General features: G+C 64.7%; 55 protein-coding genes (2 of these 55 cut by a window edge). 37 read left to right on the forward strand and 18 right to left on the reverse strand.

Annotated elements, in window-relative coordinates; translation table 11 throughout:
- Together FJW10_RS21040 and FJW10_RS21045 are read right to left on the reverse strand one after the other, a co-directional pair.
- A partial coding sequence (locus FJW10_RS21040) for a VCBS domain-containing protein (RefSeq protein ID WP_210239815.1) occupies positions 1-857 on the reverse strand: 857 nt, incomplete at its 3' end.
- Between the two features lie 637 nt (positions 858-1,494).
- Positions 1,495-2,988, reverse strand: coding sequence for an ATP-binding protein (locus tag FJW10_RS21045; protein WP_140901493.1), 1,494 nt, complete (start codon positions 2,986-2,988; stop codon positions 1,495-1,497).
- Between the two features lie 231 nt (positions 2,989-3,219).
- Here FJW10_RS21045 and FJW10_RS21050 point away from each other — a divergent pair, with 231 nt between their 5' ends.
- On the forward strand, positions 3,220-3,474 hold the full coding sequence (locus tag FJW10_RS21050) for a hypothetical protein (RefSeq protein WP_140901494.1): 255 nt from the start codon (positions 3,220-3,222) through the stop codon (positions 3,472-3,474).
- Positions 3,475-3,734: 260 nt separating this feature from the next.
- On the opposite strand, the gene FJW10_RS21055 is transcribed toward FJW10_RS21050, so the two are convergent.
- On the reverse strand, positions 3,735-4,220 hold the full coding sequence (locus FJW10_RS21055) for a hypothetical protein (protein ID WP_140647916.1): 486 nt from the start codon (positions 4,218-4,220) through the stop codon (positions 3,735-3,737).
- A 234-nt stretch (positions 4,221-4,454) separates the two neighbouring features.
- Here FJW10_RS21055 and FJW10_RS21065 point away from each other — a divergent pair, with 234 nt between their 5' ends.
- Both FJW10_RS21065 and FJW10_RS21070 read left to right on the forward strand, forming a co-directional pair.
- On the forward strand, positions 4,455-4,859 hold the full coding sequence (locus tag FJW10_RS21065; RefSeq protein ID WP_181177615.1) for a RidA family protein: 405 nt from the start codon (positions 4,455-4,457) through the stop codon (positions 4,857-4,859).
- A 31-nt stretch (positions 4,860-4,890) separates the two neighbouring features.
- Positions 4,891-6,114 (forward strand): amidohydrolase/deacetylase family metallohydrolase, encoded by a 1,224-nt coding sequence (locus tag FJW10_RS21070; protein WP_140901497.1) that lies wholly within the window; start codon positions 4,891-4,893, stop codon positions 6,112-6,114.
- Between the two features lie 213 nt (positions 6,115-6,327).
- Here the strand turns inward: FJW10_RS21070 and FJW10_RS21075 are convergent, their stop codons facing one another.
- Positions 6,328-8,115 (reverse strand): NAD(P)/FAD-dependent oxidoreductase, encoded by a 1,788-nt coding sequence (locus FJW10_RS21075; protein WP_140901498.1) that lies wholly within the window; start codon positions 8,113-8,115, stop codon positions 6,328-6,330.
- Between the two features lie 208 nt (positions 8,116-8,323).
- A complete protein-coding gene (locus FJW10_RS21080; protein ID WP_140901499.1) occupies positions 8,324-9,271 on the reverse strand; it encodes a MurR/RpiR family transcriptional regulator in 948 nt (315 codons plus the stop codon).
- A gap of 273 nt (positions 9,272-9,544) precedes the next feature.
- Between FJW10_RS21080 and FJW10_RS21085 the strand changes: the two genes are divergently transcribed.
- From FJW10_RS21085 to FJW10_RS21105, 5 genes are all read left to right on the forward strand, one after another.
- Entirely contained in the window at positions 9,545-10,372 is an 828-nt protein-coding gene (locus tag FJW10_RS21085; protein ID WP_140901500.1) for an ABC transporter ATP-binding protein, read from the forward strand.
- Complete coding sequence (locus FJW10_RS21090) at positions 10,369-11,220, forward strand: ABC transporter permease (RefSeq protein WP_140837309.1); 852 nt, start codon at positions 10,369-10,371, stop codon at positions 11,218-11,220. The genes FJW10_RS21085 and FJW10_RS21090 overlap by 4 nt, the downstream gene beginning before the upstream one ends.
- Before the next feature lie 65 nt (positions 11,221-11,285).
- Positions 11,286-12,458: an ABC transporter substrate-binding protein gene (locus tag FJW10_RS21095; RefSeq protein WP_140901501.1), complete on the forward strand. Its 1,173-nt coding sequence runs from the start codon at positions 11,286-11,288 to the stop codon at positions 12,456-12,458.
- A 149-nt stretch (positions 12,459-12,607) separates the two neighbouring features.
- The gene (locus FJW10_RS21100; protein ID WP_140837305.1) at positions 12,608-13,699 is read left to right on the forward strand and encodes a Gfo/Idh/MocA family oxidoreductase; all 1,092 of its coding nucleotides are present in this window, start codon (positions 12,608-12,610) and stop codon (positions 13,697-13,699) included.
- 111 nt (positions 13,700-13,810) lie between these two features.
- Positions 13,811-15,253, forward strand: a complete 1,443-nt coding sequence (locus FJW10_RS21105; protein WP_140901502.1) for an amidase — start codon at positions 13,811-13,813, stop codon at positions 15,251-15,253.
- Here FJW10_RS21105 and FJW10_RS21110 read toward each other — a convergent pair.
- Positions 15,248-15,778, reverse strand: a complete 531-nt coding sequence (locus tag FJW10_RS21110; RefSeq protein WP_140901503.1) for a hypothetical protein — start codon at positions 15,776-15,778, stop codon at positions 15,248-15,250. The two genes, FJW10_RS21105 and FJW10_RS21110, sit on opposite strands and share 6 nt — an antisense overlap.
- Positions 15,779-16,181: 403 nt before the next feature.
- On the opposite strand from FJW10_RS21110, the gene FJW10_RS21120 reads away from it, so the two are divergent.
- Genes FJW10_RS21120 through FJW10_RS21150 form a run of 7 tightly spaced genes read left to right on the forward strand, consistent with a single transcriptional unit; the run spans position 16,182 to position 24,352 of the window.
- Positions 16,182-16,271: a K(+)-transporting ATPase subunit F gene (locus FJW10_RS21120; RefSeq protein ID WP_036257910.1), complete on the forward strand. Its 90-nt coding sequence runs from the start codon at positions 16,182-16,184 to the stop codon at positions 16,269-16,271.
- A 21-nt stretch (positions 16,272-16,292) separates the two neighbouring features.
- Positions 16,293-17,996: a potassium-transporting ATPase subunit KdpA gene (gene kdpA, locus FJW10_RS21125; RefSeq protein ID WP_140901505.1), complete on the forward strand. Its 1,704-nt coding sequence runs from the start codon at positions 16,293-16,295 to the stop codon at positions 17,994-17,996.
- A complete protein-coding gene (locus FJW10_RS21130; RefSeq protein WP_246674336.1) occupies positions 17,980-18,219 on the forward strand; it encodes a hypothetical protein in 240 nt (79 codons plus the stop codon). The genes kdpA and FJW10_RS21130 overlap by 17 nt, the downstream gene beginning before the upstream one ends.
- Positions 18,216-20,309, forward strand: a complete 2,094-nt coding sequence (gene kdpB, locus FJW10_RS21135) for a potassium-transporting ATPase subunit KdpB (protein ID WP_140901506.1) — start codon at positions 18,216-18,218, stop codon at positions 20,307-20,309. The genes FJW10_RS21130 and kdpB overlap by 4 nt, the downstream gene beginning before the upstream one ends.
- 12 nt (positions 20,310-20,321) lie before the next feature.
- A complete protein-coding gene (kdpC, locus tag FJW10_RS21140; protein WP_140901507.1) occupies positions 20,322-20,885 on the forward strand; it encodes a potassium-transporting ATPase subunit KdpC in 564 nt (187 codons plus the stop codon).
- 54 nt (positions 20,886-20,939) lie between these two features.
- Entirely contained in the window at positions 20,940-23,663 is a 2,724-nt protein-coding gene (locus FJW10_RS21145) for a sensor histidine kinase KdpD (protein WP_140901508.1), read from the forward strand.
- Positions 23,660-24,352 (forward strand): response regulator transcription factor, encoded by a 693-nt coding sequence (locus tag FJW10_RS21150; RefSeq protein ID WP_140837289.1) that lies wholly within the window; start codon positions 23,660-23,662, stop codon positions 24,350-24,352. Before FJW10_RS21145 ends, FJW10_RS21150 begins: the two co-directional genes overlap by 4 nt.
- Before the next feature lie 251 nt (positions 24,353-24,603).
- Here the strand turns inward: FJW10_RS21150 and FJW10_RS21155 are convergent, their stop codons facing one another.
- The gene (locus FJW10_RS21155) at positions 24,604-25,200 is read right to left on the reverse strand and encodes an invasion associated locus B family protein (protein ID WP_140901509.1); all 597 of its coding nucleotides are present in this window, start codon (positions 25,198-25,200) and stop codon (positions 24,604-24,606) included.
- Between the two features lie 32 nt (positions 25,201-25,232).
- Positions 25,233-33,233, reverse strand: a complete 8,001-nt coding sequence (locus FJW10_RS21160) for an autotransporter outer membrane beta-barrel domain-containing protein (protein WP_246674337.1) — start codon at positions 33,231-33,233, stop codon at positions 25,233-25,235.
- A 529-nt stretch (positions 33,234-33,762) separates the two neighbouring features.
- Between FJW10_RS21160 and FJW10_RS21165 the strand changes: the two genes are divergently transcribed.
- The 9 genes from FJW10_RS21165 (at position 33,763) to FJW10_RS21210 (ending at position 40,128) form a co-directional block, all read left to right on the forward strand.
- A complete protein-coding gene (locus tag FJW10_RS21165; protein WP_246674338.1) occupies positions 33,763-34,059 on the forward strand; it encodes a hypothetical protein in 297 nt (98 codons plus the stop codon).
- A gap of 249 nt (positions 34,060-34,308) precedes the next feature.
- Complete coding sequence (locus FJW10_RS21175; protein WP_140837278.1) at positions 34,309-34,776, forward strand: NUDIX hydrolase; 468 nt, start codon at positions 34,309-34,311, stop codon at positions 34,774-34,776.
- Positions 34,777-34,950: 174 nt separating this feature from the next.
- Complete coding sequence (locus FJW10_RS21180) at positions 34,951-35,274, forward strand: metalloregulator ArsR/SmtB family transcription factor (protein WP_140837270.1); 324 nt, start codon at positions 34,951-34,953, stop codon at positions 35,272-35,274.
- Positions 35,271-35,681, forward strand: a complete 411-nt coding sequence (locus FJW10_RS21185; RefSeq protein ID WP_140837268.1) for an SRPBCC domain-containing protein — start codon at positions 35,271-35,273, stop codon at positions 35,679-35,681. The genes FJW10_RS21180 and FJW10_RS21185 overlap by 4 nt, the downstream gene beginning before the upstream one ends.
- Positions 35,682-35,758: 77 nt before the next feature.
- Positions 35,759-36,151, forward strand: a complete 393-nt coding sequence (locus FJW10_RS21190) for a VOC family protein (protein ID WP_140901510.1) — start codon at positions 35,759-35,761, stop codon at positions 36,149-36,151.
- A gap of 39 nt (positions 36,152-36,190) precedes the next feature.
- Entirely contained in the window at positions 36,191-36,424 is a 234-nt protein-coding gene (locus FJW10_RS21195; protein WP_140837264.1) for a hypothetical protein, read from the forward strand.
- Positions 36,424-36,867: a DUF1801 domain-containing protein gene (locus FJW10_RS21200; RefSeq protein WP_140901511.1), complete on the forward strand. Its 444-nt coding sequence runs from the start codon at positions 36,424-36,426 to the stop codon at positions 36,865-36,867. Before FJW10_RS21195 ends, FJW10_RS21200 begins: the two co-directional genes overlap by 1 nt.
- Before the next feature lie 79 nt (positions 36,868-36,946).
- Complete coding sequence (locus FJW10_RS21205; protein ID WP_140901512.1) at positions 36,947-37,345, forward strand: DUF1801 domain-containing protein; 399 nt, start codon at positions 36,947-36,949, stop codon at positions 37,343-37,345.
- A 296-nt stretch (positions 37,346-37,641) separates the two neighbouring features.
- Positions 37,642-40,128, forward strand: coding sequence for an EAL domain-containing protein (locus FJW10_RS21210; protein WP_140901513.1), 2,487 nt, complete (start codon positions 37,642-37,644; stop codon positions 40,126-40,128).
- Here the strand turns inward: FJW10_RS21210 and FJW10_RS21215 are convergent.
- Positions 40,125-40,685: a GNAT family N-acetyltransferase gene (locus FJW10_RS21215; RefSeq protein WP_140901514.1), complete on the reverse strand. Its 561-nt coding sequence runs from the start codon at positions 40,683-40,685 to the stop codon at positions 40,125-40,127. The genes FJW10_RS21210 and FJW10_RS21215 overlap by 4 nt on opposite strands.
- A 187-nt stretch (positions 40,686-40,872) precedes the next feature.
- On the opposite strand from FJW10_RS21215, the gene FJW10_RS21220 reads away from it, so the two are divergent.
- On the forward strand, positions 40,873-41,328 hold the full coding sequence (locus tag FJW10_RS21220) for a DUF2214 family protein (RefSeq protein ID WP_140837252.1): 456 nt from the start codon (positions 40,873-40,875) through the stop codon (positions 41,326-41,328).
- Here the strand turns inward: FJW10_RS21220 and nth are convergent.
- Positions 41,325-42,131 (reverse strand): endonuclease III, encoded by an 807-nt coding sequence (gene nth, locus FJW10_RS21225; RefSeq protein WP_140837250.1) that lies wholly within the window; start codon positions 42,129-42,131, stop codon positions 41,325-41,327. The two genes, FJW10_RS21220 and nth, sit on opposite strands and share 4 nt — an antisense overlap.
- 23 nt (positions 42,132-42,154) lie before the next feature.
- On the opposite strand from nth, the gene FJW10_RS21230 reads away from it, so the two are divergent.
- Positions 42,155-42,649, forward strand: a complete 495-nt coding sequence (locus FJW10_RS21230; protein WP_140644552.1) for a DUF2244 domain-containing protein — start codon at positions 42,155-42,157, stop codon at positions 42,647-42,649.
- Between the two features lie 84 nt (positions 42,650-42,733).
- Here the strand turns inward: FJW10_RS21230 and FJW10_RS21235 are convergent, their stop codons facing one another.
- Positions 42,734-43,552, reverse strand: a complete 819-nt coding sequence (locus FJW10_RS21235) for a class I SAM-dependent methyltransferase (RefSeq protein WP_246674339.1) — start codon at positions 43,550-43,552, stop codon at positions 42,734-42,736.
- A 112-nt stretch (positions 43,553-43,664) separates the two neighbouring features.
- On the opposite strand from FJW10_RS21235, the gene FJW10_RS21240 reads away from it, so the two are divergent.
- The 9 genes from FJW10_RS21240 to FJW10_RS21280 all read left to right on the forward strand — a co-directional run bounded on the left by FJW10_RS21240 (position 43,665) and on the right by FJW10_RS21280 (position 50,363).
- Positions 43,665-44,570, forward strand: coding sequence for a methylated-DNA--[protein]-cysteine S-methyltransferase (locus FJW10_RS21240; protein WP_246674340.1), 906 nt, complete (start codon positions 43,665-43,667; stop codon positions 44,568-44,570).
- 238 nt (positions 44,571-44,808) lie between these two features.
- A complete protein-coding gene (locus FJW10_RS21245; RefSeq protein WP_140837246.1) occupies positions 44,809-45,282 on the forward strand; it encodes a hypothetical protein in 474 nt (157 codons plus the stop codon).
- Positions 45,283-45,314: 32 nt separating this feature from the next.
- Positions 45,315-45,698: a hypothetical protein gene (locus tag FJW10_RS21250; protein WP_246674342.1), complete on the forward strand. Its 384-nt coding sequence runs from the start codon at positions 45,315-45,317 to the stop codon at positions 45,696-45,698.
- On the forward strand, positions 45,665-46,216 hold the full coding sequence (locus tag FJW10_RS21255; RefSeq protein ID WP_140837242.1) for a hypothetical protein: 552 nt from the start codon (positions 45,665-45,667) through the stop codon (positions 46,214-46,216). Before FJW10_RS21250 ends, FJW10_RS21255 begins: the two co-directional genes overlap by 34 nt.
- Positions 46,194-46,673 carry a hypothetical protein gene (locus FJW10_RS21260; protein ID WP_140837240.1) on the forward strand — a complete coding sequence of 160 codons (480 nt, stop codon included), beginning with the start codon at positions 46,194-46,196 and terminating at the stop codon, positions 46,671-46,673. The genes FJW10_RS21255 and FJW10_RS21260 overlap by 23 nt, the downstream gene beginning before the upstream one ends.
- 152 nt (positions 46,674-46,825) lie before the next feature.
- On the forward strand, positions 46,826-47,731 hold the full coding sequence (locus tag FJW10_RS21265; protein WP_140901516.1) for a ribokinase: 906 nt from the start codon (positions 46,826-46,828) through the stop codon (positions 47,729-47,731).
- Positions 47,731-49,188, forward strand: coding sequence for an amidase (locus tag FJW10_RS21270; RefSeq protein WP_210239817.1), 1,458 nt, complete (start codon positions 47,731-47,733; stop codon positions 49,186-49,188). Before FJW10_RS21265 ends, FJW10_RS21270 begins: the two co-directional genes overlap by 1 nt.
- A gap of 104 nt (positions 49,189-49,292) precedes the next feature.
- The gene (locus FJW10_RS21275) at positions 49,293-49,907 is read left to right on the forward strand and encodes a LysE family translocator (protein ID WP_140644555.1); all 615 of its coding nucleotides are present in this window, start codon (positions 49,293-49,295) and stop codon (positions 49,905-49,907) included.
- 75 nt (positions 49,908-49,982) lie between these two features.
- The gene (locus tag FJW10_RS21280; protein ID WP_140658067.1) at positions 49,983-50,363 is read left to right on the forward strand and encodes a hypothetical protein; all 381 of its coding nucleotides are present in this window, start codon (positions 49,983-49,985) and stop codon (positions 50,361-50,363) included.
- 27 nt (positions 50,364-50,390) lie between these two features.
- On the opposite strand, the gene FJW10_RS21285 is transcribed toward FJW10_RS21280, so the two are convergent.
- Positions 50,391-51,335 (reverse strand): nucleoside hydrolase, encoded by a 945-nt coding sequence (locus FJW10_RS21285; RefSeq protein ID WP_140901517.1) that lies wholly within the window; start codon positions 51,333-51,335, stop codon positions 50,391-50,393.
- 243 nt (positions 51,336-51,578) lie between these two features.
- Here FJW10_RS21285 and FJW10_RS21290 point away from each other — a divergent pair, with 243 nt between their 5' ends.
- Both FJW10_RS21290 and FJW10_RS21295 read left to right on the forward strand, forming a co-directional pair.
- A complete protein-coding gene (locus FJW10_RS21290; protein WP_140837232.1) occupies positions 51,579-52,004 on the forward strand; it encodes an Hsp20 family protein in 426 nt (141 codons plus the stop codon).
- 63 nt (positions 52,005-52,067) lie between these two features.
- Positions 52,068-52,325: a DUF1150 family protein gene (locus tag FJW10_RS21295; RefSeq protein ID WP_140658061.1), complete on the forward strand. Its 258-nt coding sequence runs from the start codon at positions 52,068-52,070 to the stop codon at positions 52,323-52,325.
- A gap of 68 nt (positions 52,326-52,393) precedes the next feature.
- Here FJW10_RS21295 and ptsN read toward each other — a convergent pair whose 3' ends face one another.
- Positions 52,394-52,858 carry a PTS IIA-like nitrogen regulatory protein PtsN gene (gene ptsN / locus FJW10_RS21300; protein ID WP_140836110.1) on the reverse strand — a complete coding sequence of 155 codons (465 nt, stop codon included), beginning with the start codon at positions 52,856-52,858 and terminating at the stop codon, positions 52,394-52,396.
- Between the two features lie 61 nt (positions 52,859-52,919).
- Positions 52,920-53,507, reverse strand: coding sequence for a ribosome-associated translation inhibitor RaiA (raiA, locus tag FJW10_RS21305; RefSeq protein ID WP_040997480.1), 588 nt, complete (start codon positions 53,505-53,507; stop codon positions 52,920-52,922).
- 278 nt (positions 53,508-53,785) lie between these two features.
- Positions 53,786-55,315: an RNA polymerase factor sigma-54 gene (rpoN, locus tag FJW10_RS21310; RefSeq protein WP_140901518.1), complete on the reverse strand. Its 1,530-nt coding sequence runs from the start codon at positions 55,313-55,315 to the stop codon at positions 53,786-53,788.
- Between the two features lie 191 nt (positions 55,316-55,506).
- Positions 55,507-56,325: an LPS export ABC transporter ATP-binding protein gene (gene lptB / locus FJW10_RS21315; protein WP_140644562.1), complete on the reverse strand. Its 819-nt coding sequence runs from the start codon at positions 56,323-56,325 to the stop codon at positions 55,507-55,509.
- A protein-coding gene (locus FJW10_RS21320) for an LptA/OstA family protein (RefSeq protein WP_140836112.1) crosses the window boundary here: on the reverse strand, positions 56,325-56,916 show its 3' portion. It continues 2 nt past the right edge of the window; 592 of the gene's 594 nt are visible here — the last part of the coding sequence; only part of the start codon is in view: it crosses the right edge, with 1 base visible at position 56,916; the stop codon is at positions 56,325-56,327. Before FJW10_RS21320 ends, lptB begins: the two co-directional genes overlap by 1 nt.
- Positions 56,905-56,916: the final stretch of an LPS export ABC transporter periplasmic protein LptC gene (gene lptC, locus FJW10_RS21325; RefSeq protein ID WP_140901519.1), read on the reverse strand. 702 nt of this gene lie beyond the right edge of the window; only the last 12 of its 714 coding nucleotides appear in the window; its start codon lies beyond the right edge, outside the window; the stop codon is at positions 56,905-56,907. Before lptC ends, FJW10_RS21320 begins: the two co-directional genes overlap by 14 nt.

The raw sequence follows: 56,916 nt of genomic DNA on the forward strand, positions 1-56,916 counted from the left end.
GTCAGCGTCGGACTGGCGCTGTCCTCGGTCACATCGACCACCGTCGGGGTGCCGATCGCCGCCGCGTCGTTGACGCCGTGGATGGTGAAGCTGACCTGCTTGGTGGTGCCATCGAGGGCGGTGACGGTGAAGGTGTCGATCTTGGTGTCGTTCTCGCCCAGATACTGCACGGCCGCATTGGCCACCGAGTAGGTGTAGGAGCCGTTGGCGGCCAGCGTCAGGCTGCCCAGGTTGCCCGCATCGCCGCTGACCGTGGTCTGGAACGAGGACTGGTTCTGGTCGACATCGCTGATCGAGATGGCGCCGCTCGCCGTCAGCGTCGGACTGGCGCTGTCCTCGGTCACATCGACCACCGTCGGGGTGCCGATCGCCGCCGCGTCGTTGACGCCATTGATCACAACCGTCAGCGTTGCGACACTGAGCGTGCCGTTCGACATCTTGATCGTGTACTGAAACGTGTCAGTGAAGGTCTGGTTGGCGCCCAGCGCCTGGATTTCAGCGCTCAGGCTACTCGCGTCATAGTGAATCTTTCCGTCGGTCCCAATCCAGATTGTCGCACCCTTTTGGGTCGTTTCGGTCGCAGCGGCGACAGACGAAACAGATACATCCTGTATCAGGAGATCCTTGTTATAATCGGCGAAGGCCTTGTTGGTGACGATGATCCCAGCCCCTCCGTCGTCGTTCTTGGTGCCGTCATCCACCGAATAGATCGTCGTCTTGGTCCCGCCACCGCTTGCCGCAAGCACGTCGAACGTGAACTGAAGGCTGCCGTCCTCTGTGCCGGATTGCGTCAGATCGGCGGCTGCACCCGAATTCGAAAACGTGACGGTCGAACCTGAAACTGTCGTAGTCGCCATTGCCAATTTCCCCCTGTGATCCTTTTGCGAACAATGGAAATGTTCGCCCCAACGGTTACTGCTGATCCTGGCGCGCGCACTCCGCCGTCGCCACAGGCGCATGTTCTTGCCTGCGGCGGTTGGTCAGGACCAAGCCACTCTGATTGACCGAGAAGACTTCTCTCTTTGAGAGACAAAAACCCACCCCGAGCGCTTGCGCGCTCGCTCCCCAACACTCCTAGCTGGCGCGCCCCCCTCGGTCGCCGCAATCGCGGGACAGGCATACCTATAGTCAGGTATATTAGCTTTTTATGATTTGGAAACCATAACGGGATATATATTGCCGCGTAATATTAACGATTCATTAGACATTTAACAAATCTGCCACCCCACCGATTGATGCCTGTGTCTCCCAAAGTGGGCTGCGATTTGGAGCGAATGATATGCATCAAAACAACGACTTAAAGTGCGCGGGCCCGAGTCCGTTTCGGCGCGGCGTGATTTGATAGCGCAGCGTTGACTTCGCCATCGCTCGGTCGCTGGCACTTCTGTTGGAAATTTTATCGGAACATGTAGTGCCGCGTGCACCAGACAAATCGGGCTGGCCGTCAACCAATGGCAAAGGCCGCCAGAGCCTGGTCGCCAGCGTCTTCCGATGTCAGCCAGCCAGGCTGTCCTGCCCAGCGGCATTGGGATCGCCCGGCGCGGTCGCCCAGGCGAGTTCGACCAGCGTCACCGTGCGCCGGCCCACGCCGTCGACCTGGCAGACGATGAGACCTTGCTCCTCGATATAGTCGAGCAGCCGGCGCGCGCGGCGCAACGAATGCGAGCCGTAGGCCCGCGCGATCGCCGCGTCGCTCGGGCAGGGCCACCCTTCCTTGGCGGCGCGCGCGATCATCATGAACACGCCCTGCATGTCCTCGGGCAGCAACGAGGCGCGCACGGAAACGTCGCGCCAGGCGTCGTCCTCGGCCATATCGGAGCCGACGCCGGCGCGGGCGCGCGTCAGCATGCGGCGGAACTCCGGCAGATCGGGCACCACGGAGGCGAGCCCCTCGATGCGGCAGCGAACGACGAACTCCTGGTAGAGCACGCCGATGACGCGGAACCCGGCATCCGGCTCGGCCAGGATGGCGCGCAGGATGCGGTCCATCCGCTCGCGCCGCTCGGCGAGATCCTCGGCGCTGGGCTGCGGCTCCGCCGGCTCGGGGCGGATGTCCAGCGGCGCGGCCTTGGCCGCCATCAGTTGGTCGAGCAGATCGGGCGAAGGCCGGCGCTGCGGCCTGACCGTCTCCGGCGGCGGCGCGGCAAGAATGATCGCGCGCGCATCCTCGAGCGCGGCTCCCGGCATCGGCATCAGACGCGGCGTGCCGTTGCGCGGGCTGGTTTCGGTTTGGCCGATGCGCACGCCGAGCGGACGGCGCGACAAGGCAGGACCGAGCGCCATGAAGTGCCCGCGCTCCAGGTCGCGGAAAGCTTCGGCCTGGCGCCGCTCCATGCCGAGCAGGTCGGCGGCGCGCGCCATGTCGATATCTAGGAAGGTCCGGCCCATCAGGAAGTTGGAGGCTTCCGCCGCGACGTTCTTGGCGAGCTTCGCCAGCCGCTGCGTGGCGATGATGCCGGCAAGCCCGCGCTTGCGGCCGCGGCACATCAGATTGGTCATGGCGCCCAGCGAGAGCTTGCGCGCCTCGTCCGAAACCTCGCCGGCGGCGGCGGGCGCGAAGAGTTGCGCCTCGTCCACCACCACCAGCATCGGATACCAATGGTCGCGCGCGACCTCGAACAGCCCGCCGAGGAAGGCCGCGGCGCGCCGCATCTGGTTTTCGGCGTCGAGCCCTTCGAGGTTGAGCACCGTCGAGACGCGATGGATGCGCGCCCGCTCGCCCGCCGCCTGCAGGCCGCGCTCGGTATGCTCCTCCGCGTCGATCACCAGGTGGCCATAGCGTTCACCCAGAGACACGAAGTCGCCTTCGGGGTCGATGATCGTCTGCTGCACCCAGGGCGCGCTCTGTTCGAGCAGCCGGCGCAGCAGATGCGACTTGCCGGAGCCCGAATTGCCCTGCACCAGCAGGCGGGTCGCCAGCAACTCCTCCAGGTCGAGAGCCGCCGGCGCGCCCGCCGTCGTCTGCCCCATTTCGATTGCAACGGTCATGTCTCGACTCGGATCGTCTCCCTGCGCGCGACGGGCTTACCAACCTGAGCGCGGTGCGTCGAGCATGGGTCGCAGCCGTCGGCTCGGTGTTCCACACCTATGGGCGGGCGCCCCTGGCGCAAATGGCGGCAGGCTGTCGCCAGCCGCACTGGTCGGACCACCATTTCACTGGCGCAATCCAACCATTGGCGTATCATATTTTTTGGGAGGGTTCATGGCAGGAGGAGGCCAATGAACGTCGCTGCGGAAGTGCCCGTCATGGACCCGACGGGGCAAGATCTTGTTTCGTCTGCTCTTTCGAAATTTCGCGCCGGCGACACCGTCTCGACCCGGGCGATGCTCGACGTCATCCGCCGATCCGACCCGGCCTGCCAGAACAGCGACGACCATCTGATCGAACTGATCGTCATGGCTGCCGTTGGTAAGACCATGGGCGTCGTCTTCGATCACCGCTCCCCGGACGAACGCTCATCGCTTCTGTCATAGGCCGCCGATTGGCCCCAACGTCGTCATCTTGGTGCGTAGCGACGCGAAGCGGGAGCGAGGACCCAAGGATCCTGTGCCATTCAGCCTGCCGAAGAATGCCTGCGGTGCCAAAGCCTGCACCGCTGCGACGCCTCGAAGGTCACGGCATAGCATCCTCGGGTCTGCGCGGCCGTTCCGTCCTAGGATGACGAACTGACCGGCGCTTCGGCTAATCTCCACAATGGTCGATTTTACCAACGCCGGCGCCGTCCGACGGGCCGCTAGCTTCCCAGCGGATGCGGCATATAGCCGACAAAACCGGCGATCTTCCAGCGGCCGCCAACCTTGCGGCAGAAATAGAGCGTCTGCCATTTGAGCCGGTCGACGCCGCCGTCGGCCTTGGCGACCGAGCCGTCGAACTTCTTGTGCAGCACCGCGCGGTCGCCATCGACATCGATGTCGCGCATGTTGGTGACGCGGAACAGCGCCTCGCGCAGCGGTTCGGCGAATTTCGTCGCCGCGGTTTCCTTGGCCTGCCGCAGCCATTCGTCGCGATAGACCTCCAGCCTCGGGAATTGCAGCCTCCAGGCATCGGCATTGTTGAGGAAATGCGCGTGCATGCCGAAGAAGCTTTCGGCGATGAAATCGTCCTCGACCATCGACCAGTCCTGACCGAGGAAAGCATCGATATCGCGCCGCACCAGCATTTCCCAAAGCGCGTGGCGGTCGGCATCGCCCTCCGGAAACGGATTCTTGTCTAAGGTCATGCTGGATCTCCCTCCCCGCAAGCAATTCCAGGAAAAGTGCGTAGCGGTTTTCCGTCCGGAATTGCGTAAAAACAAAATAGAGCGCGCCAGCCGCCGGCGAGTCACCCACCTAGTGCCGCAGCGGCGTCGAGCGCAAGATGCTCAGGCTTCTGTAATAAAGCAACATGAGTTTCGAAAAAATGTTGCTTTCCGACATTGCCTCTAGGAGGATCGTGCCGACAAGCGTAGACGGCTATGTGGACGGTCCCGCTCGATCGCCAGGAGGAGGCTCACTTGCCCAAGCAATGCTTTGGAAAATCGCATGTTCCGCTCTCGCCCGCCGTGCGCGCCGGCGATTTCGTCTATGTCTCCGGCCAGGTACCGGTGGGCAGCGACGGGCTCGTGGTCAGGGGCGGCATCGCCGAGCAGACCGAGCAGGTGTTGCAGAACGTCAAGGCGGCGCTGGCGCTCGCCGGCTGCACAATGGACGATGTGGTGAAGACCACAGTCTGGCTGGAGGATGCGCGCGATTTCGGCACGTTCAACACCGTTTATGCAAAGCATTTCCCGCAGGATCCGCCGGCGCGTACCACCGTCGAATCCCGCCTGATGATCGACATCAAGATCGAGGTCGAGGCGGTCGCCTACCGGCCGCTCTGATCGCGAACACGCAGCAGCAGGGAGTGCCCCGATGCAGTTCGATCTCCTGATCAAGGGCGGGCGCGTCATCGATCCCGCATCGGGCCTGGACGCGCAACGCGACGTCGCCATCGCCGGTGGGCGTGTTGCGGCAATCGAGGCCGCCATCGATGCCGAACATGTCACGCAGGTGGTCGACGCCAGGGATTGTATCGTCGCGCCCGGCCTCGTCGATCTGCACAGCCACGTCTATTGGGGCGGAACCTCGCTCGGCGTCGATGCCGACCGGCTCGCCGCCAAGAGCGGCACCACCACCTTCATCGACGCCGGCAGCGCCGGCGCCGGCAATTTCCTCGGCTTTCGCCGCCATGTTATCGAGCGCTCGAAGGTCCGCATCCTCGCTTACGTCAACATCTCCTTCGCCGGCATTTTCGGATTCTCGAACACCGTGTCTGTCGGCGAATGCAGCGACCTCAGGCTTTGCGAGCCGCGCGAGACGGTTGCCGCGGTACGCGAGCACGCCGAAGTCGTCGTCGGCGTCAAGGTGCGTTCCGGCAAGCATGCCGGCGGTTCGAGCGGCATCGCTCCGGTGGACCTGGCGTTGGAGGCCGCCGACAAGGCCGGCCTGTCGCTGATGGCGCATATCGACGAGCCGCCGCCGGGACGCTCGGAAGTGCTGCCCAGGCTGCGCCGCGGCGACATCCTCACCCATTGCTTCCGCCCCTTCCCCAACGCGCCGGTCTTCGCCTCCGGCGCGGTGCGGCCGGACATGCGCCTCGCCCGCGAGCGCGGCGTCATCTTCGACATCGGCCACGGCATGGGCTCCTTCGACTTCGAGGTCGCCAGGGCGATGCTGGCCGAAGGCCTGGCTCCCGACGTCATCTCGAGCGACGTGCATCTCTACTGCGTCGACGGCCCGGCCTTCGACATCCTGGTCTGCATGTCGAAGCTCATGGCGCTCGGCATGCCGCTGGTCGAGGTACTGCGCGCGGCGACCATGAATCCCGCGCAAGCGATCGCCCGGCCCGAGCTCGGTGCGCTGAAGGTCGGCGGCATCGGCGATGTCGCGGTGCTGAAGTTGCAGCCGGGCCGCTTCACCTTCGTCGACGCTGTCGGAGCGTCACTGGTCGCGAACCAGCGTCTGGTCTCCAACGGCATCGCCATCGGCGGCAAATGGTGGCCGAACGAAGCGCCCGACGAGAATGAGACCGAGCGCTTCGAGGCGCCTGCGCACCACACGCATGTGGATGTGGCGGCGAGGTATTTTGGGCGGTGACTGGCTGATCTCCCCCTTGGGGGAGATGCCCGGCAGGTTTCGGCGGCTTCGCGTTGAGCAGCGCCTTCCCCCACTCCGTCGCTGCTTCGCAGCGCCACCTTTCCCCCCTCCGGATGGAGAGGAAGGAGCCAGCTGGAATAAGCGCGCGCCGTCCTCTCCCCCGTCGATCGGGGGAGAGGTGTCGAGCGAAGCTCGACGGAGTGGGGGTCGACCTTACCTCGCGTTGCTCGGCTCGCCGTAAACAGGCGTCGCAATCCCTTCCATCCGCGCCTTGAGCTGCAGCGCCACATATTTCGAATAGAAGCGCGACAGCGCCAGGTTGCCGCCGTGGAACCACAGCGCTTCCTGCGCCGTCGGCTTCCACATGTTGCGCAATTCGCCCTGCCATGGCCCCGGATCGCCCTTGACGCCGGAGCCGAGGCCCCAGCACGGGCCGACCTTGTCGGCGACCTCGCGCGAGACGATCCCCGCAACCGTCTCGTTCATCGACTGGTAGCCGGTGCAGCAGACGATCGTGTCGACGGCGAGCTCGCTGCCGTCCTCGAACAGGATGCCGTTTGGCGTCAGCGTCTTGATGCCGACGCCGCTCTTGACCTTGATCTCGCCGTTCAGGATCAGCTCGCAGGCGCCGACATCGATGTAATAGCCGGAGCCTGTCCGGTAGGCCTTCATCAACAGCCCGGTCTCGTCCTCGCCGAAATCGATGGCGAAGCCGCTGTCGCTGAGCCGTTTGTAGAAATCCGCGTCTCGCGCCCGGATCGCGTCGTAGAGCGCGCGCTGGCCCTTCGGCACCAGCGCGAAGGGCGTCGAGGCCACGATCATGTCGGCCTTGTCGGTGGTGATGCCCCGGGCCAGCGCCTTCTCCGAAAAGATCTCGAAGCCGACATCCATCAGCGTGTCGGATTTCACCACGGTCGTCGGCGAACGCTGGACCATGGTGACCTTGGCGCCCGCTTCCCAGAGATCGACGCTGACATCGTGCCCCGAACTTGCAGCGCCGATCACCGCGACGCGCTTGCCGCGGAATTTCTCGCCGCTGGAATACTGGCTGGAATGGAGGAGCTCGCCCTTGAAGCTGTCCGTGCCCGGCAATTCGATCGGCCGCGGCGGACCATAGGCGCCGGTGGCGAAGACGATGTGTTTCGGCTTCAGCGTGACGCGCTGGCCGACGCGGTCGACCACCACCGCCCACACCTTTTCGGCCTCGTCATAGGCGGCGCTGATGCATTTGGTGGCCACCCAATAGTTCAACTCCATGACGCGGGTATACATTTCCAGCCAGTCGCCCATCTTGTCCTTGGGCGTGAACACCGGCCAGTTTTCCGGGAACGGAACATAGGGCAGATGGTCGTACCAGACGGGGTCGTGCAGCACGAGTGAACGGTAGCGGTTGCGCCAGGAATCGCCGGCGCGCGCGTTCTTCTCGATGACAAGGGTCGGAACGCCCAGTTGCCGCAGCCGGGCGCCCAGCATGATGCCGCCCTGCCCGCCGCCGAGCACCAGGCAATAGGGCTGCTCGCGCACGCCGAGGTCGCGGGCCTCGCGCGCCCTGGCTTCCGCCCAGGTTTCGCGCTCGGGGTCGGCCTTGTGGCGGATGCCGAGCGGCCGGGCCGGGCCTTTCCGCTCCTCGAAACCCTTGAGTTCGCTCATCGCCGTGAACAGCGTGCGGCAGCGGCCGTCCTTGACCCGTACGATCCCCTCGCCGCGCGCCACCGTCGTCTCGAAGCTGAACCAGGCTTCGACGGTGCCCTCGTCGACGCCTGGCTCTCCGGTCAGGTGCCAGTGCGACGGCTGCGCCAGGTCGAGCGTGGCCTTCAGCATCGCGCGGATCTCGGCCTGCCCCTCCATGGTCTTGATGTTCCATGTGAAGGTCAAAAGATCGCGCCAGTAGCAATCCTCGACGAAGAGACCGGTCGCCGCCTCGATATCGCCGGCCTCGAGCGCCCGGCCGAACGAGCCGAGCCAGGTAGCCGCCTGTTGCGATGGTGCGATGTCGAGCATTTTTGTCCTTCCCTCCGAATATAATCGAACGACACGGCCGCCTTTGTCGACCTTGTCGAAACTCGCCTCGATGCGGTCGAGATTCAGGTCAGGCCGAGTCGAAAATGGTGGGTCCCGAGAACCGGAGCGGAGCGTACTTAGGTACGTGAGCACCGGAAGCGCAGGAAACCGCCATTTGCAGGCCGGCCTCACCTGAATATCGGTTGCCTCAATCCCCCAGCGGCTCCATCTCCTTGCCGGTCCGGTGGATCTGGGCGTTGTATTTGATCCGGCGCACCGTTTCGCGCGCAGGGCCGTCGATCCTGTAGGCGGTTGCCACCGCAAGCAGATCGATGGCCGCCAGGAAAGCATAGCGCGACGCCGTCGGCTTCAGCGTGTCGGGATACTCGGGAACAGCCATCGTCAGCCGCACATCGCAGACGCGCGTCAGTTCGGTATCCGGCGCCGTCACGCAGATCGCGTTGGCGCGGTAATGCTTGGCGAGTTCCACCGCTTCGATCACCTCGCGCGTGCGCCCCGTTGCCGAAATCGCGATCACCAGATCGCCAGGCCTCAATGTCGAGGCGGTCATGCGCATCAAATACGGATCGCATTGCGCGCTGATGGTGATGCCGTAGCGGAACAGGCGGTATTGCGTCTCCTGCGCCAGCGCCGACGAACTGCCGCCGAGGCCGAATACCGTCACCTGCCGCGCCTTGGCGATCAGTTCCGCCGCCTTCTGCAACTGTCCCGGATCGATTTGCCTTTCCGCCTCTTGCAGCGCGCGACGCGCCTCGCCGAACACCGCGTTCCAGAACGGCATGCCGCTGTCGCCGTTCGCGGGTTGCGGCTTGGTGGCGAGGTAGAGCGCGCCGACGACCAGACTCTGCGCCAGCTTCAGCTTGAAATCGCGCACGCCTTCGCAGCCGATGGCGCGGCAGAAGCGGGTGACCGTCGGCTCGCTGACCCCGGCGCGCTGGGCAAGCGCGGCGTTGGAAGCGTCGACCGCATATTTGACGTCGTCGAGCACGACGTCGGCGACGCGGCGCTCGGCCGGCCGCAGCTCCGCATAGCTGTCCTTCACCTGCGAGATGATATCGGGAATGCGCCGGAGGTGGTCGTGCCGCTCGTCGTCCTCGTCGGTCGCTCGCAACGCCTGGCTGTCAGCTTCGGTCATTAGCCAAGTCCTCCCCAGCCCGCTTCTGGAACTATCTTCGCGATTATCCGCCCGCTGGCCATAGGCCATCAACCGAGACAAGTATGTAGGAAAGTAACACGCACGGCAAGAGATCATAAAATTTATAAAAATCAGATGCTTATATAAAATATGATTGAACCTGATTGCTTCCGCCATCTGTCGCCGCTTGACAGTAAAGTAGGATAGTTACAGACTGATTTCGCGGACAGATGGGGCCTCCGGCAACGCATCGCGCAGTCTCCGAGGGGGAGCATGAGTACGGCAAGCGCAAGAACGCCGAAGCTCGGCGTGCAGGCAGCGACCAAGGTCTACCAAACGGCATCAGGCGATCTTCTGGCGCTGGATCGCTGCAGCCTTGATGTGCAATCCAACGAGATCGTTTCGATCGTCGGCCCCTCCGGCTGCGGCAAGACCACGCTGTTGTGGTCGATGTCGGGCCTGCATCGGCTGACAGGCGGCTCCATCCTGCTCGACGGCAAGGAGATCACCGGCCCTCGTCCCGAGATCGGCATCGTCTTCCAGGAAGCGAACCTCCTGCCCTGGCGCAATCTCGACGCCAACATCAACTTCCCTTTCGAGATCAAGGGCGAGAAACCCGATCGCGCCTGGATCGCGCATCTGTTGAACCGCGTCGGGCTCGACGGCTTCGGCGGCAAGTTCCCGCGTGAGCTTTCAGGCGGCATGCAGCAGCGCGCCGCGATCGTGCGCGCGCTGGCGCTGAAACCTTCGGTCCTGCTGATGGATGAGCCCTTCGGCGCCCTCGACAGTTTCACCCGCGAAGAGATGAACCGCCTCGTCGAGGAGATCTGGCTCGACACCAAGACCACCATCGTCTTCATCACCCACAGCATCGAGGAAGCGATCTTCCTCTCCGACCGCGTCGTGGTGCTGACGACGCGGCCCGGCCGCGTCGCCAAGGTCTACGACGTGCCGTTCCCGCGGCCGCGCTCGCCGGAAATCATGGCGACGAAGGAGGTTTTCGACCTCACCAACAAGATCAAGATGGATATCGTCGGCGAGCGCGTCCGGCCGAGCGCGCCGGGGCGGCCGTCGGCCGAAATCGTGAGGATCAGGCCGTGAGCGGGGGCGACGCCATTCCGGAATTCTCAAAGGCGAAGTCAGGCGGCGACGGCCAGGATGTCAGCCTGACCAATCTTTCGGCCTTCGCCAGCGGCCCCGGCATCAAGTCTGGCACCGAAGTGGCGGCGATCCTCGCCGTGGCGGTGGTGATCATCGGCGGCATAGAGCTGGCGCTGCGCATCTTCCACGTGCCGCAATACATCATGCCGCCGCCGAGCTCTATCGCCTACGCTTTGTTCGACGAGTTCCCGCTGATCGCGCCGCATCTCGGCTACACGCTGGTCGAGCTCGTCTCGGGCTTCGCCATCGGCGCCATGGTCGGCCTGGTGATGGCGGCGGTGATCACCCAGTTTCCCTTCGCCGAAAAAATCGTGGCGCCCTACATTCTGATCCTCGTCACCACGCCGATGCTGGCGCTGGTGCCGCTGCTCATCCTGCGCTTCGGCTTCGGCTATACGCCGCGCATCATCGCCGTGGCCTTGGCCGCCGGCCCGATGGTGATGATCAACGCCGCGACCGGCTTCCGCCGCGTCGACAGCGCCAAGATCGCCTTGGCCCGCTCCTATGGCGCCAGCACACTGCAGATCTTCTGGAAGATCCGCGCGCCGATGGCGCTGCCGATGATCCTGGTCGGGCTGATGATCGGCGCGATCTTCGGGTTGCTCACCGCCGTCGGCGCCGAGATGGTCGGCGGCGGCTTCGGCCTCGGCAACCGGCTGACCTCCTATTCGTCGATGATCCAGATGCCGCAATTCTTCGCGGTGGTGCTGATCCTGTCGACGCTCGGCATCCTGATCTACGTGCTGTTCTTCCTGATCGGCAAGAAATGGGCGAGCTGGGAAACATAAGCGCGAACGGACGAGGTCGCCCGGGAGGCGGGCGAAGGCAAGCGATCAACAAAAAGGGGAATGCCATGACCAACGAAAGCTCATTCGACACAGCGACAAGAGCCGGCATCAGCCGCCGCTACTTCCTGCAGGTGACGGCGGCCGGCGTCGTGACCGCCACCGCGCTCGGCGCGTCTGGCCTGAAGGCCAGGGCGGCGGCTTATGAGAAATTCACCTGGATCTCGCCGCGCGGCACGCTCGAGGTGCTGGACGACTATCCCTACTGGTCGGCCAAGAAGGCGGGCTATTTCGGCGACCTCGCCACCGACATGCAGCCGGGCCCGTCGGATGGCACCGCGACGGTGAAGTTCGTCGATGTCGGCCAGGCCGACATGGGCTTCCCCTCGCCCGGCGTCTTCTCCTTCGCCATCCAGAACGGCATGAAGCTGAAGTCCGTCTTCCACATGGGCGCACGCGACACTTTCAGCATCGCCTTCCGCAAGGGCGAGGGATCGAATGATCTGAAGAAGCTGGAAGGCAAGACCATCCTGCTCGGCTCCGCCGCCTGGCAGGCGATCGTCGATCCGTTGCTGGCGGCCCAGGGCGTCGACATCAAGAAGGTGAAATATGTCGAGGCCGGCTGGCCGACCTGGGGCACCGCGCTTGCCGGCGGCCAGGGCGATGCGGCGCTCTCCTGGGAGGGGCTGCGCGCCGAATGGATCGCAAAGGGCCTCGACTTCGAATACTGGCTCGGCGTGCAGAACTCGAAGCTGCCGGCCAACACCTTCGTCGTGCGCGCCGCCGATCTCGAGGACGCCGACAAGAAGGCCTTCCTGGAAAAATATCTGCGTGGCTGGGCGATGGGCCTCGAATTCGGCTACCAGAACCCGCGCGCCGCGGTCGAAGCCGTATTCGAGCAGTTCCCGACCTTGGCCAAGAACCTCGGTCCCGAACTCGGCACCACCTCGATCCTGCAGCAGATCAATGTCTTCCGCGGCGACATGGACAAGCGCGGCGGCTGGGGTTCGCACGACATGGCGAGTTGGCAGGGCTTCTTCGATGAGATCCTCAAGATCGGCCAGATCACCGCGCCGGTGAAGGCCGGGGACGTCTGCACCAACGACCTGATCCCGGCCGCCAACGACTTCGACAAGGCCAAGGTCAAGGCTGACGCCGACGGCGCAAAACTGTCGGAGGGCTTCGCCGCGCTCGACGTCGACAAGATCAAGGCGCATCTGTTCGATTCGGCGGTGAAGTGAAGGGGCTGGCTCCTTTCCTCTCCCTCCGGAGGGGGAGAGGAAGAGGTCGGTGATGAGCGCGGCGCTGATCTAAGGTGGATGTCCTGGATAGGCACACGAGCGGCGATCGATCGCCGCCCGTGATTGAGCAAGAAAGTAGGGAGGCTTCGATGGCCGACAAGGTGAGAATTCTGGTGGTGGGTCTGGGCAATATGGGCGCTTCGCATGCCAGCGCCTATCACCGCTCCGATGGCTTCGAGATCGTCGGCATCATGAGCCGCACCATCAAAAGCAACAAGAAGATCCCGAAGGAACTCGCCGGCTACCCGCTCTACGAGGATTTCGACCTGGCGCTGAAAGAAACCAGGCCCGATGCGGTCTCGATCAACAGCTGGCCGAACACGCATGCCGAATATGCGCTGAAGGCGATCGCCGCCAACTGCCATGTCTTCATGGAAAAGCCCCTGGCCACCAACATCGCGGATGCCGAGAAGGTCGTGGCCGCCGCGCGGGCGAAGAACCGCAAGCTGGTGCTGGGCTACATCCTGCGCGTCCATCCGTCCTGGATCAAGTTCATCGAGGTCGGCAAGACGCTCGGCAAGCCGCTGGTGATGCGCCTCAACCTCAACCAGCAGAGCAGCGGCTCCGCCTGGCACTGGCACAAGAACCTAATCGACTCGCTGATCCCGATCGTCGACTGCGGCGTGCACTATGTCGACGTCATGTGCCAGCTGACCGGCGCCAAGCCGGTGCGCGTGCACGGCATCGGCGCAAAACTCTGGGCCGAGGCCGACAAGCAGAATTACGGCCATCTGCACGTCACCTTCGATGACGGTTCGGTCGGCTGGTATGAGGCAGGCTGGGGCCCGATGATGAGCGAGACGGCCTATTTCGTGAAGGACGTGGTCGGCCCCAAGGGCGCGGTCTCGATCGTCGCCGGCCAATCGGGCAGCAGCGCCAAGGACACCGAGGAGGTGTCGGATTCCGCCGACATCGACCGCCACACCAAGACCGACGCGCTGAAGATCCATTATGCGCAGGTCGACGGCGACAAGAATTTTGCCAAGCCCGACGAGATCGTCAGCATGGAGGACGAGCCTGGCCACCAGGAGCTTTGCGACCGCGAGCAGGCCTTCTTCCTGCGCGCCATCCGCGAGGACCTCGATTTGACTGAGCAGATGGATGCCGCGGTGAACAGCCTGCGCATCGTGCTGGCGGCCGAGCAAAGCATCGCGGAGAAGCGGACCGTCGAGCTGGCCTAAAGACATCCGGTCGCCGGCTCTGGAGAAGAAGCCGGCGCCGCCACATCATTGTCGACGAGGACCGCAAGGCTTGGCCCAGCCACCCGCGGAAGCTTGAGAGGGGAGAGAGCGATGGCGGCGGTCACCGACAGCCTGTTGAAAACCTATGCCGAATCCGACGCGCTGTCGCTCGCCGGGCTGGTGAAGCGCGGCGAGGTTTCACCGGCTGAGCTGGTCGAAGCGGCGATCACCACGATCGAGCGCCTCAACCCGTCGCTCAATGCGGTCATCCATCGTCTCTACGACATGGCGCGCGCCCAGGCGCCGACGGTGGACAAAACCGCGCCCTTCGCCGGCGTGCCCTATCTGCTCAAGGAGCTCGCCTCGTCCTGGACCGGCGCGCCTCTCACCAATTCCTGCCGCTACCTCAAGGACTTCGTCGCCGATTCCGACAGCGAGGTGGTGCGACGCATCAAGGCGGCGGGCCTCATCCTCGTCGGGAAATCCAACGCGCCGGAGAATGGCTGGTCGATCACCACTGAGCCGAAACTCTACGGCACGACGAAGAACCCGTGGAAGGAAGGCATCACGCCGGGCGGCTCGAGCGGCGGCGCTGCTGCGGCGATCGCCTCGCGCATGGTGCCGATCGCCGAAGCGAGCGACGGGGCCGGCTCGATCCGCGTTCCGGCTTCCTGCTGCGGCATTGTCGGCCTGAAGCCATCGCGCGGCCGCGTCAGCCTGGCGCCCTTCGGCGACTATTGGTATGGCGGCGCCTATTTCCTCTGCTGCTCGCGAACGATCCGCGACACCGCCGCCTATCTCGACGCCGTGGCCGGCGCCCTGCCCGGCGACGCCTACACGCCGCCGGTGCCGGCGGACAGCTGGCTCAGCCTTTCCGCGCGAGCGCCGAAGAAACTGCGCATCGGCTTCACCGTCACGCCGCCCAACGGCACGGCGATTGATCCTGACGTCAAGGCAACCGTGCTCTCCACGGTCGCCGCGCTGGAACGTCTCGGCCACGACATCGAGGAGCACGACATGCCGCTCGACGCCGATGCCGTCTGGAAGACCTACACCGACATGACCTGCGTGCAGACGGCTGCCACTTTCGGCTTCCTGGAGACGCTGGTCGGCCGCCCCGTCACGCCGAACGATGTCGAACCGTTGACCTGGGCGATCATCCAGCGCGGCCGCGCGACCAGCGGCATCAAGCATATTTCGGATGTCGAGCAACTGAGGTTGATCGGCCGCGACATCGTCGGCGACCTCAACCCCTATGACATCTTCATCACCCCGACGCTGACGCAACTGCCGCGCCCGCTCGGCTATTACGACATGTCGGAAACCGATCTCGATCGCTACAACGCCAAATGGGGCGACGCGGTCTTCAACTTCCCCTTCAACATCTCCGGCCTGCCGGCGATCTCGCTGCCGCTCGGGCACTCGGCCGACGGCGTGCCGATCGGCGTCCAGCTCGTCGGCCGCTATGGCGACGAGGCGGCGGTGCTGGCGCTTTCCACGCAGTTGGAAGACGCCATGCCGTGGAAGGATCGGCGGCCGGGAACTGGATTATAATCCACCACCTGAGAGCGGCGGTTCTGACGACTGCTCGGGCTCACGACTTAACGCCTGGAGCCGATAGACGTTCAGGGTTTCGACCATCTGCTCGGCCGACAACGGCCATACACCGGGTAACAAGGCTTTAGCTCCCAGTTTTTTGCTGATCCGCGTAAGCGGTGAAGCGGTTTTAGCCCCCGGTCGAAAATTGTAAGCAACTGCGTGATTGCCTTTGGGTAAGTTATAGACAAAGAAGCCGTCAATGTCTTCCCAAAGAACTTGCTTCTGTGAACGGACTAATCCGCCGCATAGAGTAAATCCGCAGCTATTCAGCCGCAGCGATTGTGGACGGATTATCAGCCAGCCGAACAGAAGTAAGCATAACCCAAAGAGAACCAATCCAAGCTCGGTTAGGTCGCGTTCGAAATCGGTATCCGGCACAATCATTGCACCGGCCCAGAAGAGTGCCAGGCTTCCAACAAGATACAGCACGGCTTTGCCTCTGGATCCACTTATGATCTTGGGTTCAAAGATCTCGCTCACTTCCTCGCCTTCCGCTGCAGGTATTTCGATTGACCCGGTCTTCAGAATTTCACGGACTAAACCACCATATAAGTTTACGGCGCCTATTCAGCAGGTTGGATAACGCGGTCGCCCGCCCAAAACTCCTATAAAATTCCTATATCTTTCCCATCCCTCCCGTCTCGAACCTTTATGGCGATCGGGTCCATATTTCCATTCGAAGAAACGCTGTGAACCGCCGTCGCCGCCAAGGTGACGAGCGCGTACGTGCGGTTTTCAGCCCGCCTATGCGGTCTGTGGACACAAGTGGAAAACAAGGAACACCTGCAATGGACCTCATAGTTCTCGGCATCGGGGTTTTATTCTTCGCCCTGTCCCTAGCCTACGTCAAAGCCTGCGACAGAATCTGAGAAAGGGCCGTACCATGCTTTTCGACTACATCCTCGGCGGCGCGGTGACCTTGTTCCTGCTTGCCTACCTCACCTACGCGCTGATCCGCCCAGAGCGCTTCTGACCGGCACGCGGAGAGCCCATCATGACCATAAATGGCTGGATACAGATCCTTGTCTATTGCGGGATCCTGCTTTTGCTCGTGAAGCCGCTCGGCTTCTATATGTACCGCGTCTTCAGCGGCGATCGCACCTTGCTGTCGCCGGTGCTCGTCCCTATCGAGCGTGGCCTCTATCGCCTCGCCGGCACGAGCGACAGGGAAGAACAGCACTGGGCCGTCTACGCGACGGGCATGCTGCTCTTCAATCTCGCCGGCCTGCTGGTCCTTTACGCGCTGCAGCGGCTGCAGGGCGTGCTGCCCTACAATCCCGCGGGCATGACCGCGGTCGACCCGCAACTGGCCTTCAACACCGCCGCCAGCTTCATCACCAACACCAACTGGCAGAACTATGGCGGCGAGAGCACGATGTCCTACCTCGTGCAGATGGCCGGCCTCACTGTCCAGAACTTCGTCTCGGCCGCTACCGGTATTGCCATCGCGATCGCCTTGATCCGCGGCTTCGCCCGCGCCTCCGGCAAGTCGATCGGCAATTTCTGGGTCGACCTCACCCGCTGCACGCTCTACGTGCTCCTGCCGCTCTGCATCGTGCTGACGCTTGCCTATGTGTGGCTCGGCATCCCGCAGACCCTTGGGCCGTATGTCGATGCCACCACGCTGGAAGGCGCCAGGCAGACGATCGCGCTCGGGCCGGTCGCGTCGCAGGTCGCCATCAAGATGCTCGGCACCAATGGCGGCGGCTTCTTCAACGCCAACGCCGCGCATCCGTTCGAGAATCCGGACGCCATCTCCAACCTGATCCAGATGCTGTCGATCTTCGCGCTCGGCGCCGGCCTTACCAATGTCTTCGGCCGCATGGTCGGCAGTGAGCGCCAAGGCTGGGCGATCCTCGCCTCGATGGGCGTGCTGTTCCTCGTCGGCGTCGCCGTCTGCTACTGGGCCGAGGCCGCCGGCAACCCTCTGGTCCATGCGCTCGGCATCGACGGCGGCAACATGGAAGGCAAGGAGACGCGCTTCGGCATCGCCGCCTCGGCGCTGTTCGCGGTCATCACCACGGCCGCCTCCTGCGGCGCCGTCAACGCCATGCACGATAGTTTCACAGCGCTCGGCGGCATGATCCCGCTGATCAACATGCAGCTCGGCGAAGTCATTGTCGGCGGTGTCGGCGCCGGCTTCTACGGCATCCTGATGTTCGTCGTCGTCGCCGTCTTCGTTGCCGGCCTGATGGTCGGCCGCACGCCGGAATATCTCGGCAAGAAGATCGAGGCCAGGGAGGTCAAGATGGCGATGCTTGCCATCCTGTGCCTGCCGCTGGCGATGCTGGTCTTCACGGCCATCGCCGTTGTCCTGCCGAGCGCGGTGGCCTCGATGGCCAACGGCGGTCCGCACGGCTTCACCGAGGTGCTCTATGCCTATACCTCGGCCGCCGCGAACAACGGCTCGGCCTTCGGCGGCCTCTCCGGCAACACGCCCTGGTATAATCTGACCATGGCGGTCGGCATGCTGATGGGCCGCTTCCTGGTCATCATCCCGGCTTTGGCCATCGCCGGCTCGCTGGCCGCCAAGAAGACCGTGCCTGCCTCGGCCGGGACCTTCCCGACCGACGGCATGCTGTTCGTCGGCCTGCTGGTCGGCGTCATCGTCATCGTCGGCGGCCTCACCTTCTTCCCGTCGCTCGCCGTCGGTCCGATCGTCGAGCATCTGGCGATGATCCATGGACAGACCTTCTGAGATGACCATGCCCCGCTTCAACGACCGTCACCAGACCGGCGACGGAGCGCCCGACAACGGAAGGGACGAGAAGCCTCGTCCTTTCCCGACCCTTTCGACCTTTCTCGGCATGGCGGCCGTGCTGCTCGTGCTGTGGCTGCTGGCCATCGGCCTTCCGCGCCTTTTCCCGAAGACCGAACACCCGGCGCCGTCCAACATAACCGATACTGGAGCCCAAAAATGAGCCAGTCCAAATCCGCTGTTATCATGGATGCGCCCATCCTGGTGCCCGCGATCGGCGGCGCCTTCCGCAAGCTTGATCCGCGCACGCTGGTCAGGAATCCGGTGATGTTCGTCGTTGCGGTCGTCTCGCTGCTGACCACCGTGCTTTTCATCCGCGACCTGATCGCCGGCGGCGGCGATCTCGGTTTCACGCTGCAGATCATCATCTGGCTGTGGTTCACCGTGCTGTTCGCCAATTTCGCCGAGGCGGTGGCCGAGGGCCGCGGCAAGGCGCAAGCCGACTCGCTGCGCAAGGCGCGCACCGAAACCCAGGCCAAGCTGCTCACCGCCGGCGACCGCACCAAATTCAAGATTGTGCCGGGCACCAGCCTGAAGGTCGGCGATGTCGTGCTGGTCGAGGCCGGCGACATCATCCCATCCGACGGCGAGGTGATCGAAGGCGTGGCCTCGGTCAACGAAGCGGCGATCACCGGCGAATCCGCGCCCGTCATCCGCGAATCCGGCGGCGACCGTTCGGCCGTCACCGGCGGCACCCAGGTTCTGTCCGACTGGATCCGCGTGCGCATCTCAGCCGCTTCCGGCCAGACCTTCCTCGACCGCATGATCTCGCTGGTCGAGGGCGCCGAGCGCCAGAAGACGCCGAACGAGATCGCGCTCAACATCCTGCTTGTCGGCATGACGCTGATCTTCGTGCTGGCCACCGCGACCATCCCCAGCTTCGCCTCCTATTCGGGCGGCTATATCTCGGTGACGATCCTCGTTGCGCTCTTCGTGACGCTGATCCCGACCACGATCGGCGCGCTGCTGTCGGCCATCGGCATCGCCGGCATGGACCGCCTCGTGCGCTTCAATGTGCTTGCCATGTCCGGCCGCGCCGTCGAGGCCGCCGGCGACGTCGACACGCTGCTCCTCGACAAGACCGGCACCATCACGCTCGGCAACCGCCAGGCGACCGAGTTCCGCCCGGTCAAGGGCGTCACCGAGCAGGAGCTGGCCGATTCAGCACAGCTTGCCTCGCTGGCCGACGAGACGCCGGAAGGCCGCTCGATCGTCGTGCTCGCCAAGGAGAAATACGCCATCCGCGCCCGCGACATGGCAACCTTGCACGCGACCTTCGTGCCCTTCACCGCGCAGACCCGCATGAGCGGCGTCGACATCGACGGTTCGTCGGTGCGCAAGGGCGCGGTCGATGCTGTGCTCAATCACGTGAATCAGGCGACCGTCGCCGCCCATGGCACGCGCCCGACGACCGAAACGATCCGCGACCTGCAGGCGATCGCCGACGAGATCGCCAAGGCCGGCGGCACGCCGCTGGCGGTCGAGCGTGACGGCCGCCTGCTCGGCGTCGTCCACCTCAAGGACATCGTCAAGGGCGGCATCCGCGAGCGTTTCGCCGAGCTGCGCAAGATGGGCATCCGCACGGTGATGATCACCGGCGACAACCCGCTCACCGCGGCTGCCATCGCCGCCGAAGCCGGCGTCGACGACTTCCTCGCCCAGGCGACGCCCGAGAACAAGCTGTCGCTGATCCGCGAGGAGCAGGCCAAGGGCAAGCTGGTCGCCATGTGCGGCGACGGCACCAACGACGCGCCGGCGCTGGCCCAGGCCGATGTCGGCGTCGCCATGAACACCGGCACCGTCGCCGCGCGCGAGGCCGGCAACATGGTGGACTTGGACTCCGACCCGACCAAGCTGATCGAGATCGTCGAGATCGGCAAGGCGCTGTTGATGACGCGCGGCTCGCTCACGACCTTCTCCATCGCCAACGACGTGGCCAAGTACTTCGCCATCATCCCGGCGATGTTCGCGGTCTTCTACGTGGCGCCCGGCCAGTCCACCGGTCCGCTGCAGGCGCTCAACGTCATGCATCTGGCGACGCCGCAGAGCGCCATCCTGTCGGCCATCATCTTCAACGCGCTGATCATCATTGCGCTGATCCCGCTGTCGCTGAAGGGCGTCAAATATCGCGCCATCGGAGCGGGCTCGCTGCTCACCCGCAATCTGCTGATCTATGGCCTCGGCGGCATCGTCGTGCCGTTCGTCGGCATCAAGGCGATCGACCTGATCGTCACGGCCCTCGGCCTCGCATAAGGATTTGCCCCGATGTTCAAGCAACTCAGACCCGCTTTTGTCATGATCGTCTTCTTCACCGTGCTGACCGGCCTCGTCTATCCGATCGGCATGACCGGCATCGCCCAGGCGCTGTTTCCGAGCCAGGCCAATGGCAGCCTTATCGAAAAGGACGGCAAGGTCATCGGCTCCAGCCTGATCGGCCAGGTTTTCGCCAGCGACCGCTATTTCCACGGCCGGCCGTCGGCGGCCGGTGACGGTTACAACGCCGCCTCCTCCGGTGGCTCGAATCTCGGCCCGACCAATCCCAAGCTCATCGACCGCATCAAGGGTGACGCTGCGAAGCTGAAGGCCGAGAACCCGAACCAGCCGGTGCCCATGAACCTTGTCACCACCTCGGGCAGCGGCCTCGATCCCGACATCAGCCCGGAGGCCGCCTATTTCCAGGTGGCGCGCGTCGCCAAGGCCCGCGCCGTGGACGAGGCCAAGGTGAAGGCACTGGTCGACAGCCATGTCGAGGACCGCGAGCTTGGCGTCCTCGGGGAGCCGGTGGTCAACGTGCTGGCGCTGAACCTGGCGCTGGACGAGCTGAAGTAATCCGCCCGCGCCGGGGATCGACACGATCCCCGGCGCAATTCATGATTGGACCTGATGCCCGACGACAGGACCGACCCTGAGAACCGACCCTCCCCCGACGCGCTCCTCGAGCATGCCGAGCGCGAGGGCCGTGGCCGCCTGCGCATATTTCTCGGCGCTGCGCCCGGCGTCGGCAAGACCTACGAGATGCTGATGGCGGGCCGCGCCCGCCGCGCCGACGGCATCGATGTCGTGATCGGCATTGTCGAGACTCATGGCCGCAAGGAAACCCAGGCCCTGATCGACGGCTATGAGGTGATCCCACGCCGCCTGGTCGAGTATCGCGACCAGACGCTCGACGAGATGGACATCGACGCCATCCTGAAGCGGCGCCCTGCGCTGGTGCTGGTCGACGAGCTTGCCCACACCAACGCGCCCGGCAGCCGGCATCCCAAACGCTATCTCGATGTGCAGGAGATCCTGGCGCAAGGCATCGACGTCTACACCACGCTCAACATCCAGCATGTCGAAAGCCTGAACGACGTCGTCGCCCAGATCACCCGCGTCCGGGTGCGCGAGACGGTTCCCGATTCCGTCATCGACGAGGCCGATGACATCGAGATCATCGACCTCACACCCGACGACCTGATCAAACGCCTGCAGGACGGGAAGGTCTATTTCCCCAACACCGCGCAGCGCGCCATCGAGAATTATTTCTCGCCGGGCAATCTGACAGCGCTGCGCGAATTGGCCCTGCGCCGCACCGCCCAACGCGTCGACGAGCAGTTGCTCAACCACATGCAGTCGCACGCCATTCCAGGCCCGTGGGCGGCCGGCGAGCGGGTTCTCGTCTGCGTCGACTCGCAACCTGGCGGAGCGGCCCGCATCCGCTACGCGCGCCGGCTCGCCGACCGGCTGCGCGCGCCCTGGACGGCGCTGCATGTCGACACGCCGCGGCTCGCCGGCTTGTCCGAGGAGGACAAGGACCGCCTGGCCAGGAACCTGCGCCTTGCCGAACAGCTCGGCGCCGAGATCGCCACCATTCCCGGCCAGAACGTCGCCCAGGACATCGTGCGCCACGCGACGGCGAACAATTTCACCCATATCGTCGTCGGCAGGCCGACCCGCTCGCGCTGGCGCGAGCTGATCGAGGGCTCGCTCACCTATGACCTGATCCGCAATGCCGGCGACATCAGCGTCCATGTCATTTCAGGCGCCGAGCGCGATGGCGACACACCGCCGGCGCGGATCAAGGCCGCACCCGAGCTGAGGCCTTTCCAGGTCTGGCCCTATCTGTTCTCGACGGCCTATGTCACCGGCGCGCTGGCCGTCAGCTCGATCCTCGACCAGTTCCTCGACGTCCGCAATCTTGCCAGCGTCCTGCTTCTGGCGGTGCTGACCGCGGCCGTGACCTTCGGGCTCTGGCCGGCGCTCTATGCGTGTTTTCTCAGCGCGCTTGCCTTCAATTTCTTCTTCCTCGAGCCGCGCTACACGCTGACGATCAGGGATCCGGAAAGCATCGTCGCCTTCACGGTCTTCCTCGTCGTCGCCGTGATCGCCAGCAATCTGACGGCGCGCGTGCAGCGGCAGGCGGTTGCCGCCCGCTCGCGGGCACGCGCCACCGAGGACATCTACTCCTTCTCCAAGAAGCTCGCCGGCGCCGGCACGCTCGACGACGTGCTGTGGGCCACCGCCTTCCAGATCGCCTCGATGCTGAAGGTCCGCGTCGTGCTGCTTTTGCCGGAAAACGGCACCATCACCGTCAAGGCCGGCTATCCGCCGGACGACACCTTGGCCGAAGCCGATATCGCGGCCGCCCGCTGGGCCTGGGAGCACAACCGCGCCGCCGGCCGCGGCGCCGACACTTTGCCTGGCGCAAAACGCCTCTATCTCCCCCTGCGGACGGGGCGCACCGCGATCGGCGTGGTCGGCCTCGACAACGACAAGCAAGGGCCCCTGCTGACGCCCGAGCAGCAGCGGCTGCTCGACGCCCTGGCCGACCAGGCAGCGGTCGCCATCGAGCGCGTTCAGCTCGTCGCCGATGTCGACCGCGCCAGGCTGGCCGCCGAAGCGGACCGCTTGCGCTCGGCGCTGCTTACCTCCATCTCGCATGACCTTAAGACGCCGCTTGCCGCGATCATGGGCGCGGCCGGCACGCTGAAGGAATTCGCGCCGGCGCTGCCGGAAAACGATCGCGCCGAACTTCTGGCGACGGTTGTCAGCGAAGCGGAGCGGCTGAACCGCTTCATCGCCAATCTGCTCGACATGACCAGGATAGAGTCGGGCGCGATGGAGCCAAACCACGCATTCCACTATGTCGGCGACGTCGTCGGATCGGCGCTGAACCGGGCGCGGAAGATCACCGCCGAACACAAGATAGAAACCGACATTCCGGCCGATCTGCCGATGCTGCGGCTCGATCCCGTTCTGTTCGAGCAGGCATTGTTCAACCTCCTCGACAATGGCGCCAAATATGCCTCGCCGGGCTCGGCCATCCGGCTGCAGGCCTGGGTCGACAACGGCGCCGTCATCCTGCAGGTGATGGACGAGGGACCGGGCATTCCGCCCGACGACCTGGAGCGGATATTCGACACCTTCTACCGCGTGCGCAAGCGCGACCAGGTGCGCGCCGGCACGGGTCTCGGCCTGTCGATCAGCCGCGGCTTCATCGAGGCGATGGGCGGCACGATCGCGGCGGCCAACCGCACCGACCGGCCCGGAGCGATCTTCACCATCCGCATGCCGGTGCCGGCTGAGTTGCCGGCGCTCGGCGCTCCCCTTACGGACGACGCGGCATGACGAACCAGACCGTCTCCATCCTGGTCGTCGACGACGAACCGCCGATCCGCAAATTGCTGCGCGTCGGCCTCGGCAGCCAGGGCTACGCAGTCTCCGAGGCGCCTAACGCCAAGGCGGCGATCGAACTCATGCAGGCCGAACGGCCCGATCTTATCCTGCTCGATCTCGGTCTGCCCGGCATGACCGGCCTCGAGCTGCTCGGCAAATGGCGCGGCGACGGCCTCGACGTTCCGGTCGTCATCCTGTCCAGCCGCACCGACGAGGCCGGTATCGTCGCCGCGCTCGAGCTTGGCGCCGATGACTATGTGACCAAGCCTTTCGGCATGAACGAGCTGGTCGCGCGCATTCGCGTGGCGCTGCGCCACAAATTCCAGCAGCAGGGCGAGAAGCCGGTGTTCCACACCGGAGACCTTTCCGTCGACCTGGTGAAGCGCATCGTCAAGGTCGAGGACAAGGAAGTGAGACTGTCGCCCAAGGAATACGACATCCTGCGCATGCTCGTGCAATATGCCGGCAAGGTGCTGACGCACCAGTTCCTGATGAAGCAGATCTGGAACGACTCCACCGACGTCCAGTATCTGAGAGTCTATGTGCGCCAGCTGCGGCAGAAGATCGAGAAGACGCCGGACCAGCCGCGCTACATCATCACCGAGACCGGCGTCGGCTACCGTCTGCGCGAGGTGGAGTAGCGAGGCAAACCGTGGTGGTTGGCCGAAGCCTTCCAACCTCGTCATCCCTGGGCGGAACAGCCGCGAAGCGGCGTCGCGGAGACCCTGGGATCCATTCCGTAACCTGGATTGTAGAGCGCAGCGGTGCAGAATTCTGCACCGTGAGCGGCGCTCCTATGTCACGGAATGGATCCTCGGGTCTGCGCCGCGTCGCTTCGCTCCTTGCTTCGCCCGTGGATGACGAAGCGTTCAGCCGGCCGGTCTCCGACAAACTAGTCCGCCGACAGGTCCGCCGTCCGCGCCAGCGCGCTGCCGAAGCCGTTGAGCGAGATGGTGAAGGAGATCGGCTGCGTCGTGTCGGCCGCCGTGGCGTTGATCTTCAGCGTGGTCCCGTTCTGCAAGAGCGGCGTGGTATCGGCATCGAACGTTACCGGCACCAGGCAGCCGACCGCCTGGCAGGTGTTGAACTGCAGCGTCCCGTCCAGCTTCTTGTCGTCGATCTCGAGCGAAATGCCGTTGGCCAGGGCGAGCCCAAAGGGCAGCGCCAGCGTGCCGGAGGCGTCCTGGCCCGTCTTGGTCGTCAATTCGATCGCCAGCAGCCGCTGGCCGCTCTGCTTGTTGAACTGCTGATGCGACAGGCTGCAGCCCTTGTTCGTGCCGCTGACCTGGCAGTTGACCGTCCAGTCGCCATGCGTTTCCGACAGCGCCGAGGCGCCGCCCGGCAGTTGCGGCTTGGCCGCTGCGTCGGCGGGCTGGGCCCCAGGCGCCACCTTATCGCCCTTGTTCTGCGCGGCAAATCCCGCCGCCGGCACACCGGCAATGCAGGCGGCTGCCAGCATCGCCGCGAGATACGCGTACTTCGTCCTCATGACATCCCTTCTTGGCCGCCGCCCCGCGTCAGCTAGAAGCTGACCTTGAGAGACGCGCTGACCGCGTTCTGCTTGACCGTTTCCCCGAAGGCGCCGTTGTACCTGACCGCCAACCCGACTCCATTGACGCCATTGAGCTCCAGCCCGGCGCCGACCCGATAGAGCGGCGAATCGATGGCTTCCGTCAAGTGCAATGCCGGGTTGCCGGGCAGATTCTCGGCGGCGGCGAAACGCCCCTCGATCTCCCATTGCTTGGTGGAGAATTCGACGCCGGCCTTTCCGTAGATGCGGAAGCTGGCGATGTCGCTGATCGGGATGTCGGCCCCGACCTCCAGTGCCGGCGTCACGGCATAGAACATGTTGTCGCTGCCGTCGAAGCTGAAGGCGGCGACCGATCCCTCCTCCTTGCCGGAGACGTCGAGCCAGCGCGCGTCGAACTGGATCGTCGGCTGCAGGTAGAAGGCGCCCATCTGGTGCGTCATGCCGACCCGCGCCGAACCGCCGAACTGGGACGTATCCTGCTTGTAGGTGACGCTGTTGCCGATGCCGTCGAGCAACTCCTCGGGCAGATAGACGCCGTCCAGCGTCTCGCCGGGAATGAAGCCGACCTGATCGATATGGGTGTCGCGCTCGCCCTTGAAGGAGCCGGTGCCGCCGCCGAGCGCGAAATCGACGAAGTAGTTGTTGTTCTCGTATTTCGCCAGCGCGTAGGCCTGCCAGGATTCGCCTTTTGTGTCCGACAGCTCGTCGCCGTTGAAGGCGATCTTGGAATCGTACTCGGTGCGGCCGATTGTGGCGCCGAGCGACCAATTGTGCCCGACCTCGGCGATGCCGCCCAGCGACATGGTCTTCAGCGTATCGTCCCGGCTGGTGGTGCCGGCGCCGGCATCCCGGCTGTATTCGGCCTGCGGGGTGATCGTGCCCCAGATGCAGCGGCCGTCGATATTCTTGTAGGCAGCGACGCCGGTGCATTCATGCGCCTGGTCGAGCATGGTGTCGGTCGAGCGGTTGATCATGTCGAAGGTGTGCACCGCATAGTGCGGGGTCAGCCTCGCCAGCGCCGCACCAAGCTCCGCCTCGGTCGGTGAGAAGCGCAGCATGTTGATCAGCCGCGCCATCGGATTGTCCGGGCTCGAGGCGGCCTCGACGTCGTCGAGATACTGCGCCATCTGGAACACGCCCGGATCCGTCGTGCCCGAGCCCGGATCCTGTGCCAGTTCGAGGAAGGTCGGGTTGTCGGCGTAGAGCACCAGATCGGTGCCGTTGTCGACACGGACCAGGAAGTTGAAGCCGACCGCCGGATGCAATGTCTGCGGCGTCAGGCCGGAATCCGTCATCGCCGAGCCCGACGCCAGCGTGTACTGGGTGAACAGCTTGTCGATCGACAGGAAGTTGAGCGGCGCCGTGCCGTCGAAGTCGCCGGCTTCGGTCAAGGCGAGCTTGTCGGTGATCTGGTTGTTGAGGTCGATATCGGTGACGAAGGAACCGGTACCGCCCTGGGTCCAGCCGCCGGTGACGTCGACCATCGCCACCACGCCGATACCCTGATTGGTCATCAGGCCCTGGTTCTTGAACAGTCCGCCGGCGCCGAGATTGATCGATTTCAGACCGACGAACGAGGAATCGGCGAAATTGTCGAACTCGTTGATGCCGCCGCCGAGATCGACATTGCCGATAACCCGGCCAAGCCCGGCCGTGCTCTTCTGGTTCTTGAAAGTCTCGTTGCCCGAGGTGCCGGTGACCGCGAGCGGGCTGAACTGGTCGAGCAGCGATTCCAGGATCGCATCGTCCGGCACGACCGGCCCGGGCGCAAGCAGCGAGGCGCTGAAGGCCGCCAGTTTCGACTGCATGATCGAGAAGGTGGGCGTCGCGCCCATCGCGTAAAGCAGGCTGTTGTTGTTGACGGTGTTGTCCTGTCCGCCCACCACCATGACGGCGACGCCGGTGTTGGAGCCGCCGATCGTGTACTGGCCCTTCAGGTCCATGGCGATGTTGCCCTTGGTACCCTGCGCCGTGCTCTCGCCATAGGCCGCCACCGAGTCGGCGCCCTGCGCGAACAGACTCCCGCCCGCGGTCAAGTGCACGAGCTTGGAGTTGCCCTGGCCGGTCGCGCTCTGGCCGAACATCGCATAGGAGCTTGCGCCTTTGACCCAGACCTGGCTGTCGGTGCCGGCTATTGCCGCCGCCGCGTCGCCGATGCCGCCTTGCGAGCCGGCGGCCGACTGATTCATGTCGAGCGAGGAATTGCCGCCGGCGCCGCCGCCGCCGCCGACCGCCTGGGCGACGATGCCGTGCGCGCGGTCGCCATCGGTCTCGATCGCACCCGACTGGATGATGGTGACCGTGCCGCCGGTGCCCTTGGTGCCGCCCGGCGTGTTGAAGCCGATGGCATTCGGGCCGCCGCCATCGTCATTGGCGCCGAAGCGGCCGAAGCCCGCGCCGCCGAAGCCGCCGCCGCCGCCGACCGACTGCGCGATGATGGCGATGGAATCCTTGCCGTGGGTGATGATCTCGCCGGTGCGGGTCACGATCACGTCGCCGCCGTCGCCGCCATTGCCGCCGAGGCCGCCGATGGCCAGCGCATTCGAGGCCTTGCCGCTGGCGTCGCCGCCATAGCCGCCGCCGCCGCCGATCGATTGCGCCACCACGCCATGGGCGCGCGCGCCGAACGTCTCGATCTTGCCGGAGACGTCCACCTCGACCTTGCCGCCATTGCCGCCGCGGCCGCCGAAGCCGCCGATCTGCAGCGCCACCGAGCTGTCGCCCGCGGTGTCGGCCGTTACGGTTCCGCCATAGCCGCCGCCGCCGCCGATCGATTGGGCGAAGATGCCGATCGCGCCGTCCTTGTTGGTGGTGATCACGCCGTCATTGTTGACGATGACATGACCGCCATTGGCGCCGTCGCCGGCGGGCAGGGAAACCGCGCCGCCGATGCTCATATCGGCCGTCGAGGCGCCGGCCGCCGCGCCCGAGGCGCCGCCGCCGCCGCCGACCGACTGCGCGAAGATACCGTGCGAGAGATAGCCGTAGGTCGTGATCTCGCCGTGGTTGTCGACGGTGACGTCGCCGCCACCGCTGCCCGAGCCGCCGATACCGCCGATCGACAGGTTGACCGCAACGTCCTTGGCCTTCCCGGTCTCGGTCGAGCCGCTGCCGGCAGACCCGCCGCCGCCGCCGATCGACTGGGCGAAGACGCCGTAGGAATTGTCGCCGTTGGTGAGGATCCGGCCGCTCGCATTGTTGATCACATGGACGAACTTGCCGATGCCGCCGTTGCCGCCGAGACCGCCGAGCGACGCCGCGATCGAAACCTTGGCGTCCGCGGATGTCGAGGCGGCCGCGCCGCCGACGCCGCCGCTGCCGCCGATCGACTGCGCCATGATGCCATGCGAGTTGGCCATGTCGGTTTCGATGATGCCGCTGTTGGTGACATGCACCTCGCCGCCGTCGCCGCCGCCGGCGCCCAGCCCGCCCATCGAGAATTTGACGTCGACCGTGCCGCCGTCGCTGCCGGTGCTCTTGCCCGCGCCGCCCGAACCGCCGCCGCCGCCGATCGACTGAGCGAAGACGCCGATCGAGTTCTCCCGCTTGGTCCAGATGAAGCCGTTCGAATTGTTGGTGACTTCGACCAGGGCGCCGTTGCCGGCGCTGCCGCCACCGCCGGCAACGGCACCGCCGATGGCATATTTCGCCGACGCTCCGGCCGAAGCCGAACCACCGACGCCGCCGCCTCCACCGATCGAGCTGGCGCTGATGCCGAACGAAAAGGCGCCGTCGGTGATGATCCAATTGTTATTGGTGACGGAGACTTCGCCGCCATTGCCGGCGGTGCCACCCGGAAGGGCGAGAGCCACGCCGATCGAAACCGAGGTCGAGCCTTCATCGCCGGCGCCGATATCGCCGCCGATATCCTCGTCGGACGCCGAGGCCGCGCCCGCCGCGCCGCCGCCGCCGCCAACCGACATCGCCATGATCCCGGTGGAGCCGAAGCCCGACGTGAGGATGATGCCTGTGTTGTTGACCGTGACCTTCATGGCGTCGGCGGCGCCGCCGCCCGAGCCGGCGAGACCCATGTTGACGCTGACGCTGGTCTGGCTGGTGCCGCCGATATTGTAGGACTTGGCCGTGCTGGAGCCGCCGATGCCGCCGCCGCCGCCGATCGACTGCGCCATGATGCCGGACGAGAACGCGCCGGTCGTGGTCAAATTGCCGGAATTGATGATGTCGACCGTGTTGCCGTAACCACCTTTGCCACCGCTGCCGCCCATGGCGAAATTGGCGGCCACGTTGACGCCCTCGCCGCCACCGAGACTGGCCGAGCCGCCGGTGCTGGTGCCGCCATTGCCGCCGCCGCCGCCGATCGACTGCGCCACGATCGCGCTGGAGGAATCGCCCTCGGTCGAAATCGTCATCGCATTGGAGACGTGGACGTCGCCGGCGTTGTTGCACTTGGTCGGGTCATTGCCGATGCACCCGCCGCCCGTGCCGCCGATATTGACGGTCGCCGTCACCGACACGCTGTTGCCGTAGCCGCCTGCGCCGCCGAACGTGTCGCCGCCATTGCCGCCGCCGCCGCCGATCGACTGCGCCAGGATGCCGACGGCCTGGAAACCATGCGTAATGATCTGCCCGCCGCCGACCAGGCCGGACTCGACCGTGACCTTGTTGCCCTGGCCGCCATTGCCGCCGCTGCCGCCGATGGCGACGCCGACATTGATCGCGACCTCGTCGCTGACCGCGCCGGCGATCGAAGTGGCGCGGCCGCCATTGCCGCCACCGCCGCCGACCGACTGGGCCACGATGCCGCCGGAGCCGTCCGCGTCCGTCAGCGATTCGATCTTGCCGTTGGCCTTGACGAAGACCTCGCCGCCCGAACCGCCGTCGCCGCCGCTGCCGCCGACGGTCACCGCCACGGCCGCGGACGCATAGAGCCCGGCGCTGAAGGCGCCGGCGACGGCCTTGCCGCCATTGCCGCCGCCGCCGCCGATCGCCTGCGCGATGATGCCCTTGGCGCCCATGCCGCTGACGGTGATGTCGCCGGTATGGTCGACCGTGACCTTCATGGCGTCGCGGCCGGCGCCGCCGTCGCCGCCGACGGCAACGCCGACGCCGACGAAAGCGCCGACGGAGACCGCGCCGGCATTGCCGCCATTGCCGCCGCCGCCGCCGACCGATTGCGCCATGATGCCGTGGGCGAGGTCGCCCTTGGTCGTGATGTTGGCGGTGTTGGTGACCTCGACCTCAGCGCCGTTGCCGCCGCCGCCGCCCTTGCCGCCGACGCCGACCGCGGTGAACAGGCCGCCGGCGCCCGCCAGGCCGCCGTCGCCGCCGCCGCCGCCGATGGCCTGGGCCAGGATCCCGACCGACAGGTCCTCATTGGTCTTGATCACGCCCGAATTGGTCACCGTGACCTTCATCGCGCTGCCGCCGTCCGCGGCCGCGCCGCCGACCGCGAGCGAAGGCCCGCCGACGGCGATCGAGAAGCCGCCCGAGCCGCCGCCGCCGCCGATCGACTGCGCCTGGATGCCATGCGACTGGATGCCGTCCGTTGTGATGTCGGCGCCGTTGGTGACATCGACGGTGTTGCCGTTGCCGCCGCCGGCTCCGTTGCCCGCGATGCCGACATTGAGCGAAAGGCTGCCGGCTATGCTGCCGCCGCCCGTGCCGCCGCCGCCGCCGACCGACTGGGCGAGGATGCCGGTCGAATGGTCCTTCTCCGTGTGGATGGTGCCGTCATCGATGTCGACGGTGACGGTGTTCGACGCGCCCGCCGCGCCGCCCTTGCCGCCGACCCCAACCGAGGCGCCGGCCGCCAGGTTGAACGAGAAGCCGCCATTACCGCCGCCGCCGCCGATCGACTGCACGACGAGGCCGGCCGAATTCACTTCATGCGTGGTGATGGTCGTGCTCGCGGAATGGTATTCGACGGCGCCGGCGCCGCCGCCGCCCGCGCCGCTCCCGCCGACGCCGACGGTGATGCCAGCGCTGAGGCCGATGACGCCACCGCCATTGCCGCCGCCGCCGCCGATCGACTGCACGATGATGCCGGCCGAGCGCTCGCCAAAGGTCTCGACGGAGCCGTTATAAGTGGTGTGGACGTCGACACCGGCCCCTGCGGCGCCGGCGCCGCCGCCGATGCCCACGGTTGCAGCAACCGCAAACGTTCCGGTGAACCCTCCATTGCCGCCGCCGCCGCCGATCGACTGAACGATCAGGCCCGCCGAGTCGGCGCCATGCGTGATGATGGTTTGATTGCCCCCGTCGGGCGTCCGGAAAAACACCTGGCCGCCGTCGCCACCTTTGCTGCCAGACCCGCCGACACCAACGCTGGCGCCCAAACTGCCCGCTGCCGAGAACCCGCCATTGCCGCCGCCGCCGCCGATCGACTGCGCGATGATGCCGGCAGAACGCTGCTGCTGGGTTTCGACTTTGCCGCCACTGGTGACATCGACTTTTTTGCCAGCGCCTCCGGCTGCGCCCTTTCCACCGACACCGACCGCGGCGAGACCCGCGCCGCTGAGCGCGAATCCGCCGTTGCCGCCGCCACCGCCCACGGATTGAGCCAGAATGCCGATGGAATCGCTGCCGTTCGTGTTCACCGTCGCATTGGCGATATTGTAAGTGACCTCGCCGCCATCGCCGCCTGCCGCGCCGCTACCGCCGACGGCCACGGAAACGAAGGCTCCGGCTGCTATGCTTCCTCCGCCGTTGCCGCCGCCGCCGCCGACCGACTGGGCCAGGATGCCGACAGCCGAACTGCCATGGGTGGAGACGCTTGCGCCGGCGCCTGCTTGGTTGACGTTTACGGAACCGCCATTGCCGCCGGTGCCCCCGCCACCGCCTATGGCTACCGCTATGTTCGAAAGCGCCGCGACCCCATAGCCGCCATTGCCCCCGCCGCCGCCAACCGATTGCGCAAGCACACCATGAGCGCCATCGCCGCTGCCGTCGGCGCCTGTTGTGATGATACCGCCGACATTGGCTGCAACCGTGCCGCCGATGCCGCCGCCGCCGGCCGTCCCGCCGATCGAAACGATGCCGGCCGCGCCACCTCCGTCGCCGCCGCCGCCGCCAACCGATTCCACCAGCATGCCGACGGCGCCGGTGCCATTGGTTTCGATCTTGCCCTCATTCGTTCCTGTCGCCGAGCCGCCATTGTTGCCGGCTGCGCCCGCACCGCCGCCGCCGAACAGGCCGAATGCGCCGCCGCCGCCGCCACCGCCGCCGCCGACCGACTGGACGACCATGCCGCTGGCGAAATCGCCCCTGGTGGTGATGCTGCCGGTGCTGGCATTGGTGCCCTCTGCCGTCCCTCCGATCGTCGCGGCGCCGCCATTGCCGCCCTCGGATATGATGCCGACGCCGCCTTTGCCGTTGCCGCCGTTGCCGCCGGCGGAGCGCACCAGCATGCCGTAGGAGAACGTCCCCGACGTGTCGATCAAACCTGCGTTGCTGGCGGAAGCGCTGCCGCCCGAGGCGCCGTTGCCGCCATTGCCGCCGGCACCGATAGCTGCAGCATCGAAGTCGCCGCCTTGCCCGCCATTGCCACCGCTCGCATCGACATAGATGCCGTAGGACGAGTTGCCTGTGGTGGTGACCGAACTGGTGGCCGACGCGGTGGCGCTGGCTGTGCCGCCGGCGCCGCCATTCCCCGCGTCACCCGATTCGGCGGTCGTCGACGGCGCTGCCCCACCGCCGTCGCCGCCCCGGCCGCCGATGGCCGTCGCGACTATTCCGCTGTGATTGTCGCCGTTCGTGGAAAGGTCCGCATTGTTGGTGATGTCGACAGTGCCGCCGTGGCCACCATTTCCGCCTTCGCCACCGTTGGTATGAATGGGAGTGCCGAAACCGCCATATCCGCCATTGCCACCCTTGCCGCCATTGGCGGTTCCGACATAGGCCGACGCGCCCACATTGAGCTGGTCGGCATTGTTGGTGTCGTTGACGGCACCGCCGTCGCCGCCATTGGCGCCGTCATCGTCATAGCCGCCAGGGCCGCGGTTGGGTGCGTCGGCCCCATTCTGATTGATCACCACCTGCGCCTGAGCGGAACCACAAACGGTGAGCCCGGTCAGAGCGGTCGCGCCGAGCAGAAAAGCAAGACGGCCAGCGAAAATTGCGGTGCGCCCGGCACTCAAGTCGCCGGCTTCGGTAGGCGCCCCGATTGGCCGACCGAACGCAGCCCGATGATCCGCAATGCACAACGCGCATTGCGCGCGCCGATTCGAAAACAGCGACATGTCCCACCCCGTCGTGATCGCGCTTACCACCCTTAAGTCAGCGCCACGTCCCTTGCGGCTTGCAGGCCGCGTCATGTCCGTCCAAGTCGATGCACCGTCTGGTTGCTGAGCGGTGCCTTTTTTAGGATATCCTAACTTTTCGGTTGTGGAACCCTAAAACTTACGTAAGGGACACTGACCAGATCGCAGGGCGTTTGCCAGTCGTCATATGACGGCAATCGCGAAGCCTCCGTGAGCCGCATCACATTTGGCAGTTAGCCATGGCGTTACGGGCCGCCCGCACTATATGAAACGCATGGTTTTTCGTATGGGGCCCGTGCGGATGCTTCGTCACACTCAGGCTGTTCTGGCAGGCGCCGTGCTGGTGGCCGCGATTTCTCAGGTTGCGTCGTCTTATGCGCAGGTCGTCATCCCGACGAACCGCAACGCATTGGTGCAGCAGAATCAGCTGCAGCAGTTGCAGAACCGGTTGCAGCGGCAGCAATACCAGCAGCAGCAGCAATTGTACCGCGAGCTTGACCGGCAGAGCGCGCCCAAGCCCCGGCCCGATGTGCCGGTGTATGACAAGACCTGTCGGATGGAAGCGGTCGGCAACACGATTTCACGGGTTTGCCGCTGACATTTCGTTTTTTTCAGTTTATTAGCCGACTTACTTGCTGGCAAAATGCCGGATTGCAAGGGCGGTGGTTCTGGAGCAACTCCAGGAAAAGTGTGACACGGTTTTCCGTCGGGAATTGCGTCAAAACTAAAGAGGTAGAGCGGTTCGCCGTTTCCGTGACACGGTGAAACGCTCTAGGGTTTGCAGAGGGAGGGTTTTTGCCCGCGCGGATAGCGTATGGCAGGGATGCTGCTCTCACCGGAATTTGGGATGGCAACAACCAAGAAGAAAGCAGTTCGCAGAGCCAAGAAAGGCCAACGGATCCGCCAGGTGGCGGCCATTCCGTATCGCTTGCGGGAAGACGGCAACCTGGAAGTATTGCTGGTCACCTCACGCACCACACGGCGCTTCATTGTGCCAAAGGGTTGGCCGATGAAGGGCAAGAGCGGGCGCAAGGCGGCAACGATCGAAGCCCAGGAAGAAGCAGGCGTTCTCGGCAGGACGCTGAAGCAGCCTGCCGGCACCTATTCCTATTGGAAACGCATGACCAATGGCTTCATTCGCGTGGACGTTACGGTCTATCTGCTCGAGGTCACCGAGGAGCTTGCCGACTGGCAGGAAGCCGCGAACCGGCAGCGTGCATGGCTTCCGGCAGCCGACGCCGCCCTGCTGATCGACGAACCGGAGCTTTCGACGCTGCTCAGGGATCTGACCGTTCCGGCGGTCGATCCGGCATAAGCAACCACCCTGTTCGGGAAAGGTCGTGCCGGTGTGCCGGTATGGGCCCATAGCCATTCCCTGGGCAGCGGCCCCTGGTTGCGGTCGCTTTGCTGCGGCTGGCGATTCGCTGCTTGACTCATACATATCCCAGTGGTTATACATCAATCAATAGCCAACGGGTTATTGATTGCGATGACCACCGCGCACGACATGCTGTTCAGGACGCTTGCCGATCCGACACGGCGCGCCATCTTCGAACGTCTCTGCCGCCAGGGCGAGCAGACGGTCGGTGCCCTGACCGCGCAGGCCGGCGTATCGCAGCCGGCGGTGTCGAAGCATCTGGGCGTCCTCAAGGAGGCGGGGCTGGTGCGCGACCGCCATGAAGGGCGCCAGACCCATTACAGCGCCCAACTCAAGGCGCTGGCGCCGTTGATGGACTGGACGCGCGACATGGCGGGGTTTTGGGAAAGCCGGTTCGACGATCTGGAGGAGCTGCTCAAAAGGATGGATCAATGAATGGAATGCCGGCCGCAACGCGCTCCGTCATCGTCGAGCGCGAGATACCTTTTCCGCCGGAAAAGATCTGGCGCGCGCTCACCCAACCGCATCTCATCGAGGAGTGGCTGATGAAGAACAGCTTCAAGCCGGTTGTGGATCATCGCTTCAATATGAGCGCCGAATGGGGAGGCGTCGACTGCCAGGTGCGGATGGTCGAGCCCAACAGGACCCTGTCCTACAGTTGGGACACCAAGGACCTCGAAAGCGTCGTCACCTGGACGCTGACCCCGGCTGGCACGGGCACGCATCTGCGCATGGAACAGGTCGGCTTCCGCACCGATCAGGAGCCGTACTACCGCGGCGCCACGGTGGGCTGGAAGCGCAACATCGCGGCCCTGGAGCAACTGCTTTCGCGGATCGATTGAGTCCGCCGAAGCGTCAAAAGACAGACACACGTCCTGGCGGGGCCGCAAACCGCAGGCGCAAGCAATGGAGACACGAAATGAAGATCAAGCTGACCAGCATTTATGTCGACGACCAGGAAAAGGCTCTTGGCTTCTACACCGACGTTCTGGGTTTCACCAAGAAGGCCGACTTCACCAACGGGCCGTTTCGCTGGCTGACCGTCACCTCGCCCGACGACCCGGACGGCACTGAACTGCAGCTGGCCCTCAACGACAATCCGGCGGCAAAGACTTACCAGCAGGCCATCTTCAAGCAGGGCCAGCCGGCGCTGATGCTATTCACCGACGACATCAAGAGCGACCATGAGCGCATCAAGGCCAATGGCGGCAGCTTTGCCATGGCGCCGACCGCGGTGACCGGCGCGACCATCGCACAGCTCAACGACACCTGCGGCAACCTCATTCAGCTTTCGCAGCTGGCGCGCTGGTAGGCAGCTCGATCCGTATCGTCATTTGCAAGGGAGGTTAGATTGAACTGGAGCAAGTGGATCAGGCAGCTTCACCGCTGGCTGTCGATCATCTTCACCGTGACCGTCATTGCCAATTTCGCCGCAATGGCGATGGGCCCGCCGCCCGCCTGGATCGTTTATTCGCCGTTGATCCCGCTTTTCCTGCTGCTGTTCAGCGGGCTCTACATGTTTGTGCTGCCCTATGCCGTCAGGTTGCGCGGCGAGCAGACGAGCGAGCGAACGGGATCGGCCTGATGGCGAAGGCGAAAGCAAAGGTTGCGCGATCCGTGGACGTGGAACCCGTCCTGCTTTCAGGCGGCAACCCGCAGATCGCCAAGGGCTATGGCGACGCGCCCGTCCAGGCCTATATCGCGGCGATGCCGGGCTGGAAGAGCAAGGTCGGGCGCCGGCTCGACCAGCTCATCGTTGAGGCCGTTCCCAACGTGCAGAAGGCCGTCAAATGGAACTCTCCATTCTATGGAATGGAAGGCGAAGGCTGGTTCCTCGGCGTCCATTGCTTCGCCAGATACATCAAGGTGGCCTTCTTCCGCGGCCTGTCGCTCACGCCCGTGCCGCCTGTCGAATCCAAGAGCAAGGACACGCGCTATTTCCACATCCATGCGAGCGACCGGCTCGACGAGGAGCAATTCGTTTCCTGGGTGAAGCAGGCGAGCCGCCTGCCCGGCGAACGGATGTAATCGCACGGAAGATCAAGCGTCTCCTCCCTGAAAAGGCTATGGTGGCGATCTCTTATCCAGCCCCGAAGGAGAACCGGATATGCAAGAAGGCAGCACGCAGGGCGACAAGTCTGCATCCGAGCTGATCGACGGAAGGATCAAGGAACTCGGCGACTGGCGCGGCGAGACGCTTGCCCGGCTCCGCGCACTGATCAGGCAAGCCGCGCCGGAAGCCGTCGAGACCTGGAAATGGCGCGGCGTGCCGGTCTGGGAGGATGCCGGCATCATCTGCACCGGCGAGACCTACAAGGCTGTCGTCAAGTTGACCTTCGCCAGGGGCGCGGCGTTGCCCGATCCCAAGAAGCTCTTCAACTCCAGCCTCGAAGGCAACACCAGGCGCGCCATCGATTTCAAGGAAGGCGATGGGGTCGACGCCGCCGCCCTGAAGGCGCTCGTTCGCGAAGCCGTGGCCCTCAACAGATCCAAGACCAAACGCTGAGACAGCTGGGGCGCTATCGGGTTGATGTTGCCGGCTTTTTCTTCCGCGCCCACGCGCTGCAGATCGATACTATGCACCAAATATCGCCATCACGCCGCGTAAGCGTCCTTCTGTTGCTGAGCAATAACTTATGAAACAAATACTGGACAAATTTATCGGCTGTTAAGCCAGGCACGCTATCTGGATTGATGTCGCCAGTAACCGGACGACATGTGGGGAAAAACCATCGTCTCAACCGGCGGATGAGCCAGTCGGACAGACACCGGGGGAGCCAGCGCGCGCTCCATGGGAATGGGATGAAGCTCTCATCGACAGATGCCGCCCCGCGCCTCATCGGGCTGGTCTGGCCTTTCGTCGCGGTCGTCCTGATCCAGGCCCTGGTTGCGACGCTTAGCCTCCACACGCTGTCAGCCGTCCGCGCCTATGTCGGCGGCGAAAGCCAATGGTCGAAGGGGCAGAAGCACGCCATCTATTTCCTCAGCCTTTATGCCGACACCGGCCGGGAAGAGTATTTCAGCGAATATCGTCAAGCCATCGCCGTGCCGTTGGCCGATCGCGCCGCGCGGCTTGCGCTCGAACAGGCCGAGCCCGACACGAATGCGGCTAGGCTTGGCTTTCTTGGCGGCAACAATCATCCCGACGATGTCGCCGGTCTGATCTGGCTGTTCCGGAATTTCCGTGGCGTCAGCTATCTCGATACCGCGATCCGCCACTGGACGGCGGCCGACGAGATGGTCCTCGCCATTGAAAGACTTGGCGACGACATGCATCGAAGTCTCGAAAAGGGGCCGGCATCCGCGGCCGAGATCGGTCTCTGGAAGGCGCAAATCCACAAGCTCGACTACCGGATCGGGCCGCTCTCCAAGGCCTTTTCCGACAGTCTCGGCGAGGGGTCGCGCTTCATCAAGATGGCGCTGACGGCGGCCAATCTCGCTACTGCCGCCCTGCTTATCCTGCTTGCCGTCTGGCGCACGCGCAAGCTGATGAAGCAGCGCCAGGCCTTCCAGAACGCCCTCAACGCCGAGCGCGAACGTGCCCAGATCACCTTGGCCTCGATCGGCCAGGCCGTCATCAGCACCGATGCCGAGGGGCGGCTGGACTATATGAATGCCGGAGCGGAAAGGCTGCTTGCCTGTTCGCTGGCCGCCGCCAAGGGCAGGCCGGTCGCCTCATTGTTCCGGCTCGTCGACAAGGACAGCGGCGTCGAGGAGACCGATCTGGTCCCGCGCCTGCTGGCGGGCGAGCCGCGCCGCTCCAATGTGCGCCCGCAGCTTCTGGAGCGTCCCGACGGCTCGGTCGTGCCGGTGGCGCTGAACGGTGCTCCGCTGATCGTCTCCGGTACGATCCTGGGGTGCGTCCTGGCCCTGCACGACATGACCCGTGAGCAGGACTATATCGAGCGGCTTTCGTGGCAGGCATCCCATGATGCGCTGACCGGTCTCGTCAACCGCCGCGACTTCGAGAACCGTCTGGCAAGCGCGATCTCCGAGGCGCCGGAAAGGCCGCGCCGGCACGCGCTGATGTATCTCGACCTCGATCAGTTCAAGCTGGTCAACGATACGTGCGGCCATGCCGCCGGCGACCAGCTGCTGCGCCAGGTCTCGGTGCTGCTCGCCAACGAGCTGCCGTCCGGCGATATCCTGGCGAGACTGGGCGGCGACGAGTTCGGCGTGCTGCTTTTCGATTGCGATACCGACTGTGCCGCCGCCACGGCCGAGCGGTTGCGCGCCACGGTCCAGGATCTCCATTTCTCCTGGGAAGGGCGTCCGTTCAACACCAGCGTCAGCATCGGCATGGTCGAAGTCGCCAATGTCGGCATGACGCTGGAGGAGGTGCTGCGCGCCGCCGATGTCGCCTGCTACATGGCCAAGGAAAAGGGCCGCAACCGCGTTCAGATCCACAGCGACGGCGACACGGCGTTGCGCGAGCGCTTCGGCGAGATGGCCTGGGTGCAGCGCCTGCATGCCGCCCTGGACGAGAACCGCTTCAGGCTGCATACGCAGGAGATCGCGCCGCTGCGGGACGATATTGCCGAGCCAGGGGCACATATCGAAATCCTGCTCAGGCTGACCGACGAGGAAGGCAGCTTCGTCACCCCGCAGAGCTTCATTCCGGCGGCGGAGCGCTACGGATTGATGCCGGCGATCGATCGCTGGGTGGTGCGCAACGCTTTCGCCACATTGGCGGCCAGACGCACCGATCCGTGCGCGACGCCGATATCCACCTGCGCGATCAATCTCTCCGGCGCCACGTTCGGCGACGAGACGTTTCTCGGCTTCATGCGCGAGCAGTTCGCCGCGCACGCCATTGCGCCTGAAACGATCTGCCTGGAGATCACCGAGACCAGCGCCATCGCCAATCTGACCGAGGCCATGCGTTTCATCGCCGACCTGCGCGGGCTGGGCTGCCGCTTCGCGCTCGACGATTTCGGCTCCGGCATGTCGTCCTTCGCCTATCTGAAGCATTTGCCGGTCGATTACCTCAAGATCGACGGCAGCTTCGTCAAGGACATGCTCGACGACCGCATCGATCGCGCGATGGTCGAGATGATCCATCATATCGGCAAGGTGACGGGAAAACGCACCATCGCCGAATTCGTCGAAAGCGACGGCATCGTCGAAGCCTTGAAAGCGATCGGCGTCGATTACGCGCAGGGCTATGCGATCGCGCGACCCCAGCCATTCGACGCGGCCACGGTCCTGCACGGCGGGCACACGGCACAGGGTGCGGTGACGGATGCCTGGGACGCGCTGGCCAAGACCCTGCGCCGCAAAGCTGGTTAGGCCTTGGCGCCGCTCGATCCGGCCGGCCTTTCCAACAGGATCGTCGGCTTTTCGTGATAGGTGGTGCGCAGGATTTCGCGATAGCCGTTCTTCTCGGCCACCTTGAGCGAAGCGCCGTTTTCCGGATCGATGATGCAGACGGTTATCGCCTGCCCCAACGCCTCGTCGCTCCAGGCGACGATCCGCCCGACGATCTCGCTCGCAAGCCCCTGGCCATGCGCCTCCGAGGCCAGCGCCCAGCCTGCCTCCGGCACGCCTTCGATCGACGGCTCGATCTCGCGCTTCAGATCGTGGAACCCGGCCTCACCGATGAAGCGCTTGGTCTCCTTGTCCTCGATCGCCCAGAAACCGTAGCCGATCAGCGACCACAGGCCGGCATGGCGCAGGAAGCGCATCCAGCTCTCTTCGCGCGTGCGCGGCTTGCCGCCGATGAACCGGGTGACGGCGGGCTCTGCCCACATGGCGGCATAGGTCTCGAAATCGCCGAGCCGATGCGGCCGCAGGACGGTCCGCGCCGTCTCAAGGATCGGCACGCCGTCTTCCGTTTTGACGCTCATGGCATTCCCCTCCATTGAGGCGGCAGCGCTTAGCAAACCAGCGCGCTCGAACAAGAGCCACGATAATGCGGTGGCTCTTCCAGCCATAATGGCCATGGCACGGCTGCATCGCTATGGGCTTTTCGCCTGGCGATGCTAGTTTGCGCGCGAAACCGACCCAGAAACGCAAGTCGACCGGAGACGCACCATGGACACCACGGACCTGTTGCTGGCGATCGCGCATCACCTTCTGGTGTTCTCGCTGGCCGGTATCATCGGCGCGGAGTTCGTGCTGGTGCGCGGCGATCTGGCAGCGGCGACGCTGAAGCGCCTTGCCGGCATCGACCGCCACTACGGCATCGTCGCCGCGCTCATCGTCATCGTCGGCGTCTGCCGTGTGTTCTTTGGCCTGAAAGGCTGGGAATTCTACATCTACAATTGGGTGTTCTGGGCAAAGATGGTGGCCTTCGCCATCGTCGGCCTGCTGTCGATCGTGCCGACCATGCGCTTCATCTCCTGGAACAGGCAGGCGAGCGGCAACCCGTCTTTCGCGGTGCCGGCGGCGGAATTGGCCTCGGTGAAGAACTATGTCCGCGCCGAGGGCTTTGTCTTCCTGCTGATCCCCGTCTTCGCCGCGGCGATGGCGCGCGGCTACGGCTACTAGGCCTCGGCCGGAAACGTCTCGTCCAGTGGCGCGATCGGCACCAGCGGGGCCGGCACGTCGGTGGTCTTTTCCTTCGACTTGCAGATGTCGGCGATGACGCAGGCCGGGCAGTCGGGCTTGCGCGCCTTGCAGACATAGCGGCCATGCAGGATCAGCCAGTGATGCGCATGGCGCATATATTCGGCGGGAATGACCTTGAGCAGCCCTTCTTCGACCTGTTCCGGCGTCTTGCCGGGCGCCAGCCCGATCCGGTTGCCGATACGGAAGATATGCGTGTCGACCGCCATCGTGTGCTGGCCGAAGGCGACGTTGAGCACGACATTGGCGGTCTTGCGCCCGACGCCCGGCAGCTTCACCAGCTCGTCGCGATCCTGAGGCACCTGGCCCGCATAATCGTCGATCAGCGCTTTCGACAGCGCGATCACGTTCTTCGCCTTGTTGCGCCACAGACCGATGGTGCGGATGTAATCGCCGACCTTGGTCTCGCCCAATGCCAGCATCTTGGCCGGCGTGTCGGCCGCCGCGAACAGCGCCTTCGTCGCCTTGTTGACGCCGGCGTCGGTCGCTTGTGCGGACAGCACCACCGCGACCAGCAGGGTGAAGGCGTTGACATAGTCGAGCTCGCCTTTCGGCTCAGGCCGCTGCACCGAAAAACGCCGGAATATCTCATGCACCTCGGCGGGGCTATAGAGCGACCGCGAGGCGGCCTTTCGCGGCCGCCGGCCAGGCGCCCGGCTGCCACCGACCGCGGAGGGTTGAGACTTTTTGACAGCTACGGATTTTTTCGACTTGGGAGGCGCCATATCCCTTCCTATAATATTCCCTCATGAGCGACACAAACGCCTCGTTCCAGGCCGACGAGCCATTTTTCCAGGCCTTGCTGACGCCGCACCGCTCGCTCGGCCGCACCGGCTTCCTGATCCTGATGGGAGCGCTTCTGTTCGGCTGGGCGGTCACCGGCGCCTTCTTCCTCGCGCACGGCGCCTGGCCGGTGTTCGGCTTCTTCGGCCTCGACGTGATCGCCGTCTACATCGCGTTCCGCGCCAATTACCGGGCCGCGCGCGCCCGCGAGGAAATCTCGGTCTCGCGCACCAGTCTCGACATTCGCAAGACAGCGCCGTCCGGTCGTTCGGAAGCGCATCATTTCAATCCGTTCTGGACGCGGTTTTCGATCGCCCGCCACAGCGAGATCGGCATCACCAAGATGGCCGTCGAAGCGCAGGGCAAGAGCGTGGCGATCGGCGGTTTCCTCAATCCCGACGATCGCGAGAGTTTTGCCACCGCCTTCTCGCGCGCGCTGGCGACCGCCAAGACACGCTGAGCACGATCCCGAACCGAAGGTCCGCGTCAGCGAAAAGTGGACGCCGGTTTTCGGACAAGATCATGCTTGGAGCAAACAAGCCTCTCAGAACCGGTAGCGCAACAGCCTGCCGACCTTGCGCATCGCTGGGATGAGCTTCCAGAGACCGACGAACAGACGCGCTGACCAGCCCAGGCGCGTCCCTTGCTCCGGCTTGTAGGATGGGATCTCGCCGATGAAGCGAAGTTTGGGCACCGCCCGCTCCAATTCGCGCGGATCCTCTATGGCCCAATGAACTTCGGCGCCGGTCGCCTTGATCGCCGGATTGAGGCGCATCAGCTTCAGGCCGAACCGGCTATAGGCGTCGAACATCAGCTCGCCGCCGGCAAGATGCGAGACAAGCCGCGCAAGCAGCCGCGGTCCCTCCTCGGCTGGAAGATAGGGCGTCAGCCCCTCGGCCGCCACGATCGCCGGGCGATTGCGGGGCACCGCGGCCAGCCAGCCCGGTTCGGTCACCGAGGAAGCGATCAGATGGTAACAGTCCCTGGACGGATAGAGCCTGCGCCTGAGCTCGACGACGTCCGGATAATCGACGTCGAACCAGTCGACGTCTTGCGGCGGGTCGACGCGAAATATCCGCGTATCGAGCCCGCATCCCAGATGCAGCACGATCGCGTCCGGATATCTTGCGAGGAAATCCGCTATGCAGACGTCCAGTGTCTTCGCCCTGATTGCAAATCCCAGCCCGAGATTGCCGTCGACCTTGAGCCTTGCGAAATCATAGTCGATCTTGCGCACCGCCTCGTCGGCGAAGCGATCCTGAAGCAATGAATTGGGCAGCCGGCTCTCCAGCGCCTTGCCGTAGAGCGTCATCAGCAAGGTCTCCCTTGCCCCGGTCAGATCAACCTTTTCGCCGGCCATCATTGTCCTCTTCGGCCCGAAGCTCACTCTATCTGGGTGTGGATGGCGGGAAGGCAAGTTTCGGGTGGAGGCAAAGTTCTGGAAGACCGATATTCGGGACCAAGGAGATATTGCCATGAACGCTCGGATGACCATGAATACCCGCATGAAACCAACCGCTATCCTCCAGAACGACATCACCCCGGAAGGCAGCGACTACGACGTCGTGCGCCGCGCCATCGAGAAGATCAGCCTCGATTATCGCGACCAGCCCTCGCTCGAGGTCTTGGCCGAAGAGGTCGGCGAGACGCCCACCGGCCTGCAGAAACTCTTCACCCGCTGGGCCGGCCTGTCGCCCAAGGCCTTCCTGCAGGCAGTGACGCTCGACCATGCGCGCAGGCTGCTCGATTCCGGCATGCCGCTGCTGGAGACCTCGTTCGAGCTCGGCATGTCGGGTCCCGGCCGGCTGCACGACCTCTTCGTCACCCATGAGGCGATGTCGCCCGGCGACTACAAGACCCGGGGCGCGGGTCTCACCATCCGCTACGGCTACCACATCTCGCCTTTCGGCATTGCGCTGATCATGGTCACCGATCGGGGTCTCGCCGGCCTGGCCTTCTGTGACGCCGGCGGCGAGCGGTCGGCCTTCGCCGATATGTCCGGCCGCTGGCCGAACGCGACTTACGTCGAGGACATGTCGGCCACCCAGGCTTACGCCGCGCGGGTCTTCGACCCGACGCAATGGCGCGCCGACCAGCCGCTGCGCGTGGTGATGATCGGCACCGATTTCCAGCTTCGCGTCTGGGAAGCGTTGCTGCGCATCCCGATGGGCAGGGCCTGCACCTATTCCTCGATCGCGGCAAGCATCGGCCATCCCAGCGCCAGCCGGGCCGTCGGCGCGGCCGTGGGCGCCAACCCGATGTCGTTCGTAGTGCCCTGCCACCGGGCGCTGGGCAAATCCGGCGCGCTCACCGGCTATCACTGGGGCCTGACGCGCAAGCGCGCCATCCTCGGCTGGGAAGCGGGACAAGTGACGTCCTGAAACAATCGATTTTTTCGCACCCCATTGCGAAAAACCGTGTATCGAAGTATAAATCGGCACAAACTGAATAAATACATTGTTTTATGCATGAGATGCAACCGGCGACAATCTCTGGTTATCGCCGGTTTTCTTTTAAGTTGTTTTCCGGCGTTATTTCATTTAACGCTAAATTAACCACGATAAAGGGAAGATAACCCCGATGTCGAGCTGCATCATCCGGCTCGAAAGAGGGGTCTCAATGAAGTTCTTCCGCGCCGCCATGGCTGCGAGCGTGCTCGCCGCCGGCGCCGGCCAGGCAGCATCGGCCGCCACCACCGGAAATGTGCTGTTCAATGGTACGATCACCGCGACCTGCACGGTCACGATCAACTCCAACGGCACGATGACCGTCAGCAGCAATCTCCAGTCGCTGAGCTCGCACAATATCGGCGGTTCGGCCGGCAGCGCTCAGGTCGACACCACGGGCGGCGTCTCGCTCAGCGTCGACCCAGTCACCACGACGACGGTACCGGCCTCGGACACCACGGCGACGACATGGACGCCGACCTTCGCCACCTCCGGCGCGCAGACGATTGCCGAAACCGGCACCGCGACCGCGCTGACGGTGCCAGGCACGTCGACGGTCGCGGTCAATCTTGCCGGCACCAAGAGCGGCACAAACCGCTTCTCCGCCGGCAACTACCAGGCAACGGTGACGCTGCGCTGCGAATAGTCTTGTCGCGAAAGGAGCGGTCCTTGAGAACGATTGCGATTCTGGCGGCGGGCTTGACTGCCGTGCTGTCTCCCATCGCCGCGACGGGCCAGTCGATGACGCCGATGCGCGGCGAGGTGCGATCCTTCACGGATGCCTTCGCCGTCCGCGTCTTCCCGGGCAACCCGTACAACCAGCGCATACGTGTCGAAGTCCATGTCTACGACCAGGATTTCCAGCCGGTCGACGCCAGGATCACCCCGAGCGCCTTCCTTTTGGCCGGCCAGGCATCGCGCCCTGTACTGGTGGTCGTCCCGTTCGGCGGCGCGAAAGAGCGTAAAGTGCGTATCTGTACCGAGAGTATCCCCTTTCCAAGCGAGCGGACCCAGATAAGGGCACAGATATGCGGAAAGTTTTTCGGGCATCGCAGGTTCTGACCTTGTCCCTGCTGTCCGCCTTGGCTGTCGTAAGTCGGGGGCTTGCCGAGGACATCCTGAATCTGAATCAGAACCAGACCGGTTTCAGCCTGCCCGGCGTCAGCCTGCCTCAGGGCCAGGACGAGGTTCATGCCAGCGACGGCACGACCTGCCGCTCGGCCGTTTCCGGCAGCGGCGCCTATTTCGACCTCGGCGTCATCCGCGGCAACAACAGCAGCAACCAGGCCAACAGCGACATCGCCACATACGGCCGCGTGGTGATCCCGATCGGGCGGACGCCGAAACGTGTCGATTGCAGCCGCCTCTACGAGTTGGAAGTCGAGCGCCTGCAGCTTGAATTGAAGCTTCTTAAAATGGGCCTCGGCGCCGACGGTCAGACGACAGGAAGTGTGGCCGCCCCAGCACCCCAGGGTCCCGCGCCCCAGGCCAGCGCGGCCCAGGTCAAATCAGCAGGATGGGCCAACGAAGGCTGGAGCATCAGAGGCACGACCGGCAGTGAAAAGAAGAAGCGGAAATAGCCGCGCGCTGTTCGCGCTGGCGGCGCTTGCCGGCCTCTGTCTCCCGGCGCAGGCGGCGATCATCGGCACCTGCACGATCATGATCGGCGCGTCGGGAGCGATGAAACCGAACCCCGCCATCAACATCTTTGGTTCCAAGCAGGCGGGCGGGTCGAGCGCCGGCGCCACCATCACCGCGAACTCGACGCTGTGTTCGATCCTCAACCTGTTGGACTGCTACTCCGTCTCCGCGCCGGCGCCGATCGCCTTCACCTCCGCTCCGAGCGGCGGCGACACCAACGTCACTTTCGCCACGGTCTTTCGGCTCGACGGATCCGGGGTGGACATACCAGGCAGCACGCCGCAGCCGGTGACCAACGGCACCCACACCATCCAGGTCGATCTAACCGCCACGAAGTCGCCCGGCATCTTCCCGGCGGGTAATTATCAGGGCATGGTCACGGTGCGCTGCGAATGATGCCTGTGGGCCACGGGCGCGCACAACCGACATGATCTGGCGACAGGCGGTCTTTGCCGCTAGCCTCCCGCGCAATCAATTGTGTAAAAGCAGGCACTTGGGGTGGCTCGACCTTCAATCGGGGGGCAGCGCGTCCCGGCAGGAGGCACTTCTTGATTATCGTTGTCGGTTCGATCAACCTCGACCTCATCGCCAATGTCGACCGCTTGCCGGACCCCGGCGAGACGGTGCGCGGCTCCGGCTTCGCCACCGCGCCTGGCGGCAAGGGCGCCAACCAGGCCCTGGCCGCGGCGCGCGCCGGCGCCGAGGTACGCATGGTGGGCGCGGTCGGCAAGGATAGCTTTGCCGCCGAGGCGCTTGCCCTTCTCAAGGCCGGCAATGTCGATCTGTCCGGTGTCGGCCAGAGCTTCGCTTCCACCGGCACGGCGTTGATCCTGGTCGGCGCTGATGGAGAGAACGTCATCGCCGTCGTGCCGGGCGCCAATGATTCGGTGGTGCCGGGCGATGTCGCCAAGGCCTTCCTCAAGAAGGGCGACGTCGTGCTCTTGCAGCATGAGATCCCGCTGCAGACGGTCGACGCCACACTCGACGCGGCGCGCGCGGCGGACGCCGTCAGCGTGCTCAACACCGCCCCTTTCCGTGCCGAGGCCGCCGGCTTCGTCGGCAAGGCCGATTATGCCGTCGCCAACGAAACCGAGTTCGATCTCTATGGCGAGGCGCTGGCGCTTTCGGGACGCGATCGCCCTGCCCGCATGCGCGACTATGCCAAGAAGACAGGCCGCGCCATCGTCGTCACGCTCGGTGGCGACGGCGTGCTGGCCGCCACGCCGGACGATTTCCTCACCGTTCCGGCGCTGAAGATCACGCCGGTCGACACGGTCGGCGCGGGCGACACCTTCTGCGGTTATTTCGGCGCCGGCCTGTCGTCCGGCCTGCCGCTTCAGGAGGCGCTCACCCGCGCCGCCGCGGCCGGTTCGCTCGCCTGCCTGAAACCCGGCGCGCAGCCGGCAATTCCACCGGCAAAGGATGTCGACGCGGCCCTGGCGGCGGCGCGGTAATGGCCATGCGTCCCGTCACCAAGCACGTAGCGCCGCCGGCCGGCGATATCTGCCGCCTCTCCGCCGTCGAGCTTGCCCAGAAGATCAGGCAGCGCCATTTGTCGGCGCGCGAGGTAGCCGGCGCTTTCCTCGACCGCATCGAGGCGGTGAACCCGCTGGTCAACGCCGTCGTTTCGCTGCGCGAGCGCGCCGATATCCTGGCCGAGGCCGACAGGGCGGATGCCCATCTGGCACGCGGCGGCGAGGCCGGATCGCTCTTCGGCCTGCCGATCGCCATCAAGGACCTCGCCCTGACCAGGGAGCTCAGAACCACCTTCGGCTCGCCGATCTTCGCCGATTTCATCCCCGACGTGGACGATTTCTTCGTCGAGCGCGTCCGCAAGGCCGGCGCCATCATCATCGGCAAGACCAATGTCCCGGAATTCGGGCTGGGCTCCAACACCTACAATCCGGTCTTCGGGCCGACGCTCAACGCCTTCGACCCCGCGCTGACCGCCGGCGGCTCGAGCGGCGGCGCGGCCGTGGCGCTGGCGCTCGATATGGTGCCGGTCGCCGATGGCAGCGACTTCGGCGGCTCGCTGCGCAATCCGGCAGCCTACAACAATGTCTACGGCTTCCGTCCCTCGCAGGGCCTTGTGCCTGCAGGCCCGGACTTCGATGTCTTTCATTCGCAGATGGGCGTCGAAGGGCCGATGGGCCGCAACATTCGCGACATCGCGCTTTTGCTCGACGAACAGGCCGGCTATCACCCGCACGCGCCGTTGTCATATGCCAAGGAGGGTTCGTTCCTCGACGGTTTGGGCGCGAAAGTGGCCGGCGGCCGCATCGCCTGGCTGGGCGATCTCGGCGGCCGCCTGCCGACGGAACCGGGCGTGCTCGACCTTTGCGAGGCCGCGCTTACCCGCTTCGCCGCAGCATCCTTCCGCACCGAGGCCCTGGTACCGGATGTCGATTTCGAGGCGCTCTGGCAGGCCTTTGTCACCTTGCGCCAGGCGAGCAGCGGTTGCGGGCTGAAGGCGCACTACGACGACCCGGCTAAACGCAAACTTCTGAAGCCCGAGGCTGTCTGGGAAGTGGAGCAGGCGATGGGCCTGACCGCGCCGCAGGTCCATGCCGCCAGCGTCCGGCGCACCTCGTGGCACCGAACGCTGCTTTCGCTGTTCGAGCGTTTCGACCTGATCGCGCTGCCGACCGCGCAAGTCTTCCCATTCGACGTCTCGACCCACTGGCCGCGCGAGGTCGCGGGACGACCCATGGACAGCTATCACCGCTGGATGCAGGTCTCCGCCTTCGCCACCCTGGGCGGCTGCCCGGCGCTCAGCGTCCCGGCGGGGTTCGACGGGAAGGGCCGACCCATGGGCATGCAGTTGATCGGCCGCCCACGCGGCGACCTCGCCGTGCTCAAGGCCGGCGCCGCCTATGAGGCGATATTGCCGTGGACGGCGGGCGCCTGCTGAGCAGCCTCTGAATCGGGCAAGTCGGCATCGCTTGCGCCGACAGTGAAGCCGTGCATTGATCCGGCGGCCACCGCTGCACCACCTCTGTCCGTCCGAGGAAAGCCATGTCGCTGGAACTTTACGCAACCTATGTCGTTGCCTGCATCGTCATCATCCTGGTGCCCGGTCCGACGGTGACGCTGATCATCGCCAACAGCATCCGCCACGGCTCGCGCGCGGGCCTGGCCAACGTCGCCGGCACCCAGGCCGGGCTCGCCATCATGATCGCCATCGTCGGCATCGGCCTCAACACGCTGATCGCCGGCATGGGCCACTGGTTCGAGTGGGTGCGGCTGATCGGCGCCGCCTATCTGATCTGGATGGGCGTGCAGATGTTCCGCTCCAAGGGCACGCTCAATCCCGACGGAACGGCAAGAAAACCGCGCGGCGGCTTTTTCCTGCAGGGTTTTCTGGTGGCGATCAGCAATCCGAAGACCTTGGTCTTCTTCGGCGCCTTCTTCCCGCAGTTCATCGCGCCGCAGGGCAATTACACGCTACAGATCGTCGTGATGGGCCTGACCGCGATGATCTTCGCCGCCATGTCGGATTCGACCTACGCGCTTGCCGCCGGCCGCGCCGGCCGGCTGCTGTCGGCCAGCCGCGTCAGGCTGATGTCCAGGATCAGCGGCAGCTTCCTGGTCGGCGGCGGGCTATGGCTGGCGTTTTCGAAGGCGAAGTGAGCGACGGACCCGCCGTCCCCCAATTATTTTTGCAAGCATATTGAAGAGCTGTGAGCGCCCCCACAACTCTTAGTCATGAACAAGTCAAACGTTTCCTTCCGGAATCGCTTGCTTATTTGGCGATACGAGTACAGCGACGCCGTCCTCGGCGTCGCTTTCTTCTGCGCCTTGGCACTGACGGTTGGGGCTTCCGTCTTAAGGCTGCAGAACGATCCTGTCGTTGCAACGCAACGTGTGACGGGCGTAGTTGAGCATGTCAGCTTGGCACCTATTAATCCCAAAGCCGCAGTTGGTCGCGGGATCTACTATATCTACGACGTCCGTCTTCAAGACGACAATGCGCTGGTCTTGGTCGATGGCGATGTGGGGACTCCTCACTCTATCGGCTCGATCATCCCCATCGAGCGGCAGCACCACAAGCGGGGCGTCGACACCTACCGATTGTTCGACGGGTGACGGCGCACGCCTTGTAATCCTCGACGGTCAGTTGAGTCGCCCCAGCCTCTCCACCAGCAGCGCGAAGAAGCCGTCATGGTCGATGTCGCGCATCACGGTGGCGTTCTTTTTCCGCTTGGTGACACCCCACCAGTCGATCACCGTCATGCCCATGGTGAGCTCCGACGCGGTCTCGACGCTGACATTGCAATGGCGGCCCTTGAACAGCTCCGGCTTGATCAGATAGGCGATCACGCACGGATCGTGCAGCGGCCCGCCATCGGTGCCGTATTTTTCCTCGTCATAGCGCTCGAAAAACTCCAGCATCTCGGCAGTCGCGGTGCCGACCTTGGTGCCGAGCTGGCGGAAAGCCTGCGTGCGCTTGGACGTGGTCAGCGCCTTGTGGGTGACGTCGAGCGGCATCATCACGATCGGAATGCCCGACTTGAACACCAGATCGGCGGCCTGCGGGTCGACATAGATGTTGAATTCGGCGGCCGGCGTGACGTTGCCGCCCTCGAAGAAGCCGCCGCCCATCAAGACGATTTCCTTGATGCGGGGCGCGATCCTCGGCTCGCGGATCAGCGCCAGCGCGATGTTGGTGAGCGGTCCGAGCGGGCAGAGCGTGATCGTGCCGCTTTCCTCGCGCATCAGCGTCTCGACAATGAAATCGACGGCGTATTGTTCCTGCAACGGCATGGTCGGCTCGGGCAGTTGCGGGCCGTTCAGGCCTGTCTTGCCGTGCACTTCCTCGGCGGTGACGAGTTCGCGCGCCAGCGGGCGAATGGCGCCGGCATAGACCTTGACGTCCGGCCTGCCGGCCAGCTCGCAGATCTTGCGGGCGTTGTTCTGGGTCAGCTTCAGCGGCACATTGCCGGCAACCGCGGTGATACCGACGATCTCCAGCTCCGAACTGCCGAGCGCCAGCAATATGGCGACGGCATCGTCCTGGCCGGGATCGGTGTCGATGATGATCTTTCTGGACTGGGGCATTTCAATTCCTTTTGGGGGAGTCTTTTTGGGCGGGATTTAGAGCATGATCCCGAAAAGTGGGAACCGGCTTTCGGACAGGATCATGCTCCAACGAAGAGCTGAGTCAGGATGGCGGTTCAACGAAACGTCATCCTGATTTCAGTGGCTTGAACTTGATCGCGCGGCGGACCATATCAAGACCATCGGGAAAAATGCCATCCGGGTTTTTCCAGTTTGTGTCGCTCTTCAGAGGACAATGTAACAATGAGTCGAATGACGCCCTTCTCCAGCCCGCTTCTTCTGGGCTTCGATGCCATGGAAAAGACGCTTGAGCGTCTGGCGAAGTCCGGCGACAGCTATCCCCCGTACAATATCGAGCGCCTCGGCGCAGCCGACGGCAACGCCGAAAGGCTGCGCATCACGCTGGCCGTTGCCGGTTTTGCCGAGAGCGACCTCGATGTCACCACGGAGGAAAACCAGCTAATCGTGCGCGGACGTCAGACTGACGACACCGAGCGCGAATTCCTCCACCGCGGAATCGCCGCGCGCCAGTTCCAGCGCTGTTTTGTGCTGGCCGACGGCATGCGGGTGATTGCGGCGGAACTGAAGAACGGCCTGTTGTCGGTCGACCTGGACCGGCCGGAGGCCGAGCGGCTGGTACGGAAAATAAACATATCGGTGAAAGACTGATCTTTGCCGATGGCTCTATGCGAGGCGGCCAATCCTGGCGTCCTCGCGCCAAGGAGGCTTGAAATGACCAGAACTGACGAAACCACCACCATGACCAGCGGCGAACTCGCCCATCTCGGCGAAGGTTCGGTCGCCTATCTCAGGAAAGTGTCGAGCGACGACCTCCGCGGTCGCTTCCCCGGCCTCGACGAAATCGCTCCCGGTATGGAGCTGTGGGCGCTGTTTGCCGCCAACGGCCAGCCGATCCTGCTTTCCGATGCCCGTGACCGGGCGCTCGCGGGTGCGCTGGAGAACGACCTGACCACAGTCGCGATCCACTAACGCGACTCCACCTTCGAAATGAAAAGGGCCGCTCACGGCGACCCTCCGAAGATTTTAATCCTAAGATTTCAGGCCGCGTGCGAGGCCTGTGTGTCCGACAGCAAGGCGTGGATCGCCACGGCGTCGCGCGTCCCCCTGATCTTGGCCACGGTGTCGGCGTCGCGCAGCACGCGCGCGATGCGCGACAGCGCCTTGAGATGGTCGGCGCCGGCGCCTTCCGGAGCAAGCAGCAGGAACACCAGGTCGACCGGCTGGTCGTCGAGCGCCTCGAAATCGACCGGCGTTTCCAGTCGGGCGAAGACGCCGGCGATCCTCTTCACGCCGGCGAGCTTGCCGTGCGGAATGGCGATGCCGTTGCCGACGCCGGTCGAGCCTAGCCGCTCGCGCTGCAGAATGGTGTCGAACACCTCCCGTTCCGGAATCCCCGAAATCGCCGACGCCCTCTCCGACAGCAATTGCAGAAGCTGCTTTTTGGAATTCGCTTTCAACGTCGGCATGATCGCCGGAACGCTGATGAGATCACTGAGATCCATGCTTGAAAAATCCCTTGCTCGCCTGCCGCGCCAGTCGTCGCCCCCTTGCGCGGCTGGCTTTTTATCCCTGCGCGACTTTGGTCGTCGACGGATCGATCCAGCCGATATTGCCATCCGGCCGGCGGTAGACGATGTTGAGATGGTCGTTTCCGGCATTGCGAAAGACGAAAACCGGGCTGTCGCTGGTATCGAGCTCAATGACGGCCGACGCCACCGACATGGTCCGCAGCGTCATGCTTGATTCGGCGACGATGACCGGAGCGAAGTCCTCCGGAATATCTTCCTCATCGTCGGTGAGAGGAGCCATCACGGTGTAGGCGATGTCGGTCGGCTCTTCGCCATTGCCGTTGCCCGTATTGCGCGACTTCAGCCGGCGCTTGTAGCGCCGCAGCCGTGTTTCCAGGCGGTCGGCGGCGGCCTCGAAGGCCAGCGTCGGATCCTGGGCGTCGCCGGTCGCCTGCAGCGAAGCGCCGGAATCGAGCCGGACCATGCAGTCGGCGGAGAAACGCGACCCCGATTTGATGACCGTGACATGTCCTGAAAAACCCCGATCGAAATATTTCTCGATCGCCTCGCCGACCCGGTCGTTGATGCGCGTACGGAACGCATCGCCGATGTCCATGTGTTTTCCCGAAATGCGTAGATTCATCTGAAAACTGACCTTCCTTGCTCAGGCTTCAAACTGTTCCCGAGTTTATACCCGTGGTGCGCGCGCACAAGCTTTGCAGCGGCCTGCGCGCCGATTTTAGACCCGAACTTTCCGGTTGATCACAAGTCGCCTTCTTGGCCGTCCGTGGCCTTGTCTGACGGACCCATTCGCAAGCTGGCATTACCGCCCTGCTCATGCGGGCGGGCTTCTAGCCACTTCATTGCAGCTTGTCAATCAAGCTTGGGAGTTGTGGGGAACTGTCGGGATTCGGGGGTGGCCTAGCGGCCGGCGTTCGCCAGCGCTCGCTTCTCCCGCCGCCGCTGCACCGACGATGGAATGTTCATGCCTTCGCGGTATTTCGCGACGGTACGGCGCGCGATATCGACGCCGCTTTCCTTGAGCATGTCGACGATGGCGTCGTCGGAAAGCACGTCGGCGGGCTTTTCCTCGTCGATCATCTGCTTGATGCGGTCGCGCACGGCCTCGGACGAATGCGCTTCGCCGCCTTCGGCCGAGGCGATCGACGCGGTGAAGAAATAGCGCAGCTCGAAGACGCCGCGCGGCGTCAGCATGTATTTGTTGGCGGTGACGCGGCTGACGGTCGATTCATGCATGCCGATGGCGTCGGCCACCGTGCGCAGGTTGAGCGGCTTGAGGTGGCGCACGCCGTGGACGAGGAAGGCATCCTGCTGCCGCACGATTTCGGACGCCACCTTGAGGATGGTCTTGGCTCGTTGGTCGAGACTGCGCGTCAGCCAGTTGGCGTTCTGCAGGCATTCGGCGAGAAAGTCCTTTTCCGCCTTGTCCTTGGCGTGGCTCGAAATGCGGGCGAAGTAGACATTGTCCACCAGCACGCGCGGCAGCGTATCGGCGTTGAGCTCCACCGCCCAGCTGCCGTCATTGGCGGCGCGGACCTCGACATCGGCGACGATCGCATCGCTCGCGCCGCCCGAAAACGCCAGGCCGGGGCGCGGGTCGAGCGCGCGGATCTCGGCCAGCATGTCGAGCAGATCCTCCTCGTCGACGCCGCAGATGCGTTTCAGCGTCTGGAAATCCCGCCGCGCCAGAAGCTCCAGGTTGGCGACCAGCGCCTTCATCGCCGGATCGAGCCGGTCGCGCGCAGCAAGCTGCAGCGACAGGCACTCGGCAAGGTGGCGCGCGAAAAGTCCCACCGGCTCGAAGGTCTGGCAGATGCCAAGCACACGCGCCACCGCCGCCTCATCCACGCCGAGCCGGACCGCGATCTCATCGAGTTCGGAGCGCAAATAACCGGCCTCGTCGAGCCCGTCGGCCAGCTCACCCGCGATCAGCCGCCCGCCGGGGCTGAGCGAAGCAAGCGCGATCTGCTCGCCGACATGCTCGCGCAGCGTAATGGCGGCCGCCGCCATGTCGCCGACGTCGAACCCCTCGGACGATGCTGGGCCCGCGCCGCCCCCAGCGGCCGACTTCCATTGCGCCGTGAGATCCGGCCCCAGCCCCTCGCTGGTGCCTGGATCGTCGGGAAACAGGTTCTCCAGGGAAGTATCGAGCTTTTGCGAGATCGCTTCCGCGCTCCACTCCGTCTCGCCCTCGAACCAATCGCCTTCGGTATCCTCTTCCGGCGACGCCTCGCTTTTCTGGGATAGATCGCCGGCGGCATCGTCCTGCGGTTCGGCCCGTTCCAGCAGCGGGTTGCGCTCGATCTCCTCGTCGATGAAGCGCTCGAGCTCGACATGGGTGAGCTGCAGCAGCCGGATCGATTGCATCAGCTGCGGCGTCATCACCAGCGACTGGGACTGTCTGAGCTGCAGTTTGGCTGCCAGCGCCATGGTGTGAATCAAACGCCTCGTCTACGCATCGGACTGTGCCGAAGCAGATTTTCCCGGCCAGGCATAGAAACTGGCCCGGCTTTTGCTTGTCAAGGAAAACGCTAGCAGTTGCGGCTTACCGGAGCGTTATCGAGCGCTAAAATGACCGAAAGCCGTGACGCGGCCATCGAAACCGCGTCGGAACCCGCGGGTCAGAGCGTGAAGCCCTCGCCGAGATAGAGGCGCCGCACATCGGCGTTGGCGACGATCTCGTCGGCGCGGCCATGCGTCAGCACCTGGCCGGCATGGATGATGTAGGCGCGGTCGATCAGGCCGAGCGTCTCGCGCACATTGTGGTCGGTGATCAAGACGCCGATGCCGCGCGCCGTGAGATGGCGAACGAGCTGCTGGATATCGGCGACGGCGATCGGATCGATGCCGGCGAAGGGCTCGTCGAGCAGCATATAGGCCGGCCGCGTCGCCAGCGCCCGCGCGATTTCAAGGCGACGCCGTTCGCCGCCCGACAGCGACATGGACGGCGCCTTGCGCAGATGGCTGATGTGAAACTCCTCGAGCAGCTCGTCAAGCGTGCGCTCGCGTTCCTTGCGGCTCTTTTCCACCACCTCCAGCACGGCGCGAATGTTCTGCTCGACATTCAGGCCGCGAAAGATCGACGCTTCCTGCGGCAGGTAGCCGATGCCGAGGCGGGCACGCCGGTACATCGGCATCGAGGTGACATCGAAGCCGTCGATCTCGATCGAACCTTCGTCGACGGGAACAAGGCCGGTGACCATGTAGAAACAGGTGGTCTTGCCTGCGCCGTTGGGGCCGAGCAGGCCTACGGCCTCGCCGGCGCGCACGCCAAGCGTCACCCCGCTCACCACCTTGCGGCCCTTGTAGCTCTTGGTCAGCCCCTTGGCGATCAGGGTGCCCTTGAACTTCGCCTTGTCGGTGCCGACCGTCGCCGGCGCAGCGGGTTGTGCGGCCGCCCGTCCCGGAAGACGGGCCAGCAGCGAAGTCACGCCGGCCATTACTTGCTCGACGCTCCCTGCTGCTGCGCGTCCTGTTTCTGCGGCTTGAACATCATGATGACACGCGGACAGCCCTCGACGTTGCCGAGGCCGCTCTTCATCTGCACGGTGAGCTTGCAGCCCTTGAGCACATTGTCGCCCTGCGACAGCACCACTTCCTTGCCGGAAAGCACCAGCACCTGCGTCTTCATGTCGAATTTGCCGGTGTCGCCGGTGGCGATCTGGTCGTTCGATTTGATGTAGACTTTGTTCTCGACCTCGAGGTGGTCGATATTGGCGGCGCCTGTCATCGCCGATGCGCCGGCCGCCGCGCTTTTGTCAGCTTTTGGGTCCTTGACGTAGTAGACCGTCATCTTGCCGGCCTTGAGCAGGGTCGGCCCCTGATTGACGGTGACATTGCCGCTGAATATGGCCATGCTGTCGGCCTGGCGGACCTCAAGCTTATCGCTTTCGATCTGGATCGGCTGGTCGCCTGACAGCTTCAACCCAGGGATCTGGCTGGTCGCGCTCGATTGCGCGAACGAATGCGCGGTTGCCAAAAGCAGCAATGCGGAAGCAGCGCCCGGAAGCCATGCGGATTTACTGCGACGC

The organism is Mesorhizobium sp. B4-1-1 (genome assembly GCF_006439375.1).
Lineage (GTDB): Bacteria > Pseudomonadota > Alphaproteobacteria > Rhizobiales > Rhizobiaceae > Mesorhizobium.

Coding starts and splice junctions, on each gene's coding strand:
- FJW10_RS21045 (WP_140901493.1), bottom strand. CDS start 2,988: ATGACCGTTGCAATCGAAATGGGGCAGACGACGGCGGGCGCGCCGGCG.
- FJW10_RS21050 (WP_140901494.1), top strand. CDS start 3,220: ATGAACGTCGCTGCGGAAGTGCCCGTCATGGACCCGACGGGGCAAGAT.
- FJW10_RS21055 (WP_140647916.1), bottom strand. CDS start 4,220: ATGACCTTAGACAAGAATCCGTTTCCGGAGGGCGATGCCGACCGCCAC.
- FJW10_RS21065 (WP_181177615.1), top strand. CDS start 4,455: ATGTGGACGGTCCCGCTCGATCGCCAGGAGGAGGCTCACTTGCCCAAG.
- FJW10_RS21070 (WP_140901497.1), top strand. CDS start 4,891: ATGCAGTTCGATCTCCTGATCAAGGGCGGGCGCGTCATCGATCCCGCA.
- FJW10_RS21075 (WP_140901498.1), bottom strand. CDS start 8,115: ATGCTCGACATCGCACCATCGCAACAGGCGGCTACCTGGCTCGGCTCG.
- FJW10_RS21080 (WP_140901499.1), bottom strand. CDS start 9,271: ATGACCGAAGCTGACAGCCAGGCGTTGCGAGCGACCGACGAGGACGAC.
- FJW10_RS21085 (WP_140901500.1), top strand. CDS start 9,545: ATGAGTACGGCAAGCGCAAGAACGCCGAAGCTCGGCGTGCAGGCAGCG.
- FJW10_RS21095 (WP_140901501.1), top strand. CDS start 11,286: ATGACCAACGAAAGCTCATTCGACACAGCGACAAGAGCCGGCATCAGC.
- FJW10_RS21100 (WP_140837305.1), top strand. CDS start 12,608: ATGGCCGACAAGGTGAGAATTCTGGTGGTGGGTCTGGGCAATATGGGC.
- FJW10_RS21105 (WP_140901502.1), top strand. CDS start 13,811: ATGGCGGCGGTCACCGACAGCCTGTTGAAAACCTATGCCGAATCCGAC.
- FJW10_RS21120 (WP_036257910.1), top strand. CDS start 16,182: ATGCTTTTCGACTACATCCTCGGCGGCGCGGTGACCTTGTTCCTGCTT.
- kdpA (WP_140901505.1), top strand. CDS start 16,293: ATGACCATAAATGGCTGGATACAGATCCTTGTCTATTGCGGGATCCTG.
- FJW10_RS21130 (WP_246674336.1), top strand. CDS start 17,980: ATGGACAGACCTTCTGAGATGACCATGCCCCGCTTCAACGACCGTCAC.
- kdpB (WP_140901506.1), top strand. CDS start 18,216: ATGAGCCAGTCCAAATCCGCTGTTATCATGGATGCGCCCATCCTGGTG.
- kdpC (WP_140901507.1), top strand. CDS start 20,322: ATGTTCAAGCAACTCAGACCCGCTTTTGTCATGATCGTCTTCTTCACC.
- FJW10_RS21145 (WP_140901508.1), top strand. CDS start 20,940: ATGCCCGACGACAGGACCGACCCTGAGAACCGACCCTCCCCCGACGCG.
- FJW10_RS21150 (WP_140837289.1), top strand. CDS start 23,660: ATGACGAACCAGACCGTCTCCATCCTGGTCGTCGACGACGAACCGCCG.
- FJW10_RS21155 (WP_140901509.1), bottom strand. CDS start 25,200: ATGAGGACGAAGTACGCGTATCTCGCGGCGATGCTGGCAGCCGCCTGC.
- FJW10_RS21165 (WP_246674338.1), top strand. CDS start 33,763: ATGCTTCGTCACACTCAGGCTGTTCTGGCAGGCGCCGTGCTGGTGGCC.
- FJW10_RS21175 (WP_140837278.1), top strand. CDS start 34,309: ATGGCAACAACCAAGAAGAAAGCAGTTCGCAGAGCCAAGAAAGGCCAA.
- FJW10_RS21180 (WP_140837270.1), top strand. CDS start 34,951: ATGACCACCGCGCACGACATGCTGTTCAGGACGCTTGCCGATCCGACA.
- FJW10_RS21185 (WP_140837268.1), top strand. CDS start 35,271: ATGAATGGAATGCCGGCCGCAACGCGCTCCGTCATCGTCGAGCGCGAG.
- FJW10_RS21190 (WP_140901510.1), top strand. CDS start 35,759: ATGAAGATCAAGCTGACCAGCATTTATGTCGACGACCAGGAAAAGGCT.
- FJW10_RS21200 (WP_140901511.1), top strand. CDS start 36,424: ATGGCGAAGGCGAAAGCAAAGGTTGCGCGATCCGTGGACGTGGAACCC.
- FJW10_RS21205 (WP_140901512.1), top strand. CDS start 36,947: ATGCAAGAAGGCAGCACGCAGGGCGACAAGTCTGCATCCGAGCTGATC.
- FJW10_RS21210 (WP_140901513.1), top strand. CDS start 37,642: ATGAAGCTCTCATCGACAGATGCCGCCCCGCGCCTCATCGGGCTGGTC.
- FJW10_RS21215 (WP_140901514.1), bottom strand. CDS start 40,685: ATGAGCGTCAAAACGGAAGACGGCGTGCCGATCCTTGAGACGGCGCGG.
- FJW10_RS21220 (WP_140837252.1), top strand. CDS start 40,873: ATGGACACCACGGACCTGTTGCTGGCGATCGCGCATCACCTTCTGGTG.
- nth (WP_140837250.1), bottom strand. CDS start 42,131: ATGGCGCCTCCCAAGTCGAAAAAATCCGTAGCTGTCAAAAAGTCTCAA.
- FJW10_RS21230 (WP_140644552.1), top strand. CDS start 42,155: ATGAGCGACACAAACGCCTCGTTCCAGGCCGACGAGCCATTTTTCCAG.
- FJW10_RS21235 (WP_246674339.1), bottom strand. CDS start 43,552: ATGATGGCCGGCGAAAAGGTTGATCTGACCGGGGCAAGGGAGACCTTG.
- FJW10_RS21240 (WP_246674340.1), top strand. CDS start 43,665: ATGAACGCTCGGATGACCATGAATACCCGCATGAAACCAACCGCTATC.
- FJW10_RS21245 (WP_140837246.1), top strand. CDS start 44,809: ATGAAGTTCTTCCGCGCCGCCATGGCTGCGAGCGTGCTCGCCGCCGGC.
- FJW10_RS21255 (WP_140837242.1), top strand. CDS start 45,665: ATGCGGAAAGTTTTTCGGGCATCGCAGGTTCTGACCTTGTCCCTGCTG.
- FJW10_RS21270 (WP_210239817.1), top strand. CDS start 47,731: ATGGCCATGCGTCCCGTCACCAAGCACGTAGCGCCGCCGGCCGGCGAT.
- FJW10_RS21275 (WP_140644555.1), top strand. CDS start 49,293: ATGTCGCTGGAACTTTACGCAACCTATGTCGTTGCCTGCATCGTCATC.
- FJW10_RS21280 (WP_140658067.1), top strand. CDS start 49,983: ATGAACAAGTCAAACGTTTCCTTCCGGAATCGCTTGCTTATTTGGCGA.
- FJW10_RS21285 (WP_140901517.1), bottom strand. CDS start 51,335: ATGCCCCAGTCCAGAAAGATCATCATCGACACCGATCCCGGCCAGGAC.
- FJW10_RS21290 (WP_140837232.1), top strand. CDS start 51,579: ATGAGTCGAATGACGCCCTTCTCCAGCCCGCTTCTTCTGGGCTTCGAT.
- FJW10_RS21295 (WP_140658061.1), top strand. CDS start 52,068: ATGACCAGAACTGACGAAACCACCACCATGACCAGCGGCGAACTCGCC.
- ptsN (WP_140836110.1), bottom strand. CDS start 52,858: ATGGATCTCAGTGATCTCATCAGCGTTCCGGCGATCATGCCGACGTTG.
- raiA (WP_040997480.1), bottom strand. CDS start 53,507: ATGAATCTACGCATTTCGGGAAAACACATGGACATCGGCGATGCGTTC.
- rpoN (WP_140901518.1), bottom strand. CDS start 55,315: ATGGCGCTGGCAGCCAAACTGCAGCTCAGACAGTCCCAGTCGCTGGTG.
- lptB (WP_140644562.1), bottom strand. CDS start 56,325: ATGGCCGGCGTGACTTCGCTGCTGGCCCGTCTTCCGGGACGGGCGGCC.